Raw genomic sequence first — 57671 nt, forward strand, 5'->3', positions numbered from 1 at the left:
GCTTCCTTCATATTCCACCTCACGATGGACACCCTTGCCTTCGGCTAATGGTTGGCACTACAAACCCCCATTCAGGACTTTCACCCTATAGCTATTTACCATGCACGGCACACCAACACAAAACCTCCATAATTCACACGAATTATGGAGGTTTTTGTATCGGGAATCCCATATCCTACAATTCTGTAGTAACAAACTCCGATTCCTGCAACGACTCGTGAAAGTGGATTACCTTCCACTTATTATCGATCTTTTGCAGCACCAGAGTACTTCCACATTCAGGAAAACTTAAAGTGGAGCCCGGAAAATAAAATTTCCCTTTATAGGGCATGGTAACAATAGCAACATCGCGTGTAACAATTCGGACATCGGGTGCGGAGAAACTAAAATCTACTTTTTCGAGGTTGTCAAATACCTTATGAACTTCTTTTTCAAACGCGCCGAAATTCATTGTTTTTCCATAAATATCGACGTACTTAAAATTCTCATCCAATAAAAAATTCGATTCAAAAGCTGCTTCAACATCAATATTCTTCATCCCATCCATCATGGTATTAATGGTGGTTTCCACCTCTTGGCTAAATCTGCTTTTTCTGTTTCAGAAAGTGGCTTTTCAGCATTGTTTGTACAAGCAGCAAGCACGAACAAACCTGCGGTTAAAAGAATTGAAATGGTTTTCATTTGGTTAGCGTTTAAGATTTTATTGAGTTACGAAAATTAAGTTTCACCATTACATCACAATTAGTTTACCAATAATTTCTCCGGGTGTAGTAAGTTCTCCCGATACATTTTCCTGGTGAAAATAATTGTACCAGTTGGCTTCCATTACTACGGCTTCAAACTCTTTTTTCATATCCAGTGTTGGGAATTTCCAAACCGCGTAAAAGTCGAAATTGGCCCGGTGAGTAGTGGCCACATCATTTACACCCCAGCCAATAATTTCCACTCCTTTTTCGAGCAAGGCCTGTATGTGTGGCTCCAGTTGTTCGAGGTACAATGCCCGCTCTTTGTGCGAAAGTTGCTTCCACGCATCTCGTGCACTCCACAATTCGATAAAACATTCCATGTTTGTTTGATTTTAGTTAATACCCTAAAACAGACTTGCCCCGCCTGTCCGAATTTCAACTAAATAAGTTACGAAATAAACAACTGACAAGCAAGGTATTATTATACAGCGAACACGATGACGTTGTTGTTGAGTGTTAAAACCGACCTGATGAACTACAACTTATTTGTGCAGTATGTACTTTGCCGGGGCCTTGTAAAAGCTTATATTCCCCCGAGGCCTGTTCTTTTGAAAAATAAAACTTTGACAATGAACATTTTAACAAGGCAAGCGTTTTTAAATCAACCACTATAATCCTGTTAATCCGTCATCCTTATATACATTCTGGAAAATCCCCGGTGTTTAACCATTAATTAAAAGCTTGAGAATATGCCTTATTTTATCGACAATCACGAGCTAAATGGTGATACCCAAACCAAAACAATAGCAGAAAAGCACCTTAAGGATATAAAAGTTCAACACCTGTATCATTGCCGGAAACTAGGGTACTGGTTCGACGAAAAACGAAAGGTCGCTTTTTGTTTATTTGAGGCTCCCAATCGCTCATGCATCGAACAACTGCACAGGCAAGAACATGCCAATATTCCTAACCATATTATTGAAGTTGACTCCAGAATCATCGATTTTTTTCTCAAACAAGTTGAAACCAAATCTCAATCTGAAAAGGTTGACATCGAAAGTGTCAGCACCCATCCGCTGGCAACAATAATGGTACTAAGTATCGATTCGAATGATTTGTACAACCTGAAAACAGCGGAACGACGTGCCCTGCTTAAAGCGTTCAGAAAGTTGGTGGTCGACCATTGCAATCATTTTAAAGGAAACATTATTTTGCGCGACCAATATGCCTCGCAGCTTACTTTTGACACAGCCAGTGCCGCAGTTCTTTGTGCCTTAAAAATTCATAAAGAATTTAGCCCTTTCCTAAAAAACCTGCAGCAAAAGATATTTCTGAAGATAGGCATAAGCGGATGTTTCCTGAAAAACATCAGTACTATTGAATTCGAACAATCGGTAAAACTGGCTAAACGTTTGTGTTACATTGCCGCCTCGCAAATACTGGCTACCCTCGAAGTGCGCAATTTATTTCAAAGCGAAAGTATGAAAGTGGTAATTAAAGGCGACCGGATTAAATCGGTTTCGCCCGATGATGTGCGCTTCATCACCCAGCTGATGGATTACATGGAAAAACACTGGGAAAATCACAACCTGCATGCATCAATGCTCGAACACCATATGGGTTGCAGCAAATCGCAGATTTACCGAAAAATGAAAACGCTGACCAACCAGTCGCCAAATTCGTTTATTAAAACCTACCGTCTTAATCGTGCCAAACAAATGTTACGAAACAAGAGCGGGAACATCTCCGAAATAGCATTCGATACCGGTTTTAGCAGCCCATCCTACTTCTCAAAATGCTTTCAGAAAGAATACGGCATAACACCTTCCGACTTTCAAATGGTTCTTGCAGAAGCATAAATCAACCTATTTAATACTTAATGGTCTTTTTTTATCTTTTTTTGAATCAAAATTGATAACACCTGTCCTTTCTTGTACCGTAAATTTGCAAGTAAGAGTTCAATGGATCAGAAATTGAAGAATACCCCAAAAGCATCAAACCCTATTTATTTTTACGATTAGTTAGATCCGCAAACATCCGGTTAACAGAATTTTCGGTGAGCGATTGACAATAGTGAAAACATAATTATAGAAACAACAGAAAACAAGTAGAAAACGAGACAATTAAACATTAGAAATTGGAAACTATTAAAACTCAAAGTCATGAAAACAATTAAATTATTATTCGTATGCATGTTAGCAAGCCTGTTTGCTTATGCACAAGAAAATGTACCTACGCACATGATGACCGATGTGGAAGTTACACCTCCCAAGTTTACAGCGGTTAAGTATAATCCCGGCGATAATACAAATTCGCTAAAAACCCACATTGCCAACAATTTTAAGTACGATGCCGAATTTGGTGAGGCAACAGAAGGTACCGAGGTGGTAAGGTTTACCATTAATACCGATGGTAGTTTGTCGGATATTGAGGTTGTAAACAGTGTTTCTCCGGCAGTTGATAAACTTTTATTAAGTATTCTGGAAGAAACCAACAACATGTGGATGCCGGGCAAAAACAACGGAGTTCCGGTGGCCATGGAAAAAGAAGTAGCCATTCAGGTAAAACTGGGAATGACCGAATCGGTAGCAGAAAACCGCGACTTTACCGAAATTGCACGGGAGCATTTCACCAAAGGATCTGAGAAATTATTCTTTGACCAGAAAACCAGAAAAGCAATTAAACATTTTGAGACCGCCGTTCGCTACCGGCCATACGACCAAAGTGCTTTATATATGCTGGCACTTTGCGAAGCCGACCGCGGAAATATAGAAGCAGCTCAGGAATATGTTGACCGGTTCAGCAAACTGGGAGGCGATAAAAATATTCTGGAACAAGATCTGGCACAAGATGTTAAAAGCCTTAATGGCTACGAACTACTTTCGCAACTTTTTGCAACCAAATAATTAAACGTATTACCTAAAAGGTTTTACACAGGCCGTTTCGGAACCAGGTTACCGAAACGGCCTATTTTATTTTCTATCTACAGTTACATTCATTTTCTGGTTACCGAAAAAGAACTTAACCCGGCACTTAGCCAAATCGAAAAAACCTTATTGACTATTGCTTCCATTAAATTTTAGTAAACTCCACGAATTGAATCGTGAACACGCGACACGTAAAATTCCGACAGTCTAGCGTGAAGTTCATCGGCTAACGGAGCCAGCTCTGAAGCCGCACTATTTCCTGTAACCTGTGCCGGAGAGCTTGCTCCGGGAATAATGGTTGAAACCGCTTTGTGGTCGAGAATCCATCGCAGTGCCAACTGTACCATGTTCATATCGGCGGGTACAAAATCCTTTATCGCCCCGGCCAGTTCAACACCTTTTTCAAAAGGCAAACCGGCAAAAGTCTCTCCTACGTTAAACGCCTCGCCATCTTTATTAAAGTTTCTGTGATCGTTTTTCTCAAAGGTCGTATTTTTACTGAACTTTCCGGTGAGCAAACCACTGGCCAGCGGCAAACGCACAATAATCCCCACGCCTTTTGCTTCGGCCTGTGGTAATAAAGCGGTTACCGGTTTCTGCCTGAAAATATTAAATATCACTTGTAACGACTGTATTCCTTCCTGCTCCAGGCACAACAATCCTTCGTCAACCGATTCAACACTGGCCCCAAACGTTTTAATCAGGCCTTCGTTTTTAAAATCGCGCAGCCAGTCGAAAACATCGCCTTTTTGCAGTTCTCTGGTTGGGATACAGTGCAGTTGCAGCAAATCCAACGCATCCACTCCCAGCCTCGACAAAGATCCGTCAATCGATTTTCGCATGGCATCTTTTGTGTACGAATCGGGAAATACATCACCGCCACGACCAAACTTGGTAGCTACTTTAATTTCTTTATCCGTTTGTTTTAAAAACTCACCAATAAATTTTTCGCTTTGCCCGGCTCCATACACATCGGCGGTATCAAAAAAAGTAGTTCCGTTTTCTACTGCTGTGGTTAAAATAGCAAGCGCCTTTTCGCTCGCGAAATTCTTTCCCCAATCGGCTCCTATCTGCCAGGTTCCCAAACCAACTTCACTAACATTAAAACCATTCTTTCCTAACGTTCGTGTCTTCATCGTAATCTTTCTTTTTCTTCAGTATTCGTATGTCATTAAAAAATAAGCCTTTCCCCAATAGTAGGTTCAATCATCAAACCGGGGAGAATCGACCAATATACTATTCTTTATGTACAATTTAAAATGCGGAATAACGAACCTTCGCCCCCAATTACCTATCAATGATACAAATGTTACATTTTATGACTCATTTGTATTCGACTGGCATATTTGCCATAGCGTAAATTTGCACCAAACGTTACAACATGCACTAAAACAGGCTTATAATCGATATAATTTTAATTTGCACCAAATTAATGAACGCCACAATAAGATAAAAGTTGTAATCAATTTATCAGTCGCTCAATCCTTCAGCCCTTAACATCTACTCATAACGCAAGGTATGCGCCGGGTTAATCCTGAGTGTTTGCGGCGTTTTATAACTGATCGTCAGCAGTGCTATGGAAATGGCAGCGATAAAACCAACAATAAACTCGAGCACCCCGAGGTGGATGCGGTAGTAATAATTATGCAGCCAGTTGGTAGCCACCCAATACACCAGCGGACTTGCAATAAGCGTTGCCACACAAACCAGAATAATGATTTCTTTCGAAATGAGGTAAAAAATACTGTATCCCGAAGCTCCCAGCGCTTTGCGTACGCCCACTTCCTTGGTGCGCTGCTCAATGGTAAACGAGGTGAGTCCGAACAGACCAAGTGCGGCAATAAAAATACCCAGTATGGCAAACACCACCGATAGTTTGGCATTTTGCCGCTCGGCTTTATACATGTGCGCAAAATCTTCGTCCATAAAAAAGTAGCGCATCGGGTTGTTCGATGCAAAACGTTTCCAGCTGTCTTCAATCTGCGTAATGGCCGCGGCCGATGTATCGGTGTTGAATTTTACCGAAATATAGCCCCAGTTATTGTCGTTCTCCTTAAACGCATTACATACGGGTTGATGCGACTGTGCAGCGATTCGAAATGAAAATTGTTACACACCCCGATAATGGGCATGAATTTCTTATCGCCCTCGCCGGTAAATACAACGATAAATCGGGTTTGTGTATAATCGTCGATACCAAACTCTTCAATGGTTTTCTTATTCACCACGCAAGCTTCGCGGTCGGCACCAAATTCGCGGTCGAAAAAGCGGCCGTCGCTGAGTTTCATGTTGTAGGTTTCCAGAAAATCGTAATCAACATAAGCGGTTTGCATCAGATAGGTTTGTCCGTCGTGACCTTCAAGCATATAACCGTTGTTGTTATTGTTGCGTCCGGGAACAGCCGTTGATGCCGAAACATTCTGAACTCCGGGTATTTTCAGAATTTCCTGTTTAAATGCCTTTACCTGGTCGCCAATAGAACCGGCACTTCCGATCACCATCAAGCGGTCTTTTCCAAAACCAACATCTTTATTTACCATGTAGCTTAGCTGGCGGTACATAATGATGGTGCCCACAATAAGAATAATGGAAATAAGAAACTGCACCGACACCAGGATGCGGCGTAATTTCCCGTTTTTTGCCCCGTCGCGAAGCTTTCCGCGTAAGACCGCATTGGGATTGAACGACGAGAGATAAAAGGCCGGGTAAGCGCCTGCAACAAAACCCACAAACAGGGCAAAGGCAATAAGCAGCGGAATATAGTAGAAATGTTCGATGAGGTTAAAACTGACCTGCGTATCGAAAACGTCGTTAAAAAACGGCAGCGACACAAAAACGATAAGCACAGCCAGAATAAGCGCGATGAAAGAAATAAGCGTTGAGTCGGTTAGGAACTGCAGAATTAGCATTCCTTTTGACGAACCACTCACCTTTTTAATCCCAATTTCTTTGGCGCGTTTTGTGGCCTGCGCGGTAGAAAGGTTCATGAAATTAATGGAGGCAATAACGATTATCAGAATCGCCACACTGCTGAAAATGATCAGGTATTTCGGGTCGGTGGCAGGTTTTACTTCATGCTCGATCTCGGGCTGCAAGTGTATTTTTGTTACGGGCTGCAAGTGAAAATTGTAACGGTTGCCCTGCGCAATAAAATCCTCCAGGGCAATCCCCATCATTTCCTGCACACGCGGCCCAACATATTTTGTAATCATTCCGGCAAACTTCTCTTCCACTGTTGCGGGCGAAGTATTGGGTTTTAGTAACACATAGGTGGAGAAACTGTTGTTCAGCCACTCTGGATCGTTGGCTCGTCGGTTGGTCATAAACGACGTAAGGATGTTGGCATTAAAATGCGTTTCCTCGGGGAAGTCGGCCATAACACCTGTTATGCGATACGGATCTTGCCCGGTGTTAACGCGCAGCATTTTATTGATGGGATCTTCGTTGCCAAAAACCTTTTTTGCGGTTGATTCCGACAGCACCATGGTGTTGGGTTCGTTCAGCACGGTTTTGCTGTTGCCTTTTAACAGCGGAATGGAAAACAGCTCGAAAAAGGTAGAATCTACTTCGGCAAAATCGTCGATCACATAAGCGATATCTTCCTTTTTTATAATGGTTTCGCCCCAGGTATTCAGGCGACAGAATTTTTCCACTTCGGGGAAATCGTTTACCATCGTTGGCCCAAGTACGGCTGCCGAGTACGAGGCATTTACTTCCTGCTCGCCAATTTTTCCGTCGAGCGTTGCCCGGTACAGGCGGTCTTTGTTTTCGTTGTACTGATCGTAACTTAACTCATGGAGAATAAAAAGTGTAATGATAATACTGCAGGCAATGCCAATGGCTAACCCAAATATGTTGATAGCAACGTATCCTTTCTGCTTCTTCAGCGCCCGCAGGCTGTGTTTCAATAAGTTTTTAATCATGTTTTCGATAGCTTTAGTTTTCGGTGAATGAATGAACCAGATAGTGTAAAGACGCACGAAACTGTCGTCGGTTACAGGTTTTTGAAGGATTAGTGATTAAGAATGAAGGAGTAATCAAGGCAAAAGGTAAAAGGAGAAAGGCTAGATGGGTAGCTACGAGCTCGTGATTGCTGTGGTGTTGCATCGAAGCTCGTCTTCCTTTACAAAAGGAGGTGGTCCGTCAGCCAACGGATCGGAGTTAAAAATTGGGGATGAAGAATGAATCAAGGAAAATCTTACATCGCCCTTACAGACGATGCTAAAAGGTTTCGGGGCTTTGCCCCGAACAGGACCACAGGTTCGGCACATACAATCGATGTTTGTAAGGGCTACGATAGTTATTACATAAACGAACAGGGATAAATCGGATCATTATCTGCGGCCGGTCTTACCCCGTAAACAGTTTTGCGTGAGAGGCAATCGGAGGGCAAGGAGAGATCAAGCAAAAAGGCAATAGAAGGAACGATAATCGATTAATGATAAAAAAAGGCTACTATTCGCAAGCTAACTTTCTTCAACCTTATTGAATCTGCGGCATGTAGGCAATTGGCAAAATAGCAGTTCGTAATTTTACTATTCAACAATTTATCAATTTTTCAGTTGAAAAAGCTAACCACAAAGTAGCACAAAGGAGGCATGGAGTTTAACAAAGTCGTTGCTCATTTAAGCATTAAAGCATTCAGTCCTTCAACCCCTCAGTCCTTCCATTTTTTATCAATCGCCTTATAACCCCAAACCGATGTGTAATCCCATACTTAAATGCACATGCTCGAAATTGTAGCCGAGCTCCACCATTGGCCCCATATGGATGTTACCCACCTGAAAATCGTAAGCGGTTTCAAAATGGAGCGCAAAGTTTTTCTCTTCCCAGTTTTCACCTTCAAAAGCAATACCCGGCGTTAATGCAAAATGTAGCCGATCAACAGGCGTATAGCTGCCAACAATACCAATTGTATTATGGGTATGTTCGTCGAAAATACGCTCGTAAGCCAATCCCATTCCAAAATTCGAATGACCGATATTTCTAATTACATGAAGATGCATTCCATAGCTAAATTCCTCTTCACCAAAAAAATACACTGCCGAGTTTCCAATTCCTATTTCGGTTTTGTGTCCGTGCGTATGGTCATGGTGCTCATGGGCATCGTGGTTGGTGTGGTCCTGGGCATTACCATTCAAAACAAAAAACAGGGCAATAAAGCCGCTAAATAAACTAATATACCTTTTTTTCATTGTCATTTTTAACTTCCTATTCAAACAGTCTCAATCCAACGTATAAGTTTGAAAAATGTTGAGCGTCGCGTACTTTTTTGCAAAAATAACTAATTTTGTTCCCGTAAAAATTTTGCATGTTAAAAATTAATTTGGATTCCGTAGAGTAGATAATTTTTGGCAACCGCCTTTGATTATCAATTCGTTAAACGCTGACAATTTCCTGTCGGTGAATTTTTTGTATCTTTTTCTTAGTAACCGCCAAAAACCCAAAAGCATTACAAACGAGTGGTTTTTGGCACAATCTTTCAAAAAAAATGAGTAACGATAATTCATCTATACACGAATTCGATTTAGGTTTAATTTGCGAATATTTCTCACACCTCGAACGCCAGGGACCGGGAAGCCCGGAAGTAACAATTAAAGCGCTGAGTTTTATCGAAAAGCTTGGCGAAGAAGCAAAGATTGCTGACCTTGGCTGTGGCACCGGCGGACAAACCATGGTTTTAGCGCAACATACGCCGGGACAAATAAAGGGGCTCGACCTCTTCCCCACTTTTATCGACCTTTTTAATAAAAATGCGCAGAAGTACCTATTGCAGAAGCGCGTAAAAGGGATTGTTGGATCAATGGCTGAGCTGCCTTTTCATGCGGAAGAGTTGGACTTAATCTGGTCGGAAGGCGCCATTTACAACATTGGTTTTGAACGTGGCCTGCGTGAGTGGAAAGCGTATCTGAAACCGGGAGGATATCTTGCCGTGAGCGAAGCATCGTGGTTTACAGAAGAACGCCCGCAGGAAATTCATGATTTCTGGATGGATGCCTATCCTGGCATCGATACCATTCCAAATAAAATGGCACAAATGCAACAAGCCGGTTATGTTCCCGTGGCATCTTTTATTTTGCCCGAAAACTGCTGGCTCGAGCATTTTTATAAGCCCCAGGTCGGGGCTCAGCAGACTTTTCTAAAAAATCACGCCGGCAATACAGCCGCTGAGGATTTTGTTGCCAACCAAAGGCACGAAGAAAAGTTGTACAACAAGTACAAGCACTTTTATGGCTACGTATTTTATATTGGAAAGAAGATTTAACAGAAATACAGGCCGTCAAAATTTAATTGACGGCCCTTTTCTACTCTCTCCTCAAATTTCTGTAGTTTGTTAAATTATACCATCAGTACAAAAAACAGATGCAGAATGGCAAAATGTTGTTCTCTTATATTTATTACCTTGGGTGCCAAATTTGTTTAAATGTTAAAAAAAGTTCCGCATACCTACGTTATCATATTTTTTCTGATTGTTTTTTGTGCATTGCTCACCTGGATTATTCCCGGTGGCCAGTTTGAACGCGAAAGTGTTGTTGTTAATGGCGTTGAACGCAGTGTAATACAAAACGGGTCGTTTCATAAAACCGACAGCCATTTACAAACCTGGCAGGTTTTCTCCTCCTTTTTTGATGGTTTTCTGAGCACCTCGAATATTATTGCACTTATTCTCTTAATAGGAGGTTCGTTCTGGATTCTGAACGACAGCAAGGCAATCGACATTGGTATCCATACTTTCCTGAAACGTTTAAAACGGCTTGAACGATCAAAAGTGCTCGCTTTTGTGGGTGTACACAATATTGTACTTGTTTCTGTAATGACCATCTTCAGCTTGTTTGGAGCTATTTTTGGCATGAGCGAAGAAACCATTGCTTTTACCATCATTTTTGTTCCGCTGGCCATTTCTATGGGTTACGATTCGATTGTTGGCGTTTCGTTGTGTTTTATTGCTGCTGCTATGGGTTTTGCCGGAGCGTTTTTAAATCCGTTTACCGTTGGTGTTGCGCAGGGACTTTCTCACATTCCTTTGTTTTCAGGTCTGGAATACCGAATTCTGATGTGGGTGGTTATCAACATTTTTGGCTTTGCTTTTATTCTGCGTTATGCCGCCAAAATAAAAAAAGACCCGACCAAATCAGTCGTTTACGAAAATGATGCCTACTGGCGGTCGCGCAATGAAAGCACAGCTGTAAAAATTGAAACGATAAAACCTACCGCAGCCTGGTTTGCACTGGCCATAATTTCTGTTTCACTAATCGTTTTCGCCATCAGTATCCCGCAAAGTTCAATAACCATTGGAAACAGTGTATTTACTGTTCCGGCCATTCCGGTGGCTACAGTGCTTTTTATTGTTATGGGGGCTTTAACCCTTTGGCGGTCGGTGCAATATTTTATTTTAACGCTACTCACGTTCACCATTGTTTTCCTGGTAATTGGCGTAATGGGCCACGGCTGGTATATTAAAGAAATTGCGACCATCTTTTTTGCCATGGGAGTTTTTGCCGGCATAGCAGCCAACAAATCACCAAACACCATTACCAAACTTTTTTTAGAAGGAGCCAAAGACATTCTTCCGGCGGCAATGATTGTTGGTTTGGCCCGCGGAATAGTAGTTATTCTTGAGGACGGACAAATTATCGATACTATACTTTTTTACGTTTCCAACTCGATGCAAAACTTTGGCGAGGTTGGAACCGTGGCAATTATGTACCTGATACAAACCATGCTGAATGTATTTATCCCATCCGGATCGGGACAGGCAGCCTTAACCATTCCGATTATGTCGCAGATATCGGATTTGATTGGAATTTCGCGCCAAACTACAGTGGTAATCTTTCAATTAGGCGATGGTTTTACCAATATGATTACCCCTACAAGCGGGGTTTTAATCGGGGTTTTAGGGGTAGCACGCATTCCGTACGAAAAGTGGTTTAAATGGGCAGCCTCGTTTACGTTAATGCTTATAGTAATTGGTTTTTTATTGATTTTACCGACTGTTTTTGTAGAGTTGAATGGGTTTTAAACAAAAGAAATCCAAAGGATAAAATGATAGTTTTGATTCCCGAATTAAAAAATGACTGTTTGCTCGTTCAACACAAGTTTTCCGTTCATTACATCCACATAAAAATTCCAGATTGTTTTTGAGGTTATCTTCCAGCATAAACGCATTTCAATACAATTGCCCCGGCGATAGGGAATGATCATCATTTCGGGGTTATCATCAGTATAAAATGTATCCGCAGTAATTACCGTTTCCTTTCCGCCTCCCCAATCATAATACTTAAATTTTCGCCCAATTAATGTTTGTTTGGCTTCATCAAACGAAACATCTTCTTTCTGTGGCAAGTGAATAGCCGAATACCAGTGACCGTACGTTTGGTAAACACCTTTCCCCGAAACATACATTCCTATTTTCGTATCATAAACTTCAATACCATTGAATACCTGGTTTTCATATCGTATCATCCAACGATTTCGGTCGTTTTCATTTTCCTGAACCAGGGTTCCGCCGTAACTTGCCCATTCACTGTACACATACTCGGCGTTCAATTGTGAAAAATCTGAAATCCCGTAAAATTTTTGATTAGCATGAACAAACGATCTAATAATTTCCTCTACTGATTCTAAGTCATTGATTTCTTCAGAAAAAAGCTCATTTCCCCTGTGAGTTCCATCTTTTCTTTCCAAAAAACCAAAAGAGTCAACCTCAAAATTCATTTTTAAATCTGACTGGAAATCATTGAACAGGTCATTACGTTCTGCATCGGTCAAAATACAATACCTGCTTGGATATTCAGGGTCTGAAAATTCCATAATATCTTTATTACAGGCAGACAACAAACCAAGCAATAAGATGTTAAACAGGATTAGGTTTTTCATATTCGCAAGACGGGAAATAGGCGAGAAAGGTTGCGTTTGGGTATAAAAAAAGCCCGCATGCGCGAGCTTCAATGTCTTTATGCTGAGCGGACTATTCTTCAATAGCAATTGCCTCAACCGGACAAACTTCTGCGCATGAACCACAGTCTGTGCAAAGCTCTGCATCGATGGTATAGATATCACCTTCTGAAATTGCGTCAACCGGGCACTCATCGATACAAGTACCGCATGCGATACATTCATCTGAAATTTTGTATGCCATAACAATGAATTTTAAAGTTAAACATTATCGTTTTCAGCAAAAGTACAAAGTTTGATATAAAATCAAAGTTCAAAAAACATTTTATTGTGATGTTTTACAAAAATGGCACCGAACCTACTACATATCAACACCTTAACATCTATACACGTATTAATATTCATTTAATCTTCTTTTTGTTAATTTTATTAGTGCTAATTTTTCTGAATGGAATCATTCCATATTACCTGCTCAATGGTCTCAAATAGATTTATCATCGTTATAAAAACTCTATCACAATAAGTTGACCAACACAAAAAAACAAATTCTAATGGGGTGAAAGCAGTTGTTTACCTACATCAAAAGTGTTAATCCTGCTGTTCGTTGTTCAATAACTTTATCTGCTGCAATAAATCTGCTTTCTGGTAAAATTTCTCGTGGGCAAAATTCAGGAATTTAAGAATTTTAAAGGCATTGAACTTTTGGAAGAAACGTAGCTGAAAAGTTTCCAAACGCGAACAATTTTTGTTTAATTCTTCCAGCTCAACATTAAATTTATCCAGCTCAAGAAATTCCTGTACGGGCTTATCCAAGGTATTCACAAACTCCAAATAAGCGTTTTGTTGAATTTTAAACAACCGGTCTTTTTGAGCAAAAAACTGCTGCAGGTTTTTAAACGCTTCGAAATTGTATGTTAGTGTCAGGTCCTCCTCCCCTTTCATCCATTTTTGCAATATGGGGCCGGTACCAAAAGGCACCCGGTTCGACAGGCGTGCCGATGGATACACCTTTGTTGTAGTTATTTCGCCAACCCGGCCAATTTGCACCAGGTTTTGCAGAAAGTAAAAATCTTCGCCGGCTTGTCTTCTGTTCATACCGCCACGCTTAACATAAGCTTCGGCTTTTACGGCAAAGGCAGAGCCAATGGTAAACAGCGAATACGGATAACCGGAATAATGAAGCGCCCGTTTGTAATAATCGAGGTACAATTCGTACAGCTCGATCCCTTCCCGGTGCTTTTCATCCAATTGTTGTTTTTGATGCTCAAAAGCCACTGTAGCGCCAACCTGTTTCGGATGCTCCCTGAAATGTTTCTCTATTTCAAGCAGGTAGTTTTTGGCTACCAACGTATCCGCATCCAACGACACCAAAACGCCGTTCCTGTTATCGTTGAAATTGAATCTGCTTATGGCTTCATCCATTCCCTTTTTGCGCGCCAATCCGGCTCCTGCCCATTTCTTTTTCAGGTTTACCGGGCCAACAGCGTAAAAACGAATACCACTTTTGGGCTTCGTCGTTATCCATTTTTCGGCGGCAGTTTTTGTTTGTGTGTTTAAGCGAATAGTGTCGGCATCGGCCACTTCCGATTGATTGAAAAGCAGAATAACTTCAACCATACAACTGGGTAAATCGCAATCATTCAGCGAGTTTAAAGTATTCATTAACTCCGTTTCGCGCAAACAGGGAATTACAACAATTATTCCCGGTGCTTCTTCCGGCAACTCGCTGATGAGGATTTTGTGCTGATTCTTTTCCAGGTATTTATCGGCAAACATATAACAAAGCTAAGAGTTATTTTAAAGTCGACCTCTGTTAACAGTTAATATCAAAAAAAAATCCGGGCGCTAACCCGGATTTCCATTTATGCTTATGTTGTATTATTCTGTTTTTGTGGCTTCGTATTCTTCGTTCAAAGCGTTTAAAATATCGGCGGTAATATTATTTACCTCGGGGCCAACTAAAACGTTTGCACCATTTAAAATGTAATCGTAACCGGCTTTTTCGTTGTAACGATCCAGGTAATCCATCATATTGTCAAGAATCTGGTTATTATTATCCTGCTGGATTTTTGCCAACTTTGTGGATAATTCCTGGTCCAGTTTCTGAATTTCCTGCTCTTTACCCAATAAACGATCGCGCTCTTGTACGGCACGTTGTTCAGTTAAAAAGCCACCGCGCTGAAGTTTTTCCTGGAAAGCAGCTGCTTCCTTTTCAAACGACTGACGCTTGGTTCCGTACTCAGTTGTATAAGCTTCCTGTTGTTTTGTAAACTCATCATGCAAATCTTGCGACAAGGTGTAATTTAAAAGCACCGAATCGGCTTTAATATAAGCGATTTTTAAATCGCCGCCCGTTCCGGCTGCAGCTTTAATTGGTGTTCCTTCACTAGTGCCGCTACCGGTAAAATGTAAAACGTACAAAACAGCAACTGCAACAAAAAGCACTACACTAACTACTAACGATGTTCCTTTCATCTTTTTTACTTTTTACTTCATCAATATACTGAATTTAAGTCGCGCTTCGGGCAACTGTACTCTTCAATAATTTTTTAGGTTCAACTTTTTTAATCCCGACAAAGATACTTTTTTAGCGGAAATGCCCTACTCTAATTAACAATTTTTTCATTTCATTTATAATCAATAAGTTCTACATAAAAGCTGCCTAAAATCATGCTTCGCCAATGATAAACGTCATTGCTCAACGCTAGTTGCGCATCGTATTTTTATGCAGCAAAAATTAGTATTTACCTAAATTATAAAATGTTGAATAAGTTAATAGCAAATATGCTGCCTTACATGCCCAAAAAATTAATTTGGGTTTTCTCGAAAAGGTACATTGCAGGCGAATCGATGGAAGAAGGTTTGCTTGCCTCAAAGCTCCTTAATGAAAAAGGAATTGAAGTAACGGTTGATATTTTAGGTGAATTTATTACAACACTTGATGAAGCAGAAAAAAACCGCGACGAATACCTGGAAGTGATCGAGCGGTTTACTTCGGAGAATGTAAAGGGTAATTTCTCGATAAAACCAACCATGTTCGGAATGCTTCTTGACAGAGAGATCTGTTACAACCTGCTTCGCGAAGTAGTTCAGTTTGCCGCGCAAAAAGATTCTTTCATTCGTATTGACATGGAAGACTCGCAATGTGTTGACATGGAATTGGATATTTTTCGCCGTTTGAGAAAAGAGTTTCCCAAACATGTAGGATTGGTACTTCAGGCTTATTTACGCCGTACTGAAAGTGATTTGGTTGCATTGAACGATTTGAACAGTACTAATTATCCCATCAGTTTCAGACTATGCAAAGGTATATACGTTGAACCCGAAAATATTGCATTTAAAGAATACAACGAAGTTCGTCAGCATTTCCTGACGGATTTGAAATACATGTTCAAAAATAAAATGTACGTGGGAATTGCTACTCACGATAAATTCCTGGTTGAGGAATCGATGAAAATGATCGGGGAAATGAATATCCCGAAAGATATGTACGAGTTCCAGATGCTTTACGGAGTAACACCCGAATTGCGCCAGCTAATCGTTGACAACGGGCACAAAATGCGTGTGTATGTTCCGTTTGGCGAAAAATGGTTCAACTATTCAACCCGGAGATTAAAAGAGAATCCAAAAATGGCTCAACATATAATTAAGGCACTTTTTATAAGGGGGTAATTTTTAGGAGTTAAACACAAAAGGATGGCAGTGCCATCCTTTTTTTATGCTTTTAAAATAACAATTTCATCAATCGGTCGTTTCGGTACATGGTGTACACCATTTTCATCGCGCCAGTATTTTATGTTGCCATCTATGGCCTCATCAATTACAACCTCTTCGGCAGGTTTTCCCAAGGCAATAATGTATAGTAACTCTTGTTCTTCGTTCAGCCCCAGCAATTTTGCAACTTTAGCTTTATTTACTGAGCCAATTACACAACCACCGAAACCATCTTCGGCCGCCCCAAGTAAAATACTTTGCATGGCAATTCCGTCGTCGCAATAATGGTTTTCTGCAATACTTCGGTCTTTAATAACTGCCACATACGCCACCGGCCTCTCCCCTTCTTCCGGGCCTTTCCAGTTGTTTAAATAGCCGGCCCACCCCAAAAAAGGAAAGATTTTTGCACACATCTCAGTTTTGGTAACAATGGCATATTTTAGGGGCTGAGCGTTTCGTCCACTGCCCGAAAGCCGGGCCAAATCTATCCATTTCAAAATTTGTTGTGATGAAACTTTTACTGCCTCATCAAACCGGCGGTAACTGCGATTACGGGTTATAAGTTCTTTAATCATGATTTTTTTGTTTCTTGCCGAAGTAAAATTAAAAGAAAAAAGGATAGAACCTGAGGCTAAAAAAGAATTGCTGACCAAACTTAACCACTAGAAAAAATAACCTCACTCTACCCTTTTATTTCAAAACGAGCTTGGTATAAAACTATTGTAGCGGGCAACTTTAAGAAATGTTAAATGAAAAACAAACAAAATAAGCACTCCAAATTCAATAGCATTATTACAATTATTATTACTAAATTTGTAGAACAGAACAGAATAGAGTTCTGATAGAAACCAGACTATGAACATAAAATTTACCATCGAAAAGAACTCTAATGTTCTGAAATTCCAGCAATTAGTTGATGCCATTCTCGATTCGATCAGCCGTAACGAGTTAAAAGAGGGAGACATGCTTCCTTCGGTAAACCAGATTATGAAGGATTGCCAGCTATCGAGAGATACCGTTTTTAAAGCCTATGCCGAGCTTAAAAAACGTGATGTGGTAGAATCGGTACCCAACCGTGGTTATTTTGTTACCCGAAAAATTACCAAGATATTCTTGTTCCTGGATACATTTAAGGCTTACAAGGAAGTGCTTTATCACTCTATTCTTAATCATTTACCTAAAAACATTAGTGTTGATCTGCACTTTCATCATTACAACATCGATCTTTTCGATAAGATTATTACCGAAAGCGTGGGACGTTACACAAAATATATTGTAATGAATTTCGACCACAAAAAGGTGAAAAATATTATTGATAAAATTCCGAAAGAACAACTGCTAATTATCGACTGGAAAATTAATGGCGAAGGGAAATCGTGTGTTTATCAAAATTTTGGAGAAGCTGTTTACAATTGCCTCGACAAAAATTTAAGTGCCATCTCGAAATACAAACGTTTTACGCTTTTCTATCCCGACTTTACCTATCACCCGCGTGAAATTGTAGAACATTTTGAACACTTCGGGAAGAATAATAATTTAAATTACAGGGTGATTACAACTTTCGATGAATTTGATTTAAAGAAAGGGGATCTCTATTTTCTGGTGAGCGATCGTACGCTGGCAAAATTTCTCGATCAGTGTTCTGAAAAAGGATTCGAACCCGGACAGGAAGTTGGCGTAATCTCGTACAACGACACTCCCATGAAAAAATACGTTAAGGAAGGCATAACGGTAATATCAACCGATTTTAACCAAATGGGACAAAAAGCAGCCGAGTTTATAGTGCAAGGCAAGCCTGTAAATGTTGAAGTTCCAACAACCTTAAAACTCAGGTCGTCGCTATAAATATGTTATAAAACATTTTTTTTAACGTTTGAGATCATACAAAATAGCTCTATTTTTGCACCATATCAGAACAGAACAGATTGAAAAACTAAATAAATAAATTCACTTATAATCATGCACTTATTAGGACTCGATATCGGAAGCTCTTCAGTTAAGGTTTCGCTGGTAGAAGCTAACAGCGGAAACCTGGTAGCTTCATCGTTTTACCCAAAACAGGAAATGAAAATTACCGCACACAAAGCAGGCTGGGCAGAACAAGCGCCTGAGCTTTGGTGGGAAAATCTGAAGTTGGCATTGGCCGAAGTTCTCTCAACCGCCAATATTGATAAAGAAAGTATTGAGTCGATTGGTATTTCGTATCAAATGCATGGCTTGGTAATGGTGGACAAAAACCAGGAAGTATTGCGCCCGTCGATTATTTGGTGCGACAGCCGCGCTGCCGTTTATGGCGACAAAGCTTTTGAAGAAATTGGTGGCCAGCGTTGTTTAACCAACCTGTTAAACTCGCCGGGTAACTTTACCGCATCGAAACTAAAATGGGTAAAGGAAAACGAGCCGGAGACTTTTGCCAAGGTTGACAAAATTATGCTTCCGGGTGACTTTATTGCCATGAAACTTACCGGTGAGGCGCAAACAACCATCAGCGGTCTTTCTGAGGGAATTATGTGGAATTTCAAAGAAAACGACCTGGCTACAATGTTGTTCGACAACTATGGCTTTTCGTCCGATATTATTCCTGAAATAGTACCTACTTTTGCAACATCGGGACAGCTAAGCGCTAAAACGGCTGCCGAACTTGGTCTTTCAACAAAAACAAAAGTAAGTTACCGTGCAGGCGACCAGCCCAACAACGCATTGTCGTTGAATGTGCTTAATCCTGGAGAAATTGCAACAACAGCCGGAACTTCAGGAGTGGTTTATGGTGTAAGCAACGAAATCAAATACGATCCGCAGTCGCGGGTAAACACATTTGCACACGTTAACCATACTCAGGAAGATCCACGACTTGGCGTTCTGCTGTGTATTAACGGAACAGGTATTTTAAATGCCTGGTTGAAACGAATGGTGGCCGAAGATCTTTCGTATGAAGCGATGAACGACCTGGCTTCAAAAGTGGCTATCGGATCGGATGGTATCTCTATCCTACCCTTTGGAAACGGTGCCGAGCGTGTTCTTCAGAACAAAAATATTGGTTCGCTTTTCTCGGGTATTAACTTTAATATTCACGGGAAAGGACATTTATTACGTGCGGCACAGGAAGGAATTGTTTTCTCCTTTAAATATGGTATGGATATCATGAAAAATATTGGTATCGATGCTTCAGTAATTAAAGCCGGTAAAGCCAACATGTTCCTTAGTCCTATTTTCAGAGAAACGCTTGCCGGAATTTCGGGTGCTACCATTGAACTGTACAACACCGACGGATCGGTTGGTGCTGCGCGCGGTGCAGGTGTTGGATCGGGTTATTACAAATCGTTTAACGAGGCATTCTCAAACCTGAAAAAGCTGGATGTAATTGAGCCCAACACGCAGAACATTGCCGCTTATCAGGAAGCTTACGAAAACTGGAAAGCAGAACTTGAAAAAGCGATAAAATAATATGCAACTCATATCAAAAAGAGTAATATAAAACAGATAAAATAACAATTCATAAAATTATTAAGATGGAAGTTTTAAAAGGAAACAAAGAGTATTTTAAAGGAATCGATCAAATTAAATTCGAAGGTCCTGATTCAAAAAACCCATTAGCGTTTAAATGGTACGACGAAAACAGAGTTGTTGGCGGAAAAACAATGAAAGAACACCTGCGTTTTGCCGTGGCTTACTGGCATACTTTCTGCGGAACCGGTGAGGATCCGTTTGGACCAGGAACACAAATTTTCCCTTGGAACGGTGCTGCAGATCCAATGGATGCGGCTAAAGAAAAAATGGATGCGGCTTTTGAATTCATCACAAAATTAGGTGCTCCTTTTTATTGTTTCCACGATACTGATGTTGCCGGCGACGGAACAGTTTTCGAGATCGAAAAACGTATGGAAAAACTGGTGGAGATTGCCAAGCAAAAACAAGCCGATTCAGGTGTTAAGTTATTGTGGGGTACTGCCAACGTATTCAGTAATCCACGCTACATGAACGGTGCATCAACCAACCCTGACTTTAACGTGGTTGCCAATGCAGCTGTTCAGGTTAAAAATGCTATCGATGCTACTATTGCACTGGGCGGTACCGGATACACTTTCTGGGGAGGACGCGAAGGTTACATGAGCCTGCACAATACCGATACAAAACGCGAATTGGCACACCTTGGAGAATTCCTTCGTATGGCCCGCGATTACGGTCGGAAACAAGGTTTTACAGGTTCTTTCTTTATCGAGCCAAAACCAATGGAGCCAACAAAACACCAGTACGATTACGATGCACAAACTGTAATCGGCTTCCTGAAAGCCAATGGTTTAGAAAAAGATTTCACACTGAATATTGAAGTAAACCACGCTACACTTGCAGGCCATACTTTTGCTCACGACCTGAGAATGTCGGCCGATGCTGGTTTGCTCGGATCGATTGATGCCAACAAAGGCGACTACCAAAACGGATGGGATACCGACGAATTCCCAACCAACATTTACGAAGTAACTGAAGCAATGCTTGAGATTCTTCCTGCAGGTGGTTTTACTTATGGCGGTATTAACTTCGATGCAAAAACACGTCGTAACTCAACCGACCTGGAAGATATTTTCATCTCACACATTGGTGGAATGGACGTATTTGCTCGTGCCCTTGTAATTGCTGATAAAATTCTGAACGACTCGCAATATTGCGCTATGCGTGCTGCACGTTATGCTTCGTTCGACGAAGGTAAAGGTGCCGAATTCGAAAGTGGTAAATTAACCATTGAAGATATGTACGCTGTTGCGAAAAAAGTTGGTGAGCCAGCTCAAATCAGCGGTAAACAAGAATTGCTCGAACAGTTAATTAACTGGTATTTATAATAGCAATACAAGCAGCATATTTACTCAAAGTCTGCGGGCTTTGAGTAAATTGCTTTTTACACATAAACCTTAAAACTAAATTTAATCTATTCAAATGAAAGGGCGTAATTCGTTTTATATTGTAGTTATCACAGTGGTTGCTACTTTGGGTGGCTTACTGTTCGGTTACGACACGGCTGTTATCTCGGGTGCCGATAAATCAATCCAGGCTTTTCTTATTGAAGGACTGGGACTGAACTCGCTGGCACACGGTGCAACCATATCAAGTGCACTTATCGGATGTATTTTTGGTGGAGGAATTTCCGGACTACTGGCATCGAAACTCGGAAGGAAAAAAACGTTGTTACTTGCAGCATTACTCTTTTTTGTTTCGGCCTTAGGATCAGGAAATCCTGAATTCCTCTTCTTTACAAAAGGCGAGCCTACAATGGGCCTTTTATACATGTTCAACTTCTACCGGGTTATTGGCGGTATTGGTGTTGGACTGGCTTCGGCAGTTAGCCCAATGTATATTGGAGAAATTGCTCCGGCCGATATTCGCGGAAGGCTTGTGGCTCTCAACCAGTTTGCCATTATTTTTGGTATGCTGGTAGTATATTTTGTAAACTGGGGAATTGCCAGCGGACAATCGTTGGAGTGGATCAACTCCATCGGATGGCGCCGGATGTTTATTTCGGAAGCTATTCCTGCCGGATTGTTTGGTGTGCTGCTATTTTTTGTTCCGGAAACACCACGATATCTGGCGCTTAAAAATCAGGACGACAAGGCACTTAGTATTCTTACAAAAATAAACGGAGCAGAACACGCCAAATTAATTTTTAATGATATTAAGCAAAGTGTTGAACACCATTCGGGGAAATTGTTCTCGTACGGAAAACTCGTTATAATCATTGGTATTCTGTTATCGGTTTTTCAGCAATTTGTAGGTATTAATGTGGCACTTTATTATGCGCCCCGCATTTTTGAAAGTATGGGAGCGGCAAAAGATGCATCGTTAATGCAAACCGTTGTAATGGGACTTGTAAACGTTGTATTTACAGTGGTGGCTATTTTAACTGTTGACAAATGGGGACGTAAACCTCTGTTAATGGTTGGATCGATTGGTATGGCAGTTGGTATGTTTGCCATCGGTGCACTTTCGTTTATGGAAGTAATCGGTATTGGCACTCTTATATTTATTATTGTATATACCGCATCATTTATGATGTCGTGGGGCCCTATTTGCTGGGTGCTGATTTCTGAATTGTTCCCGAACAAAATCAGGGGAAAAGCAGTGGCTGTGGCGGTTGCAGCACAATGGGCTGCTAACTACTTTATTTCGTCAACCTACCCGGCAATGATGGAGTTTAGCGGCGGATTAACCTATAGTTTTTATGGATTAATGAGCGTGCTGTCTTTCATTTTTGTATGGAAACTGGTACCTGAAACAAAAGGAAAAACTTTGGAGGAGATGGAATATCTCTGGAAAAAATAGTTTTTAGTTGAAACGATTTAGATGATAATGAGGGTCTCACTTCGAGTGAGGCCCTCATTTGTTTTTGCTATTTTGGTTCCCAAAAGCAACGCTTTGGTGACACAATTTTTTCTTCGGCCTTCAGCACTTTCATTGCTTTATCCACTTCTTTTTTATCCAATCCTGAAGCTTCAGCAATTTCGCCGGCCTTCAACGGTTTTCCGGCAGCCTGCATGGCCGCCAAAACTTTTTCGGTACTCATCTTCTTCTTTTTTAAGCAAAACGTTCTGAAACCACTTTCCAGTCAACAATTTTCCAGAAATCGGCAACATAAGCCGGACGTGCATTTTGCTTATCCAGGTAGTAGGCATGCTCCCAAACATCGCAGGTAAGCAAAGGTTTTTTACCGTCGCGTAATGGATTACCGGCGTTACTTGTCTGAACGATTTCCAGCTCGCCGTTTTCATCAACTACCAACCATGCCCAGCCCGAACCAAACAAAGTAGCAGCTACTTTCGAGAATGCCTCTTTAAAAGCATCGAACGATCCGAATTTAGCATCGATAGCTGCTTTTAATTCATCCTTTGGTTCTTTACAGCCATCAGGACTAAATTGCATAAAATAGAACGTGTGGTTCCAAACCTGGGCTCCGTTATTAAAAATGCCACCGTCGGCTTTTTTAATAATATCTTCCAAACTTGCATTTTCAAACTCAGTTCCTTCAATCAGGTTATTTACGTTATTCACATAAGCCTGGTGGTGTTTTCCGTAGTGGAACTCGATTGTTTTTTCACTTATTACTGGTTCCAATGCATTATTTGCATACGGAAGTTTTGGTAAACTAAATGCCATAATTTTCCTTGTTTAAAGATTATTAATTTGATTTTTGTTTGCTAAAGGTACAACGTTTTTGGGGCAAAAAGGATTAGCCGGAGGTTTAATTTGGAAGGAGTTTAAATAAAATTAAATCGAAATCGAATCAACGTAAAGGTGGCAAAATAGCCTATAATTCTCACAATGAGAACTTTGGTTAACATAAAACACCACAAAAGCGCAATAAAAACCCCGGAGCCTCTGCTCCGGGGAAAAAACCAAAAATCAACTAACCTTTAAACCGCCTGGCGACTTCATCCCAGTTGATGAGATTCCAGAATGCATTCACATAATCCGGACGTCTGTTTTGGTAGTTCAGGTAATATGCATGTTCCCATACATCGATCCCCAAAATTGGAGTTCCCTGAACTTCGGCCACATCCATCAGCGGATTATCCTGATTGGGCGTAGACGAAACCACCAGCTTATTGTTTTGAAGAACCAACCATGCCCAACCCGACCCAAAGCGAGTCAAAGCTGCCTTGGTGAAGGCTTCCTGAAAATTTTCTATGCTTCCAAATGAATCATTTACTGCATCTAATAAAACTCCTTCCGGAGCTGGTGCACCACCCGGTGCAATTACTTCCCAGTACAAATTGTGGTTAAAAAAGCCACCACCGTTATTTCGTACTGCGGTTGATTGTGCAGACACGCCACTTAAAATTTCTTCAATTGATTTTCCTGCAAGATCAGTTCCTTCAACTGCTCCATTCAGGTTGTTTGTATAACCTGCGTGGTGCTTGCTGTGATGGATTTCCATCGTTCTTGCATCAATATGTGGCTCCAGTGCCGTGTAATCGTATCCTAATTTTGGTAATTCAAATGCCATATCTTATATTATTTAAAGATTTAAATATTCAAATATTCTTATTTCTCGTAAGCAAAAATATACGCTATTTAGAATTAATCCAAATCTTCGAATAATAAAACACATTGAAATCCTTTATTGTTCATAGAAGGAATTAATAAATACAGAACTTCAATAAATTAAACCATAGAACTGAGCTAAAATCCCGGTGTGCAGGCAGAATAAAAAGCGATATTTTTTATTTGCTTTTATCTTTTCAATGCCCAAATCAATAATATTACCTTTGCCCCTCAATAAAAAAGCATGAATAAAAGCATATTAAAACTTGCCCTTCCCAATATCATCAGTAACATAACTGTTCCGTTGCTGGGGTTGATCGATCTGGCCTTAATGGGACATCTGGGATCGGAAGTTTACATTGGCGCCATTTCGCTGGGAAGTGTAATTTTTAATATCATTTACTGGGGATTTGGTTTTCTGCGAATGAGCACCTCCGGTTTTACCGCGCAGGCTTTTGGCGAAAAAAAACCGACCGAAGCTATTACTATCCTGGTTCGCGCCCTGATACTAACTTTTATTATCAGCGTATTTATCCTGCTGCTGCAGTCGCCCATTGCCTGGGCAAGTTTTAAAGTGATAGGCGGAAGCCCGGAAGTTGAAAAGCTTGCCGAAGCCTATTTCCGAATCCGTGTTTGGGCCGCACCCGCTGCTTTAAGTTTGTTTGTTTTCAGCGGTTGGTTTTTGGGCATGCAAAATGCACGCTACCCAATGATTATTGCAATTCTGGTAAATATTGTAAATATCCTGCTGAGTGCCTTTTTTGTTTTTGGATTGAACATGAAATCAGATGGAGTTGCTTTGGGGACGGCTATTTCGCAGTATGTTGGATTGTTAACGGCTGTTATTTTGTTTCTCAGAAAATACCGGGAAATGCTACCGAAAGTCACAAAATCGGGCCTCATCGACCTTAAATTTTTATCGAATTTCGTTAAGGTAAATTCCGATATTTTCATCCGCACCTTTTGTATTATCGTTCTATTTACTTTTTTCACTTCGAAATCGGCCAGCATTAACGACACTATTCTTGCCGTTAACTCCATATTGCTTCAATTTTTAATGTTCTTTTCCTTTTTTATCGATGGATTTGCCTTTGCCGGCGAAGCATTGGTTGGGAAATTTATAGGCGCCAAACAAATTGAGAACTTAAAAAAGGTGGTAAAACTGCTGCTTTTCTGGGGACTGGGATTGGCATTAACATTTACCCTACTCTATTTAACCGGCACTAATTTCATTTTAAAACTACTCACCTCGCAAAAAGACGTGATAGAAACCGCCCAGCAATTTCTTATTTGGGTGGTACTTATTCCATTTGCCAGCGTGAGTTCCTTTATCTGGGACGGCATTTACATCGGCGCAACAGCATCGCGCCCCATGCGAAACAGCTTGTTGGTTTCCACCTTTCTGATTTTTGCACCGGTTTATTTTTTCTTAAACCCGGTATGGAATAATCACGCACTTTGGATGGGAATGCTGCTTTTTATGTTTTCGAGGGGAGTAATTTTATGGCTTCTTTACAAAAAAACGATATTGAAACCGTTGACTTAGAAAGTACAATATTGATTCGGAAAAATATCCAATACTCAATTTAGAATGCTCAATGATCAAGTATTCGAAATTGGATAAGGGATCCGATCCGTTTAATTTTGAACAAATACGGATCGGATCCTTTACAACAATCAATCCTATCCTGTTATTCACCAACCGCTTTCAGCCAGGCTGCAGCCATTAGCTGCGCACCAGCCATCGAAGGATGCACTCCATCAGGAGTCCAGTAGGTTCCCGGAGCGTGTTTTATTGCCTCATCAAATACTTGCTGAAAAGGTACCCAAATGGTTTCAAATTCGTCCGAAATCTTTTTCGCCGCTACCTGGTATTGTTTCATGGGTTCAATCCATGTTTCGTCAACGGCACTGGTTTCCAACACATAAAATGGCTCGCACAAAACCAGTTTCACACCGGGAAAAGCTTCCTGTGTGCGTTTTAGTAATGCACGATAATCATTCTCGTAAACCTCAATGGTACCGTCGTAATTTCCATTGCGGGTGTGCCAGTAATCATTCACTCCAATTAAAATACTCAGCACATCAGGGTTTAACTCCAGGCAATCTTTCTCCCAACGATCGGCCAGCTGGAAAACTTTATTTCCGCTGATACCACGATTATAAATGGTAAGCTGCTCTTCAGGATAGGCATTTAACAATTGTGAAGCCGCCAAAAGCGCATAACCGTTTCCGAACGACCAGGCCCGGTTGGCCGATTCATCTTGCCTGTCGCGACCGGCATCGGTTATCGAATCGCCCTGAAACAGCACTGTATCGCCTTTTGCAAAAATTGATTCCTTCTTTTGTTCCGGTTCCGAAACACATGCCGAAACAATACTTGTAATACTTGCAGCAGCCACGGCTCCTGCGGTCGATTTGTATAAGAAGTTTCTTCTTGAGATACTCATTTGGTTACTTTTAAGTTGATTTATAAAAAACAAAAGTAAAAATTTATGCCATCTGTTTAACATTTTCCAAAGGTTAAATACCTCTATTATCGACCTGATTTCAACAGGCAGATTAAAATTACAAAAGCCATTTGGGCAATTTTAAAAAACTATCCGTTATTTTAGTCTCGTTTTAGGATAGCACTATGGATTTTTCACAATTATCATTCGATACGCCGGTTGAATTGATCAATCAGGCCATAAAAGAAACCCTTGTTGGGAGCCTCGGAATTGAGATCACAAAAATTGAAGAGGGGAAGGTTGAGGGGATGCTGAATCTCTCGGCAAAAAACTCGCGACCGGGAGGCATTTTACACGGTGGTGCCAACCTTGCCATGGGCGAAACACTGGCCGGGTTAGGCAGCATGTTACTGGTTGACATGAATGCTTTCGATGTGTTGGGAATTATGGTAAGTGGCAATCACACAGGCGTGTTAAAAAAAGGCAAGGCGCTGGCGGTTGCAAAAATCGTTCACCGGGGCAAACAAACGCATGTGTGGAATGTTGATATCTGCAATGAAGAAGGGAGATTGATTTCATCTGTACGTGTTACCAATATGATTACTAAAAAGAATGACCGATAACGAAAGATTAATACATCTGATCGACGAACTCGTTAACAAAAACTGCTCTTTTGCCCTTTGGTCGGTGCCCGGAGACAAAACGCTTGAACTGCTGATTTCATGTCAGGAAGCGTTGTTTTATCCCAACGAGGTGAGCCGCTTAAACGGGCAGGAAGGATTTGTTTTTGCACCTTACCAGATCAGCGAGGAAACGCCGCTGATTCTGTTGAAACCGGATATTTACAAAACGGGAATTGAGGAAATCTTCAAATTAGATATGAATGATGTAAAAGTTTGCCAGAAAGAACAAACGAATTACACATCGCATTATGTAATTGAAAAGGAAGAATACCTTTCCGACATAGAGCAGACTGTTAATACCATAAAAAATACGAAACTGGCAAAAGCCATTGTTTCGCGAATTATTCCGGCAGAACGAAAAAATGAATCGCTGGGAAAATTATACACCCAGTTATTCGAACAAACGCCAAACGCTTTTGTGTATATGGTGAATCTGCCAAAAGCCGGTTTGTGGATGGGCGCTACTCCCGAGATTCTTTTAAAATCGGAAGGCAAAACAATGGAAACCGTTTCGCTGGCCGGAACGCAGCCCCGACTTTCGGGAACAGAATACGCCTGGAGCACCAAAGATATTGAAGAGCAAGCCTTTGTTTCGCGCTACCTGGTGGATCTGCTGTATCGTTTTAATATTCACCGCTATACCACACGCGGCCCCGAAACGCTGGAAAGCGGAAAGGTGGCACACCTGTTTACCAGTTTTCTGTTTGCCAAAAAGAAACTCGACCACTGTTTGGGTGATTTTATTGCCGAGCTGCATCCAACACCTGCCGTTTGTGGTTTCCCAAAATCGAAAGCAGATAAATTCATCCGCACCATCGAAAAACACGACAGGCGTTACTACAGCGGATTTCTTGGTCCGTGGCAACTTAAAGATTCAGTAAGATTATTTGTAAATTTGCGCTGCATGGAAATAATTCCGGAAAAATACATGCTTTATGCAGGTGGCGGAATTACTTCGCGGTCGGTTCCCGAAGAAGAATGGGAAGAGACCAACAACAAAGCAAAAACCTTGTTATCGGCAATAGAAGCTATACGACAGAATGATCTCAACTAAAAAACACGTTCAACAACTGGCAGCACTTCTTCATCAGAAGGGAATTAATGACGTGATTATTTCGCCCGGATCGAGAAACGGCCCAATGATAAGCACTTTTGTGGGAAGTGGTTTATTTAGTTGCCGAAATGTGGTTGACGAACGCAGTGCAGCTTATTTAGCAATGGGTTTGGCGCAAGCGTTGAAAAAACCTGTGGCAATTGTTTGCAGCTCGGGAACGGCAACACTGAATTATGCTCCGGCAATTGCAGAAGCTTACTATTTAAATATTCCGCTGATCGTAATAACTGCCGATCGTCCTGAGTACTGGATCGATCAACTCGAAAACCAGTGCATCAACCAGAGAGGGATTTATTCGAATTTTGTAAAAAAAGAATACAACCTTCCATTGGAAGAATCGGAAACCGAACTGTGGCAGGCTGCCCGCGAAATTAATGAGTGCCTGAATACTGCCGTTTCAGAAAAGCCTGCGCCCGTACATATTAATGTTCCGCTGGAAGAACCCTTGCATAATTTACTGGACGCAGAATTACCGGCGATAAAAGCAATCAATACTAAAAAATCAGCTTTAGAAATCAGTGAAGCAAGCCTGAAAAAGTTAGCTTCAGATTTTAACGATTCGAATAAAATACTGATACTGGCGGGGCAACAAAATGCCGATCCGGAACTGGAAAAGCTTCTTGCAGCGTTCATTGAAAAAACCGGTGCAGTTGTTTTGAAAGAACATTTGGCGAACCTGAACGATAAAAGTTTCTGCGGAAGTATCGATACGCTGATGGCAGCTATTTTAGAAGATATTCCGGCAGATTTTCAACCGGACATTCTGATCACTTTTGGCGGCCATTTTGTTTCAAAGTCGCTGAAACAGTTTTTGAGAAAAAACAAAGCCACTCAGCACTGGCACCTTTCGCCGGCCAACGATCATTACGATACTTACCAGTCGCTGACCGAAGTTGTGCAAACTGATGCAAAGACTTTTTTCGCACAGTTACTTCCTGAAGTCAACGAGAAAGGTACTGAATATTTGCAGCGCTGGGCAACCAAGGAAAACGAAGTCAATCAACTTCGCGATCAATATATTTCGGAAATCCCGTTTTCAGATTTGAAAGTGATTGCGGAATTTGGCCGTTTAATTCCCGAAAATTCGGTTGTGCACCTGGGCAACAGTTCTCCTGTTCGATACGCGTTAATTGCAGAATGGGCAAAAAACACCACTTTTTTTAGTAACCGCGGCACCAGCGGAATCGACGGTCCACTATCTACTGCAGTTGGTTATGCTTCTGTTTCTGAAAAAATAAATACTGTGTTGATCGGCGATTTATCGTTTTTCTACGATTCGAATGCACTTTGGAACAATTACCTTGGCGAAAACTTACGAATTATCGTAATCAATAACGGTGGTGGAAACATTTTTAGCCTCATAAAAGGACCGGGTGAATCACCCGCTTTCCAGCAGCATTTTTATGCCGAAAACAAATGCAAAGCACAAGGCATTGCCCAAACATTTGGGCTGGATTATTTGAGTGCTGAGAATGAAGTAGAATTAAAAGAATCGCTCACAGAATTATATTCCCCAACAAGAAAAACACCGACAATCCTGGAAGTTTTCACCGATGCAGAAGTGAACACAAAAACATTTCGGGGCCTTTTTAAGTTTGTAAAACAATTGCAGTAAATACAAAAACAATATACACAATGAGTACAAAAAGACAATGGGAAACCATTAAAGAATACGAGGATATCTTTTTCGATTATTACGATGGAATTGGCAAAATCACCATCAACCGTGAGCAGGTGCGTAATGCGTTCCGCCCAACAACGGTAAACAACATTAGCGATGCTTTGCACATTTGCCGCGAAGACAACCGTATAAATGTAATTGTGTTTACAGGTGCCGGCGACAAAGCGTTTTGCTCGGGTGGCGACCAGAATGTAAAGGGCACAGGTGGTTACATCGACGAAAATGGTATTCCAAGATTGAACATCCTTGAAGTGCAGAAACAAATTCGCAGCATGCCAAAGCCGGTAATTGCCATGGTGAATGGTTATGCCATTGGAGGCGGCCACGTACTGCATGTGGTTTGCGATATAAGTATTGCCAGCGAAAATGCCATATTTGGGCAAACCGGACCTAAAGTGGGTAGCTTCGATGCAGGTTTGGGATCGTCGTATCTGGCCAGTGTTGTGGGACAAAAGAAAGCCCGCGAAATTTGGTTTATGTGCCGTCAATACTCAGCTGCCGAAGCACTTGAAATGGGACTGGTAAACAAAGTTGTTCCGTTCGATCAGCTGGAAGACGAAGTGGTTGCCTGGGCTCAAAAAATGCAGGAACACAGTCCGCTGGCACTGCGTATGCTAAAACTTGGGTTGAACGCCGAACTCGATGGACAAATCGGAATTCAGGAGTTTGCCGGAAACGCCACCTTACTGTACTACCTCACCGAGGAAGCGCAGGAGGGAAAACATGCCTTCCTGGAAAAACGCAAACCTGACTTTAAAAAGTATCCGAAATTTCCGTAAAAAGTTTCAAGTTACAAGTTACAAGTTGAGCGAAGCGAAGAGACTGCGTATAAAGTCAATAATATGAAAATTGAACTTTCATCTTATAAGTTTCAGCCCCTCCCGACCTCCCAAAAGGGGAGGTGAAGTCCCCTTCGGGGGATTTTGGGGGTTAGTCACACCTGCAACGTCGGAAAATCCAGTAGTTAATATCAAGAATCCAGTATCAAGCATCTAGTATCAAGTATGGCAACCACGAAAAGTTGGGTAAAAGCAGCACGGTTACGCACCCTGCCTCTAGCATTGTCGGGCATTCTTATGGGCTCGGCACTGGCCGCATTTTGGCATGGGTTTAACTGGATTGTTTTTATCCTGGCCATTTTAACGGCTACACTCATTCAGGTGTTTTCGAACTTTGCCAACGACTATGGCGATTTTCAAAAAGGCACCGACAATCATCAGCGTTTAGGCCCAACACGAACCATGCAAGGCGGAGAAATCACCATTAAAGAAATGAAATCCGGAATGTTTGTTGTTGCCGGATTAAGTTTTCTGTTGGGAATTATTTTAGTGTTTGCCGGAACATGGCACCACAGTCCAACGGCATTTTTTGTGTTTATCGGGCTCGGAATTCTGGCACTTTTAGCCGCCTATTTTTATACAGCTGGCAAACGTTCGTACGGTTACATTGGTCTGGGCGATTTGTTTGTATTTCTGTTTTTCGGTTTGCTGCCCGTAATCGGCGTTTTTTACCTGCACAACAATGCTATAGAAACCGCAGTTTGGCTGCCGGCCATCAGTATGGGATTATTCAGTACCGGCGTTTTGAACCTGAACAATACCCGCGACATTGATAACGACAAACAGTCGGGTAAAATTACAATCGCCGTAAAACTAGGGCCATTTAAAAGCCGGATTTACCACGCCACAATTATTTTGCTGGGCTGGCTGGCACTGATTATTTTTACGGTTCAGCAACAAAATACACTTTGGCAATGGTTGTTTCTTTTGGTATTGCCGGTTTCAATTAGCGACCTGGTAAAAATTTTCCGCATAAAAGACAGTCGCCAGCTTGACCCGTTTTTAAAACGCCTGGCACTGCAAACTTTGGCTTTAACACTACTTTTCTCGCTTGGATTGATATTATCATGATAAAAGCCCGTTACAAAAAATATGAACTGCATTTTAAGCAACCTGCCGGCACATCGCGGGGCGTGTTAAAAACGCGCACGGTTTGGTATCTGTTTTTGGAAGAAAACGGAGCGACGGGGCTTGGTGAATGTGCGCCGCTTCCCGGATTAAGCATTGAAACGCCGGAACAAGTTGAAGAGCAGTTGGAAAAAATAGGCAACGATCCAGCACATTTCATCCATAATATCGATTTACTACAAGATGTTCCATCCCTGAAATTTGCATTGGAATGTGCACTTCTTGATTTGAAAAACGGCGGAAAACACGAACCATTTCCATCGGCTTTTACACGTGGCGAGGAAGGTATCCCAATTAACGGACTAATTTGGATGAATGATATTGAAAACATGCAACACCAGATAGAAGATAAACTGGCAGCCGGTTTTCGATGTATAAAACTAAAAATCGGAGCTAAAGATTTTGAGCAGGAACTGGCGCTTTTGAAAGCTGTTCGCGAGCAATTCTCCAACGATGAAATTATTCTTCGGGTAGATGCCAACGGTGCATTCAATGCGGAATCTGCTCCCGACAAATTGAAACGACTTGCCGAGTTGCAATTGCATTCCATTGAACAACCGATACGTGCAGGGCAGTGGAAGGAAATGGCTAAATTGTGCAAAACCACTCCCCTGCCGATTGCTCTTGATGAAGAACTGATTGGCATAAACAAACGCGAGAAAAAAATACAATTACTTGATACAATCCATCCGCAATTTTTGGTGTTAAAGCCAAGTTTGCACGGTGGCATTTCTGGTTGTAACGAATGGATTGAACTGGCGAACGAACGTTCCATTGGTTGGTGGATTACCTCGTACCTGGAGTCGAATATCGGGCTAAATGCGATTGCGCAGTGGGCTTTTACAAAAAATACCAAAATACACCAGGGACTGGGAACCGGCCGGCTTTTTACCAATAACATTGAATCGCCACTTGAAATTCGTGGCGAAAAACTGTGGTTCAACACAAGCAAAACCTTCGAAATGTAATGGAACTTTTCCCATCACATATTACCATAAACGGGCAAGCGGAAAGCATAAAAGAATTGCTTCAACAAAAATCCGATGCCGAATGGAAACAAAGCTGGTTGGATTTTGTAGCGGAGTGGTACAATGCAAACGATTACATCGAAGTGCAAACTTCGGGAAGTACCGGAACTCCAAAAACAATAACGCTAAAAAAAGATTTTGTAGCTGCCAGTGCCCTGCGCACCATTCGCTTTTTTGATTTGCACGAAGGCGACCGCATATTGCATTGTCTGCCCAGCCGTTACATTGCCGGGAAACTAATGACAGTGCGCGCCCTTTTTGGCAAACTCGATTTGCTTCTTGTTGATCCGACTTCGGACTTTGCTGCTTTGCCAAACGACAAGCCGGTAAAATTTGCGGCTATGGTAATTAACCAGGTAATAAAATACCTGGCGCTGCCGGAGCAAAACATTAAAAACCTGCTGATCGGTGGTTCAGCCATTCCGAAACCGTTGGAAGAGCAACTGCAGCAAATTTCAACACAATGTTATTCGAGTTATGCCATGACCGAAACGGCAACCCACATTGCCCTGCGCAAATTAAATGGCAGCAACAAAACCAACAGCTACCAGTGCCTCGATGCTATTTCGGTGGAGTTGGATGAACGCGATTGTATTCGTATTTTAATGCCAGGGCTTGAAAACGGAGCCATTCAAACCAATGATTTGGGTGAATTAATAGATCGCTATCATTTTAAAGTGCTGGGCCGCATTGACAATGTCATCATTTCAGGAGGCATAAAATTTCTGCCCGAACAAATTGAGGGGAAGCTGGCAAAAGCAATGCCCCTTCCCTATATCATTGGGTCAACCCCCGACGAGAAACTTGGCGAGCAACTAATTCTGTTAATTGAAGGTAACGCTGATGATGAAATTAAAACCATCATTCAAAACCATTGCAATAAACTGCTTTCAAAATACGAGCAACCAAAAGATATCCGATTTATCGAAAAACTTCCACGCACCGAAAACGGGAAGATAAACCGGAAAAATTTGAAAATGTTTCTAAAAAATTAAACCACCGGAAAAGCTTGCTTATGGCTAGCTGAACAATAATTTTGTTAATTTTGTTTTAACCTATTCGACAAAATTGAAACAGGAATCAAATGGAAAAATTATTAGAATATAATCCGATACTTCTGGCTCTTGGCGCAACTCTTTTCACCTGGTTTTTAACCGCTGCCGGTGCCTCTATGGTATTTTTCTTTAAATCGATAAACAAAAAAGTATTGAATTCGATGCTTGGGTTTGCTGCCGGGGTGATGATTGCGGCCAGCTTTTGGTCGCTGTTGAAACCGGCAATCGAAATGGCAGAAGCGCAAGGCGAATTGCCCTGGAAGCCTGCCGTAATAGGATTTCTGGCGGGAGGTGCTTTTCTGTTGTTGATCGATAAAATTCTGCCTCACCTTCACCTTGGTTTGTCAATCGATAAAGCCGAAGGGATTCCAACAACCTGGCAACGAAGCATACTTTTGGTGCTGGCCATTACTTTACACAATGTGCCTGAAGGACTGGCTGTGGGTGTTGCATTTGGTGCGCTGGCCAATAATCCCGATGTAGGCCTACTAACCGGAGCCGTTGCATTAGCCTTGGGTATCGGGCTTCAAAATTTCCCCGAGGGAGCTGCAGTCTCTATTCCGCTGCGCCGCGAAGGACTTTCGCGCAGGAAAGCTTTTAATTACGGTCAGCTGTCAGGAATTGTTGAACCAATGGCCGGAGTATTGGGGGCTTACCTGGTTTTAACCATCGAACCGCTGTTGCCGTATGCACTGTCGTTTGCTGCCGGAGCAATGATTTTTGTGGTGGTTGAAGAATTGATTCCTGAATCGCAACGAGGCAACGAAACCGATTTATCGACCATTGGTGCCATGTTGGGGTTTGCCACCATGATGCTGCTGGATGTGGCTTTGGGCTAGAACACTTTTTATTTGTGTTTAAATGTTCGGGGAAGCTTTTTCGCCTCTACCAGTGGATGAACATTAGAAACCAAAGAATATTACACAGATGAAAACGACACCGGAACATAACAAGAAAATAGCAGAAATGACCTTTGCTGCTGTATATCCGCACTATGTTACAAAAGTGGAGAAAAAAGGAAGAACGAAAGAAGAGCTACACCAGGTAATAGAATGGTTGACCGGTTTCGATGAAGCAGGTCTGCAGGAAATGATCGACGAGAAGGTGACATTTGAGACTTTTTTTGAAAGAGCAAACCTGAACCCAAATGCAGAATTAATTAAGGGAGTAATTTGCGGATACCGGATTGAGGAAATTGATAACGTTCTGACCAAACAGGTACGGTATTTAGATAAGCTTGTTGACGAACTGGCAAAAGGCAAAAAGATGGAGAAGATATTTCGGGAGAAGTAAATTGTTGATCTTCACCTCATCTCACAATAAAATATCTTCAATTTTTATCATACTTTCACTCGCTGCGTACCATGTTTAACCGGTATAAAGCTTAATGTACTTTAATCATACAATTTTGGGAAGTCACCTTAACAATCCTAACATAAAGTTTCAATGAAAAGAATTTTATCCATTATACTTCTATCATTTGGAAGTTTGATACTTTGCTCAGGTCAAAGTTTTAATAACGATTTAGAATGTAAAGAGTCGAAAAATAATTTCATTCACCAAACTGACTCCCTGGTGGTTGAAAAAATGGACAACTATAACATTCCCGGACTTGCAATAGGATTAGTAGCAAAAGACACCATCTTGTATGCAGCTGGCTACGGTATAAAAAGCATCAAAAATCCGCAGCCAGTTAATGAAAACACAATATTCCACACTGCTTCAGTAAGTAAATTATTTACGGCCCAGGCAATGATGATGCTAGTTGAAAATGGGGAAATTTCGTTGAACGAAAAACTTTTAAGTATAATTCCTGAATTAAATCATACAGACCAAAGAGTTGAAGATATTACAATTCTAAATCTTTTAAATCACACATCGGGTTTGCCGGATGTTCACAACTATCATTGGGGCAATAATAATCAATCTGAAAAAAGTCTTGAAGATTACATTTTAAGTCTTAATCTGAAACTAAAATCAGAACCATCAACACAATATATCTACAGTAATTTGGGATATAATATCCTGGGATATATCATTGAGAAATTAACAAATACGTCTTTTGATAATTACCTGAAAGAAAATATTTTAAATGCATATGGCATGAATAGCAGTGATTTCAGGTATTTTAAAATCCCCGATTCGCTGAAAACCTCACCACATTCAAAACATTGGATTACCGGCAAAATATACGAACTCAAAACTTACCCCTACACCAGGGAGCACGCACCGAGCAGTACGCTAAATTCTTCAGCAACTGATTTATGTAAATGGATGATTTCATTTATGAAAATGCTTGATAGCGGTAATTCCGAGAATGTTTTCGATGAAATGACCGAACCAGGTTTCAGTGCATATCCACATATTGGACTGGGCTTTCAACTAAGCAAGGTTGAATCAAGAAAAGCAATTGGTCATTATGGTGGAGACAAGGGATTTAGAAGTTATTTACTAATGATACCTGAAGAAAAAATAGGTTTGGTTCTTTTAGCAAATTGCGACTACGAAGAAGATTTTAGACAGGAAATCATACATCAAATAGCAAAACGAATGCTAACTTGTGGTAATTTTTAACAGTGAAGTATTAAGAAGTAAGAGTGTAGTCATCTGATTGCCTATAATTTTAAAGAAACTTACCAATACTTTTGTTAGTATAAATTAATTTTCAGACAGAGCTTAAATCGAAAATTAAACCAACAACATGACTAACAAAAACCAAATAGAAAAACTGCTGCGCGAACAGGAATTGACCGATTACAAATGGATCGATCCGAAAGAAATTGTAGTGGCACAGTGGGTACGTGTAAAATGTTATTTTGGCTGTAGCGATTACGGTCTTGGTTCGTGTCCGCCAAATACGCCGTCGGTAAGCGAGTGCGAGCGTTTCTTTAAGGAATACAAAAGCGCGCTGATTATTAAACTGCATAAATTTGCTGATAAAGATGCTTATCCATCCGACTGGTCGCGGGAAATGACCCACAAACTTTTGGGCCTTGAACGGGCTATATTTCTAATGAACCATCCAAAAGTTTTTCTGCTTAACCAAACCTGTTGCACCTTGTGCAGCGACTGTTCGGGTAACCGCATCGATTGCCACGACAAAAGAAACGCCCGACCCAGCCCCGAAAGTTTTGCGGTAGATGTGTACCAAACCGTACAAAAAGTGGGCATGGAAATTAATGTGGTGGCCAACAACCCCGGCGATATGAACCGAATTGCCATACTTCTAATTGAATAAACCGCACATCTGAAAACCATCTGCAAGCTGAATGGTTATTTTATAAAGGCCCTTTAAAAGACCGCAAAAAATAACTTTTTATGAACGTAATTTTAAGTATTGGTCTCTTAATTTTCACCGGATATCTGTTGGGCGAACTCGCCGAAAAAATAAAACTCCCCAAAATATCAGGGTACATCCTTGCAGGAATTCTGCTAAATCCCGATCTCTCGGGAATCATGTCGAACGAATTTGTCGGGCACACCGATCCGCTGCTATCAGTTTCTTTGTCGTTCATCACCTTTTCAATTGGCGGTTCGTTATCGGCTAAAAAACTACGCGCCACCGGAAAAACCATATTCTTTCTCACGCTGTTCGAATCGTTGTTCGCCTTTTTAATGGTGTTTCTATTCATGTTTCTGAGTTTACGTTTTTTTATGCCTGCCTTTCAATCAACAAGCGTAGCGCTAGCCGTTAGCCTGGTGTTGGCATCGCTGGCTGCACCAACCGATCCATCGGCCACACTGGCCGTAATTCACGAATACAAAGCCAAAGGCGAAGTCAGTTCAACCATGCTCGAAATTGCTGCTTTCGACGATATTGTGGGAATTGTTATTTACACATTGGTTACCGCTTTTGCCGCATTCTTTTTGGGCAGCACTGATATTGAAATCGGTAATACTATTCTGGATTTAGGCATTGATGTTGGCGGAGCGATTCTCATCGGCGTTGTAATTGGTTTTGTATTTCAGCTCATCACTAAAATTTTTAGCAAGCAGGAAGAAGGAACCCTCATCGTTCTAACGTTCGGAGCCATATTGATGAGTTACGGAATTTCAGAATATTTTGGTTTTGAGTCGCTGCTTTCCACTATAGCGTTGGGAGCCGTTGTTGCCAATTTTAATCCGCTCTCGGAAAAAATATTTAAACTCATTGAACGCTACACCGACGAACTGATTTTTGTGATTTTCTTTACGCTATCAGGATTACATTTGCAATTGTCATCAATTACCGGCAGTTATGTGCTCATCGGTATTTATATAATCGCACGGATGATCGGTAAGTTTACCGGTATTTACAGTGGTTCGCTCCTATTCAGCACCAGCCCGAAAGTGAAAAAATACACGGCCGGCGGACTAATTCCACAAGGCGGAATTGTTATTGGCCTGGCGCTGTTGCTCACCAAAGATCCTGTTTTTAAAGATACCGGTTCGATGATCATGGGAGTTGTTATTGGGGCTGCACTGATTCATGAAATTATTGGCCCGATTTCCTCGCGCTTATCGTTGAAGAAAGCTGGTGAGGTAGAGTAATAGACAAGTGTAATTGTGTACGCTCCATTAATGTCCTTTCAGACGGAAAATACTTTTTCCTACAGCTGAAAAAGTATTCAAAAAAGCCACCGCTGACGATAAAAAGCTAAAAATAAATTCCTTTCACTAAAATCAAGAAACTTCCCGATGCTAACGATCGGGACAAGCTCTCCTTAGTTCTAAAGTTCACTCAAAACATTTAACGAAACCAGGTGTTCGATTACGCCCCATTCTTTTAAAAACCAATTGCCTTCGTTGATGTAAAACGAACTGATTGACGAATTATTTATGGAGAAAGCGCGTGGCTCATCCAACTTTATATTGAAGGTTCTGTACATCATCATTTCCAGCACCAAACCATGCGAAACAATCAGTACTTTCTGATCTTTAAATTTACGGGCAATGGCTTCAATTTCCGATGTTACACGCTCATACATTTGTTGAATGCTTTCGCCACCAGGAACTACAAATTCAGGGTTCCGTTCCTTATAACGCCGATATTCTACGGGATATGTTTCTTCAATCTCTGCAAAGTTTTTTCCTTCAAAAATACCAAAAGAGCGTTCGCGTAAATTCAGGTTATATTTATGAGGTAACAACAATTGTTTATTGATGATTTTTGCAGTTTCAACCGCCCGTTCAAGATCGCTGCTTACAAGAACATCAAACTCACGTTTAGCCAATGCCTTTGCCACCAGTTCGGCCTGCAAAATGCCATTTTCCGAAAGCTTGCTGTTACGCTGCCCTTGTATGCGTTTCTGCAAGTTCCACATCGTTTCTCCGTGCCGTATAACTGTAATTTCTGTAGCCATATTTTTCAATTTTGTGCGAAGGTGATTGTTTTATTTAAAGAAATAATGTGTTTGAAATTGAATGCCTTTTCAACGCTGAAAAACAAAAAGCCACTCCGAAGAGCAGCTTTTGATTTATCTGATAGATTATTTTAAATCTTTTCAGGAGCAGGCATTTCAAGTAGTTTATCAGCCATTGCATTGGCCAACTTAATTAACTCTTCCTGGGTTTGAACCTTCATATTTCCCTGTTCTTCGATTGGTTCGTAAACCATATCCCACTTAATTTTTTCGGCAAAAGTTTTCAGGTTTTTCACGCCGCCGCCGTTCCATGAATAGTTACCAAAAATTCCAAGCAGGTGGTCTTTTGGTGCCATATGCTCGATGGTTGTAAGCAATGTTTCCACGTTCGGGAACATCGCGTTGTTATACGCCGCGCTTCCCACAATAAATCCTTTGTATTTAAAAATGTCGTTGATAATGTACGACGAGTGTGTTTTTGAAGCATCGTAAACACGGATGTTTTTAATGCCGCGCACCGCAATCTGACGGGCAATGGTTTCGGCCATTTTTTTGGTGTTTCCGTACATCGATCCGTAAACGATAACCACACCGCGATCCAAATCGTACGAACTCCATTTATTGTAGCGTTTCAAAATCCAGTCGAGATCGCTGCGCCAGATTGGACCGTGTGTTGCCGCAATCATTTTAATATCGAGGCCAGCCAGTTTTTTAATGGCACGTTGTGTGTGCGGACAGTATTTCCCAACGATATTGGTGAAGTAACGCATCACTTCCACTTCGTAAAAATCGAGGTTGATCTCGTCGTCGAAAATACCACCGTCCATTGTTCCGTAGCTACCAAAAGCATCACCCGAGAACAGGATTTTGTTGGTTTCCTCGTAAGTAACCATCGTTTCGGGCCAGTGTACCATCGGAATCATCTGGAACTGTAACTTGTGTTTTCCCAAATCAAGCACATGATCATCGTGTACCATGTGTATATTTTCCGGTTTCATGTAGTACGACTTCACAAAACCGAAGGTCTTTTTATTTCCCACAAGCGTAATATTCGGGTAACGGTGAACGATTGCTTTTAAGGCTCCCGAATGGTCGGGTTCCATGTGGTTAATAACCAGATAATCCACCTCGCGGTCGCCAATAATCTCTTCAATAGCATCGAGGTAATCGTCGATAAAAGCACGTTCAACGGTATCAACCAGTGCAATTTTTTCATCAACAATCAAATAACTGTTGTACGAAACCCCGTGCGGGATTGGCCATATATTCTCGAATAAGTGCGTGCGGCGGTCGTTAAATCCCAAATAATAAATATCTTCTGCAAGATTTACTTGTAGCATAATTTTCAGTTTTTAAGTCAATTTTTGAAACTGTAACAAAATTAGTGAATTTAGGTTGACAGCCTATAAAATAATTTTCTATCGCCCTTATTTAGAATCTGGGTTAAGGGAATGTTAGGAGAAGAGGAAGGACTGAGGGGCTGAGGGATTGAATGACTGAGGGATTGAAGGATTGAATGTTGAAATGCGTAAATGCTTTAATGCGTGAATGCTTTAATAAGCAGTAGCTTTGTGAAACTCCGTGCCTACTTTGTGCTACTTTGTGGTTAGCTTTTTCAACTGAAAGATCGTAAAATTGCCTGCTGCTATTTTGCCAACAGCCTTTTTGTAGTTGATTAATTAAAAGATTGAACGAGATTGATTTTAAGATTGATGGAGATTGACAGTTCTATCGGGAAAGTCGTTTTCGCATTGAAGCCAGAATTTTTAGAAGCTCGATACTTTCTTTATGCAAGTCATTAATAAACGAAGTTGTTAATATTCCTGAGCTAATAATCAGGTCAAGCCACATTTCAGTTTCATCAGCTTCTTCAACCACAATCGAGAGTTTTGAAAAGAATTCGGCTTTCGATCTTCCTCTTAATGCTGCTCTATAATTGGCATAAACAGAAGTTCCCGAGCGAATTAACTGTTTATTTAGTACCCTGCCTCTTTCTGATGATGGAAGCATTTCAGATAATTTCAAAATTTTTAGTGTAAATTCTTTTAATCTGTCGCGAATTTGAATTTTGTAATCAAGCCAGCTTTGATTTGTCATAGTATATCTGAGTTATATTCAGCATCTAATTTACTATAAATTAACACAATATCAATTTCACGCACTCTTTAATTCAATCAGTCTCCTTCAATCTTTTTTCAATCTCCTTCAATCTTTCATCAATCTTCTTCAATCTATACCTCAATCTCAACATCAATCTTTTTTCAATCTCCTTCAATCTTTCATCAATCTTCTTCAATCTTCTTCAATCTATACCTCAATCTCAACATCAATCTTTTTTCAATCTCCATCAACCTTTCTCTGCAACCGAAAGAATTTTATCTTTGAAGCTGAATTCAAATTAGAACTATGTCGATTGATCAGAAAAGCCGTGCCATGACTTTCCCCCGGATTGGAAAATTCATTATTATATTTTTTGCCATTGCCTTTATCCTTGTCGGAGCGCGGGCATACCAGCTATACCGTTATGTTTTTGATGAAAATGTAAAAAACGATTACATAATTCTGGTTACCGAAGAAGATGACATAAAAAGTATTAGCGAAAAGCTGGAAACCAACGAGGTTTTAATCAACATGAAAGCCTTTAAGTGGGTGGCTAAAAAGAAGAAATATGCTGACTTCATGCGCCCCGGACGTTACGAGTTAAAGAAAGGCATGACCACCAACGAACTGGTGAATATGCTCCGTAGTGGCGCACAGTCGCCGGTAAACATCACTTTCAACAATGTTCGTTTTAAGGAAGAACTGGCCGGAAAGGTGAGCAAATACATTAAAGCCGATTCCACCTCCATATTACAACTGTTTTCGGATGAACAGCAGATTGCCGACTGGGGATTTACCGAAGAAAATTTCCGCACCATGTTTATTCCGAACACCTACGAAATGTACTGGACCACATCAGCCGAAGAATTTGCACAACGTATGAAAACGGAGTACGATCGTTTTTGGAACGACACCCGCACCAAACAGGCTGCAAAAATGGGTTTAACGCCACAACAGGTGGTTACTTTGGCCTCCATCGTTCAGTCGGAAACCATAAAACCCGACGAGCTAAAAACAGTGGCCGGCCTTTACATTAACCGCCTGAATAAAGGTATTGCACTGCAAGCCGACCCTACCGTAAAATATGCTGTTGGCGATTACTCGATTAAACGGGTTTTGAACAAACATCTCGAAATCGATTCGCCTTACAACACCTATAAATATGCGGGTTTGCCACCGGGGCCAATTTGTTTTCCGGAAATCACATCAATTGATGCCGTGCTGAATTACGAAGATCACAACTACCTGTATATGTGTGCCCGCGAAGATTTTTCGGGCTACCATAATTTTGCAAAAACATTGAGTCAGCACAACCGGAATGCAAAAAAATACCGCGATGCGCTGAACAGCCGCCGCATCTTCAAATAGTAGACATATCAGACGAAAACTCCCAAATCAGTCAAAAAATATAGGTGTAAAACTGTTTTACACCGTCTTTTATAATGATAACGAATTAAATTACGTTGAAATGAAGAAACTTTTCATTCTGGTGCTCAGCCTGTGTGCCACCACCCTGTTTGCCCAAAACAATAGTTGGGAAGATCCCGCCTACATTGCAAAAAACAAACTTCCCGGAAGGGCCACTTCCTATTCGTACAAATCTGCTGACGATGCCTTAAATTGCGATCGCGAAACATCAAGAATGATCTCATTGAACGGAATATGGAAGTTCAATTTTGTAGAAAAAGAAGAAGATCGTCCGTTGGATTTCTACAAGCAGGATGTTTCCGACTGGGATGATATCGAAGTTCCGTCGAACTGGGAAATGAAAGGTTACGGTACGCCCATTTACGTAAATGCCGGTTATCCCTTCCGTCCGGAACTGCCTGCCGAAGCACAGAAAGATCCGATAACCTGGTACAAAAAAAACTACGATGTGCCGGAAGGACTTTCAACGGAAGAACTGTATCGTCGGTTTTATGCCGATGTAGCTTCAAAAATAGTTCCCGAGCCACCTTTTATTACACGCGACAATCCGGTTGGATCGTACGTTCGCTCATTTACCATTCCTGAAGATTGGAACAACAAAAAAATTGTATTGCATTTTGGCGGTGTAAGTTCGGCGATGTTTGTTTATGTAAACGAGCAAAAAGTAGGCTACAGCCAGGGCAGCCGTTTACCTGCCGAATTTGACATTACAGAATTTGTGAAAGCCGGCGAAAACAAAGTAGCGGTGCAGGTTTTCCGTTGGTGCGATGGCAGTTACCTGGAAGACCAGGATCACTGGCGCATGAGTGGAATTCACCGCGAAGTGCTGGTAATGGCTCAGCCCAAAGTGGCCATCGAAGACTTTTTTGTTCGTACCCGTCTGGATGCTAATTACCAGGATGCACTACTGCAAATACGTCCAACAATCACACGTGGAACCGGTGTTGACACCAAAGGCTGGACACTGGAAGCTGAATTATACAGCCCGCAAAACAACAGGGTTCTACAAGCACCAATCACAAAAAATGTTGATGCCATTATTTACGAAGGATATCCGCAACGCGACAATGTATATTTCGGGTTACTTGAAGAAAAAATAACCGGTCCTGAATTATGGTCGGCAGAAAATCCAACGCTTTATACAGTAGTTCTTTCCTTAAAAGATGCCGATGAAAATGTGGTTGAAGCACGTTCAGCAAAAATCGGTTTCCGCGAAGTAGAGACCAAAAACGGCCAGCTTTACGTAAACGGAAAATCGATAAAATTATATGGTGTTAACCGCCACGACCACGACCACCTGGGCGGAAAATCGCTTACCCGCGAAGATATGGAGAACGACGTGTTGCTGATGAAACGTTTTAATTTTAACGCGGTGCGTACCAGCCACTACCCCAATGATCCGTATTTCTACGATATGTGCGACAAATACGGCCTGTATGTGCTGGATGAAGCGAATATTGAAACCCACGGATTAATGGGCTACCTCACCAACCAATCGGAATGGCACATGGCTTTTCAGGATCGTGTGGTTCGAATGGTGGAGCGCGATAAAAACCACCCCTCAATTATTGGCTGGTCGCTTGGAAATGAGTCGGGAACCGGTCCAAACCACGCCGCAGCTGCCGGCTGGGTGAAAGATTTCGACCCTACACGTTTTATTCATTACGAAGGAGCACAAGGGCAACCGGAACACCCCGATTACACTGCTTACGGCTCAGACGCATTCAGAAAAAAAGGAAGAACTGCCAACCCAACCGATCCGCTTTGGGTGGATGTAATCAGCCGTATGTATGCCAACCTGGAAGATCTGGAAGCGCTGGCAAAAAGTCCGTACATCAGCCGTCCTATTATGGAGTGCGAGTACGCACATGCCATGGGTAACTCGCTGGGTAATTTTCAGGAATACTGGGATTTAATGCACAGCTATCCGAACCTTATCGGTGGATTTATCTGGGATTGGATCGATCAGGGAGTGCTGACATCCGATGAAAACGGAAAAGAATTTTTTGCTTACGGTGGCGATTTTGGCGATCAGCCCAACGACAATAATTTCTGTATGAACGGAGTAATTGCATCCGACCGCACGCCAAAACCACAAACCTGGGAAGCAAAATATGTAATGCAGCCTGTTCAAATTACTGCTGCTGATTTGGAAAACGGTTTAGTACGAATGCTCAATCGTTTTAATTTCGACAATCTGAACGAATACAAAGTAAGCTGGACTTTAAACGAAGATGCAACAGAAATTCAATCAGGAGTTTTAGAAGGTCTGAGTCTGAATCCGGGAGCCAACAAAGTGGTTGAGATTCCTTTTGCAGCTATTAAACCAAAAGCAAACGCTGAGTACTGGCTGCGTATAAGTGTTCAACTAAAGGAAGATAAAAACTGGGCAAAAGCCGGGCATGAACTGGCCAAACAACAATTCAAACTTCCTATACAAACAGAAGTAACCGCAAAAGAAATAAACGCCGACAACATCACTTTCGACGAAAGCGATGAGCAAATTGTGGTGAGCGGCAAAAATTTCCAAGCCGTTATTGGCAAAAAAAGTGGTTTAATCGAAAGTTACCAGCAAGGCGGAAAACAAGTTATCACTTCGGCGTTGAAGCCCTATTTCTGGAGGCCGTTAACCGATAACGACGAACGTGGCTGGAAGGTGCAACAAAGCATTGCAATCTGGAAAGATCTACCCGGAATGCTGACCGTTAAAAACCTGAATGCCGATGCTTCGTCGGCTAATATTGCTGTGAAATTAGCATACAAAGAGTTGAGCTTAGCGCTAAACTATTCTTTCACAAATGAAGGAACTGTAAATGTAAAATTTGATTTAGCGATTCCTGAAGAAATGCCCGAACCAATTCGTGTAGGAATGAACATGGGCGTATCAACCGATTTGCAACAAATGAGTTTTTATGGCAAAGGTCCATTTGAAAATTACTCGGACAGAAATGGTGCTGCCGAAATCGACATTTACCAGGGAAGTGTGGATGATTTCTACTACAACTACACCAAACCGCAGGAAAGCAGCAACCACACTTGTGTGCGCTGGCTGGCTCTTACCAATAATAATTCGGGATTGATGGTGCTTGGCGAAACACCGCTACAAACATCGGTTTGGCCATACACCGCCGAGAATATTTACGAAGCACAACACCCTACAGAATTGGAGAAAGCAGATGCCTTAACAGTGAATATCAGCCACAAAATGGCCGGTGTTGGTGGTAACGATTCGTGGTCGATCAATGCGCGCCCGATCAACAAATACCGCTTACTGGAAAAAGCTTACAGTTATGAATTTAAGCTGGTTCCGCTAGCGAAAGCGAAAGATTTGCAACAAATTTATCGTGATACAAAATAGAAAAGGCAGACTTTAATCTAAACCATTAAAAAAACCGGCTTTGTTCCTCAAGGCCGGTTTTTATTTTATTTATAAGTGGTCGTTTTACAACTGAACAACAACTGAGCTACTTGCTTTATTCGCTTTATCGCGGGCTTCTTCCACCGAGTTGGCCCGTGCCAGGCAAACTCCCATCCGGCGTTCGCCTTTTACTTCGGGCTTACCAAATAAACGCAACTGCGTATCCGGCTCACTCAAAACTTCTGTGAGGTTAGAAAAAGCCACTTGCTTCGATTCTCCTTTTACCATAATCACGCTACTTGCCGATGGCCCGTGAAATTTGATGTTCGGAATGGGCAAACCAAGAATCGCCCTTACGTGCAGGGCAAATTCGCTCAAATCCTGCGAAATCATTGTTACCATTCCGGTATCGTGCGGACGTGGCGAAAGCTCGCTGAAATAAACGGTATCGTTTTTCACAAAAAATTCTACGCCAAATAAACCGCGGCCACCCAGTGCTTCCACAACAGTTTTAGCAATGTGTTGGGCTTCTGTCAGTGCCTTTTCTGTCATGGCTTGTGGTTGCCACGACTCCTGGTAATCGCCGCCTTCCTGGCGATGGCCAATGGGTTCACAAAACGAAACGCCGCCAACATGACTGATAGTTAGCAAGGTAATTTCGTAATCAAAATCAACAAAACCTTCCACAATTACACGGTCACTATTTCCACGGGCACCTTCCATGGCATAGTTCCACGCGTAATCAATATCAGCAGCACTTTTCACTACACTTTGTCCTTTTCCCGACGAACTCATGATTGGTTTCACCACACAGGGGAATCCAATTTCTTCGATGGCTGCTACAAACTCTTCTTTTGTTCCGGCAAATTTGTAAGGCGAAGTTGAAAGCCCCAATTCTTCAGCCACCAAAGTTCTGATACCTTCGCGATTCATGGTCAGTCGCGTTGCATTGGCTGTTGGAATTACATGGAAACCTTCCTTTTCCAACTCCAGCAATTTGTCGGTGGCAATGGCTTCCACTTCCGGGATGATATAATCCGGTTTTTCGGTTCTGATAATTTCAGCCAAACGTTCGCCATCCAGCATAGAGGCCACATAATAACGATCGGCAACCTGCATGGCAGGCGCATTTTCGTAGCTGTCAACCGCAATAACTTCCACGCCGTAACGCTGAAATTCGATTACCACTTCTTTTCCTAATTCACCCGATCCCAACAAAATAACTTTTATTGCCGACGGCGAAAACTTTGTTCCTAAAACTACCTTTGTGCTCATCCCTGTTTTTCGTTTTTTTTTGATGCCGCAAAAATAAATTTATTTACGATTACACATTTTAAAACCACTTCCCGACTTTGTTTTGCTAACGTTTTGTTGAAACTGATTGACCACTTGCCCTTAGGAAATTCAATACAGTTATTGAACAAAGCGAAATCATTAGTAGTTATTTCAATATAAATAACTAACAATGAAAGCAATAAAGAAAGAACAAATTAGACAGGAGGTTTTCGACCTGTACGATGACTATGCGCACAACCGAATCGATCGCAGAAAATTTGTTGAACGACTTTCGGCCTATGCCGTTGGAGGTTTAACGGTTTCGTCGCTCATGAGTTTTATTATGCCCAACTATCAGGATAAAATTCAGATTAAAGCTGAGGATGCGCGGTTAAAAACAGAAACCATCGAATACAATTCGCCCAAGGGTGGAGGAAAAATAAGAGGCCAATTATCGCGGCCGGCAGGAAATTCAACAAAACTACCCGGAATTGTTGTTGTACACGAGAACCGAGGTTTAAATCCACACATTGCCGATGTTGGAAGGCGTGCAGCACTGGCCGGATTTATTTCCGTTTCGCCCGATGCACTAAGCCCGCTGGGTGGTTATCCCGGAAACGACGATGACGGACGCACCCTGCAAAGCAAGCGCGACAGAAATGAAATGCTGCAAGACTTTATTGCGGCTTTCGACTATCTGAAATCGCACCCGGAATGCGACGGAAATATCGGAGTGGTTGGCTTTTGTTTTGGAGGCTGGATATCGAATATGATGGCTGTAGAAGTATCAGATTTAAAAGCAGCTGTGCCATTTTATGGTGGTCAGCCTTCAGAAGAACAAACCAAACAAATTAAAGCCCCGCTACTGTTGCATTATGCTGAACTGGACACACGCGTTAATGAAGGTTGGCCGGACTACGAAGCTGCACTAAAAAAATACAATAAAGAATACACGGCACACATGTATCCGGGAGTAAACCACGGATTTCATAACGATACTACGCCACGATATGATGAAGCTGCAGCAAAATTAGCCTGGTCGCGAACCATCGATTTCTTTAAAGAGAAGCTGGCATGATTTGAATATTTAACAGCTTATTCAACAAACTTGTTCGTAAATTTGAATGCTGTTTACCTCTAATCCTTAATCCTGTCCGTGCAAATACAACTATTCTTTTAATTTTGCTTCTGAAACAAAATTATCAGAAATGAAGAAACTTTTACTTGCTGCTTTCACGGCTTTTCTTGCACTTGGAAGCACCGCACAGGAGCTGGACCAAACAGCCATTACGGAGATTAAAACATCGCTAAAAATGGATGCTTACACCAAGGGAATGCAAAACGCCCTTTCGGCAAACGACATCAACAAACTGGCCAAAAACCTTACGAATATTAACGAAGACGACCACCGTTTCACTTATCGTGTGGATGTTAAAGGCATTACCGACCAGAAAAGCTCGGGACGCTGTTGGTTGTTTACCTCCTTAAATATGTTTCGCCCAAAAGCGATGGAAGTTTTTAACCTTAACTCATTCGAGTTTTCGCAAAACTACCTGTACTTCTGGGATATTTTCGAAAAAGCCAACCTGTTTTTAAATAACATGATTGAAACGGCCGACCAGCCCATCGATGACCGCCTGGTGCAGTGGTACCTTAGCTCGCCTGTGAGCGACGGAGGAATGTGGAGCAGTTTTGCCAACCTGGTAGATAAATACGGAATGATTCCGAAATCGGCAATGACAGAAACACACTCCAGCGAAAATACCCGCTCCATGGTAAAATTCATCAACTTAAAATTAAAAGAAGATGGATTGCGTTTACGCGAAGCAGCTGATTCGGGGGCGAAAACAAAAGAACTTCAGGCCATGCGCCAGGAAATGATGAAGGACATTTACCGCATGCTGGCACTGAACCTGGGCATTCCGCCCAGCGAATTTACCTGGCGTTACGAGGACAAAGACAATGTTGTATCGGCGTACCAAACCTATACCCCACTCGAATTTAAACAAAAAGTATTGGGCGATATCCAGGTTAGCGACTATGTAATGTTAATGAACGATCCTACGCGGCCGTTTAACGTACATTACGAAATTGACAACTATCGAAATGTGGAAGAAGGCGTAAACTGGCACTATGTAAACCTGGCCAACGATAAAATTAAAGCCATGGCCATTGAATCGATCAAAAACAACGAAGCACTTTATGCATCCTGCGATGTTGGACAACAACTCGATCGCGATTACGGCATTCTGGATATTGATAATTTTGATTACGAATCGGTTTACGGCGTGTCGTTTACCATGGACAAAGCCGAACGCATACAAACCAAATCAAGCGGTTCGTCGCACGGCATGGCACTTGTTGCTGTTGATATTGACGACAAGGGAAACCCTGTTAAATGGCAGTTCGAAAACAGTTGGGGCGAAAGCGCCGGTCATAAAGGCTACCTTACGTTTACCGACGAGTGGTTCGACGAGTACATGTTCCGCATTGTGGTACACAAAAAGTTTGTTACACCCGAGGTACTGGAAATTTACGAAACAGAGGCCACCATGCTCCCGGCCTGGGACTGGATGTTCTAAGATAAGCAGCCCGGAGCTTTTGGTTCCGGGCTTTTTATTTGCCACAACCGTAATCTTGCCTATTTTTATAATCCAGAATAAAAAAAACAGGTAATGATTATTGAAGGCACCAACTACCTCACTTTCGAAACAGAACGGCTTTTTCTGCGCCCCTGCACCGAAAACGACAGCCTTTTTATTTTCCGCTTGCTGAATTCCGAAAAATGGCTTCAGTACATTGGCGATCGTGGTGTTTACTCGGAAGAAGAAGCACGTGCGTACATACGAGAAAAAATGTATCCTCAACTAAAGAAGGAAGGTTATGGAAACTATGTAGTCGTCAGAAAACTTGATAACGCCAAACTGGGCACCTGCGGACTTTTCGACCGTGACGGACTGGAAGGTATAGATATTGGTTTTGCCTTTTTGCCTGAATTTGAAGGACAGGGCTATGCTTTTGAAGCTGCCGAACGATTAAAAAAGGCAGGAATTGAAGATTTTAAAATCAAGAATTTAACTGCAATTACTGCAAAATACAATTTGCGCTCGCAACGACTGTTGGAAAAGCTGGGAATGCGTTTTTCAAAACACGTTACTTTGCCCAACGACACAGAAGAGATAATGTTTTATCGCCTGAAAGACTGACAGCAGGATTGATGCAGATTGACTTTAAGATTGATGCACAAAGCTCGCAACTTTTGCCTTTGAACTTTCTACTTGTTCCTTGTTCCTTATTCTTCATCCAACTCCACATAAAGCTGAGTGGCTTCAACTTTTGTAACAATTATTTTTTCGTCTTTATCAATAAAACCAGTAACGGCAATTGCATCGTAAACTTCGCCTTCAATGTTTATTTTTCCTCCGGGGCGTAAAACGGTCTGGGCAATTCCTTTCTTTCCTTTCAACTCAAAAAGTGTGGTATTAACACTCACAAAACCATCATTAACATGCTGAACCGTGTTTAACGCAAAGTTTTTAAACCATCCATGTTCGGCTGTAAACATGCGTTTCCCGAGGTAAAGTGCCAATACAAAACCACTAAATATTCCGATAACCACCGTGGCAATTGCTTTTCCAACACCTTCCATCTGCACGCCTTCAAAATCGAAGTTAACATTGTCGATCAGGCTTAAAACCAGACCAACAAAAACAAACACGATTCCGAGGGCTCCGGCAACTCCAAAGCCCGGGATAACAAATATTTCCACCGCAATAAGTATGAGCCCCACAATAAACAGCGCAATTTCCCAGTGTTCGGCCAGACCTTCGAGATATAGCGGCATAAAATAAAGCAAAGCCGCCAAAATTGCTATTCCCAGCGGAAAACCTATTCCCGGCGATTGCATTTCAAAGTAAATCCCTCCCACAATGGCCATAATCAACAATCCTGAAACCATTGGATGCACCAGGAAGCCGATGATCTTTTCAATAAAAGTTGGCTCGTATTCAAACAACTCATAGTCGGCGATACCAACTTGTTGCAGCACTTCGTCAATGGTTTCGGCTGTTCCTTCACAAAAACCATTTTCCATCGCTTCCGAAGGTGTAAAAGTTAACACCTGCCCCGTATCGGAAACGCCTTCAATAAAAATACGTTCATCAACCATGGCCTCAGCAATTTTCGGATCGCGAAACCAATCAATAATCGTATCACCGGCGGCTGTAATCGTTGTATCTTTCCCGTGTGCCTCAGCTGTTGCCCGCATAGTCGATCGCATGTAGCTCTGGTATTTATCGGGCATTGCCGCTCCGGTTTGGTTGACTACCGTGGCTGCTCCAATACTTCCTCCGGGGCGCATATAAATACCATCGCAGGCAATGGAAATCAACGCACCTGCCGATGCTGCATTATTATCGATAAACACATAAACCGGGATGTTACTTTGAAGAATTCGTGTGCGTATAGAGTCGGCATCAACCACAGTTCCGCCGTAGGTATTCATGTGAATGAGAAACACGTCGGCTTTTACCGAATCGGCTTCCGCAAAAGCCTGGCTCACCTGTCGTCGAGTGGCCGGGGTAATTTCTGATTTGATATTGAGAAGAAATACATTTTTCTTGTTGGCCTCCTGCGCAAAAGCGCCCAAAGCGGCAAGTACAAATAACAAAATCCAGAAATTTTTGAGCTTCATGACATTGATTTTTTTTCAAGTTCCAAAATACAAAAAACTAATTACAATTAATGCTTCATTCAGAAAAGCTAAAAACTCATTTTCGGGAATTAAAGACAATCGCTAATCGTTGCCGCGGTTAAAGAATATTAAATTCACCCGGCTGCCAAATAGCTAGTCCGCTTAATTTTATAAATTTGCAGCTTAATTCTAAGTAATAACAATGGAACTTAATACATTAACAGCAATTTCGCCGGTTGACGGCAGGTACAGTAACAAAGTAGAAGGGTTGGGAAAATACTTCAGCGAATTCGCGCTGATTAAATACCGATTATTTACCGAAATAGAATATTTTATTGCCCTTTGCGAAATTCCTTTACCACAACTTGCTGATATTCATACAGATAAACTAAAGAAACTTCGTGAGCTTCACGAAAACTTTTCGCTTGAAGATGCACAACGTATTAAAGACATTGAAAGCGTAACCAACCACGATGTAAAAGCTGTTGAGTATTTTATTAAAGATGAATTTGATAAGCTGGAGTTGGGTAAATACAAAGAGTTTATTCACTTTGCACTTACCTCGCAGGACGCCAATAATACCGCCATTCCGAAATCGATACAAGATGCTTTGGAAGAGGAATATTACCCGCTGTTGCAAGAACTGATAGAAAAGTTGCTGATGATGGCCAGCGAATGGAAAGATATTCCGATGCTGGCAAAAACACACGGACAGCCTGCTTCGCCAACAAAAGTTGGAAAAGAGATTAAAGTATTTTTAGAGCGAATTATGGTGCAGTTGGTTCAGCTAAAATCAATTGCCATTGATGCAAAATTTGGCGGAGCTACCGGAAACTTTAATGCACACTTAGTAGCTTACCCCGATATTAACTGGGAAGAGTTTGCCAACAAATTCCTGAAAGATAAACTGGGATTGAACCGTTCGCAATTCACCACACAAATTTCGCACTACGATAACCACAGTGCCATTTTTGATGGATTGAAACGTATCAATAATATCATTCTTGATTTGGATCGCGACATCTGGACATATATTTCGATGAACTACTTCAAGCAGAAAATCAAAAAGGGCGAAGTAGGTTCGTCAACCATGCCGCATAAAGTTAACCCGATCGATTTCGAAAACTCGGAAGGAAATATTGGTATAGCCAATGCAGGTTTTGAGCAACTATCGCAGAAACTTCCGGTTTCGCGTTTGCAGCGCGACCTGACCGATTCAACCGTTACCCGTTTTATCGGTGTTCCGTTTGGCCATACTTTGATTGCCATTAAATCTACCTTGAAAGGTTTAAACAAATTGCTGATCAATAAAGAAGCCATTGAAAAAGATCTTGAAAATAACTGGGCAGTGGTTGCCGAGGCCATTCAAACGATTTTACGCCGCGAGTTTTTCCCAAATCCTTACGAGGCCTTAAAAGATTTGACCCGCAAAAACGAGGTGATCAACAAAGAGGCAATCCACAATTTTGTTGACAGCCTAGCCGTTAGCGATGCTGTAAAAGAAGAGTTAAAAGCAATTACACCACAGAACTATACCGGTATATTTTAAGATTTTAGCAGACAACAGAGCAGCCGAATTTTTCCGCTGCTCTCCTCATACAAAAAACAATAATTAGAAGATATGCGCTTTGTATTTGCATCTTCTGCCTTCAGCTTATGAAAGAATTTTTAAAACTCATGAAACGATTTGTTCCGCCCTACCGGTGGAAGGTCGTAATGAACATTATTTACAATATTTTAGGTGCACTTTTCGGAACCTTTTCGTTTGCTATGCTTATTCCGGCACTCGATATTTTGTTTCAAACAAAAGAACTGGTATCCGAAAAAGTGGAATGGGCGCTTACTGCCGATTCCATCACCAATAACGTAAACTATTATATCAGTTCGTTTATTATTGAACACGGGCAACAGGATTCGTTACTGCTTATCGGTTTTATTTTAGTTATAGCCACTCTTTTTAAAGTTGGCTTTACGTACCTGGCCGATTTTGTACTTATAGCTTTGCGCAACGGTGTTGTTTACGATATCCGCTCGCTCATTTACAAGAAGATAATTGGCTTACCGCTCGGTTATTTTTCGGAAGAACGGAAGGGCGATATAATGGCCCGTATTACCAGCGATGTACAGGAAGTGGAAAACTCCATTGCCAACTCGCTGGGAATGATGATAAAAAACCCGATTCTGATAATGGTTTATTTGGGCGTGATGATTTACATGAGTTGGTCGCTTACTTTATTTGTGTTTGTTATGTTGCCGATTACCGGTTTAATTATCGGGCGAATTGGCCGCAGCCTGAAACGCGTTTCAACCAAAGGGCAAAATAAACTGGGTGAAATTCTGTCGATTATTGAAGAAGATCTTTCGGGATTGCGGATTATAAAATCGTTTAATGCCGAAGAAAAAGCCATCGGTCGTTTTCAAAATGAGAACCAAAACTACCGGCTGATCATGAACCGCCTGATGTGGCGTCGCAATCTGGCACACCCTGCCAGTGAGTTTTTGGGAACCATTGTTATTGTAATTGTTTTGTGGTATGGCGGTCGAATTATTCTTGGAGGAAACGACTCGTCGCTTACTGCTGCCGAATTTATCGGCTATATGGTGTTTTTCTACGGAATAATAAATCCGGCTAAAGCCTTCTCAACAGCACTTTACAGTGTTGAAAAAGGACTGGCTTCAATGCAGCGCATCGATCATGTTCTTGCTGCAAAAGTAACTATCGTTGATAAGAAAGATGCCAAAGATATCAAGTCGTTCGAAAAAGATATTGTTTACAAAAATGTAAGTTTTGCCTACGACAAAGCAGAGGTACTTTCGAATGTAAGCCTTAATATTCCAAAAGGAACAACCGTTGCGTTTGTTGGATCTTCGGGCAGTGGAAAAACCACAATGGTTGATTTGTTGCCGCGCTTTTGGGACATTACTTCGGGAAATATTGAAGTGGATGGAACCGATATTCGCGACCTGAAACTTAAAGCGCTACGCAACCTGATTGGAAACGTGAACCAGGAGCCCATTTTATTTAACGACACCATACGAAACAACATTGCTTTTGGCATTGATAATGTGAGCGAGGAAGCAGTAATACAGGCTGCAAAAATTGCCAATGCGCATGATTTTATCCTCGGAACAGAAAACGGCTACAACACCACAATTGGCGACCGTGGCGATAAACTTTCGGGCGGACAAAAGCAACGCCTTTCTATTGCGCGTGCCATTTTACGGAATCCTCCAATTCTGATATTGGATGAAGCTACTTCGGCCTTGGATACCGAATCGGAAAAACTGGTACAGGAAGCCTTGGAGAACCTGATGAAAAACCGCACTTCGTTGGTTATTGCACACCGCTTATCTACCATTAAACATGCGAATTTAATTTGTGTACTACACGAAGGTGAAATTGTGGAGCAAGGTACACACGAAGAGCTAATGCAGCTTGACGGCCGCTACAAGAAATTACACGGCATGCAGATGTTTTAAATAAGCTTCAAGCCGCTGGCTTCTAGCTACGAGCGGCGAGTACATCTACCAAATGAATGGCTTTAATGGGTAGCTTCTGCTTTTTAATGTAGGCCTCCATATTCATTAAGCACGAAGCTTCGGTAGATACGATGTATTCGGCGCCGGTTTTTAGGGCATGTTCAACTTTCTGTTCGGTCATTGCCGTTGAAATATTGTGGAATTTAGCGGCGAATGTACCTCCAAAACCACAACAGGTTTCCAGAGCTTCCATTTCGATGAGCTCCAAGCCCTTTACCTCACTTAACAGTTTACGCGGTTCTTCTTTAATACCATATTCGCGTAAACCGGCACACGAGTCGTGAAACGTAACTTTATGATTGAAAGTCGCCCCAAGTTCAGTCACTTTTAAGTGGTTCACCAAAAAGTCGGTAAACTCGAACACCTTTTTCCGGGTCTTATTCGTCTTTCTCAGCAACTCCTCGTCACCTTCAAACAATTTATGGTAATAATTACGAATAAAACCGGTACACGAGGCTGATGGAGCTACTACAACGTTCGCCAATTCAAAATCATCCAAAAATTTTGTGGCTACAGTTTTTGCTTCGTCCCAATACCCGCTGTTAAAAGCCGGTTGCCCGCAACAAGTTTGTTTCGGATTGTATTTTACATCGCACCCTACCTTTTCCAGCAGGCTGACAAAATTTCCTGCTGTTTCAGGATAAAACTGATCGATAAAACATGGAATAAAAACGTCGATTTGCATTGCCTCGAATTTGTGGTGAAAATAACATTTATAAGCTGAAGATTTAAATATTTCACCCGGAATTTAATTCAATAAAAAAGGCCTTACTAAAGTAAGACCTTTGTGCTTTTGCACGGGAGGAGAGACTCGAACTCCCGACACCTGGTTTTGGAGACCAGTGCTCTACCAACTGAGCTACACCCGTGTTTCATTTTGCGTGTGCAAATATAGTAATTCAATTCAAATTACCTAAGCCCGTGAAAGAAATTATTCGAAATAGATGAAATCGTTTTGTAAGGCATATTCATTCTCATTTTACGCCAGTGATTAAAAGCACCTGTGAAAACATTAGCATAAAACGGTACTAAAATTTTATTGATTTGAGCTGTTTAAAAGGATAAAAAAACGGCGATTGCAACATAATTTTGTAATATGTCATCAGAAACAGACTAGCAAACGTCTTATTCTCTTAAAAAACATGTGCCTCGTACCTCGTGCAAATAATTATCTACCGTATTTTCCAACCGATTCTGGATCACCCGTAAAAGTAGTGTATGAAAAAAAACGTGTTTTAAATGGGACTAAAAAAAGAAAGGGCAGTTCAACAACTGCCCTTATTAATGTTAACCCCCAAACACACAATAGGTCGGAACGACCTATCACGAGCAAAGAAAATAATTCTTTTTAAATTAGACAAATAATTATGCTGAAATTCGCACATTTTAAGCAAATCACCTAGCCACCTCTAAGCCTTTTTAACCCCGGAGTATGTTTCTTGTTTATTTTATTTAATACGATTATAAACCCGGACAGAATTTCCGGGTTTAAAATTTTCATGTCCCTGTGATTTTTGATTAATCGCCTACTTTCCTTCCAAAATGGCGGTTAAAGCTTCGTATGCTTCCCAACCTTCTATCTGAACAAAGAAATCACTATTCATATCAACTGTTGATCCCAATTCAACTAAACGGGTCCAGTCTTCTCGCGCACCTTCGTGGTTTCCTCTTTCATAACGGCAGAGTCCACGCATTAACAGAAGGCTC

52 protein-coding genes and 1 tRNA gene (1 of these 53 running past the window's edge) are annotated in these 57671 nt (G+C 41.5%); 29 read left to right on the top strand and 24 right to left on the bottom strand.

What is annotated here, in order from left to right; all coding sequences use genetic code 11:
* Positions 1 to 175: 175 nt before the first annotated feature.
* Genes BMW53_RS16140 through BMW53_RS16145 form a run of 3 tightly spaced genes read right to left on the bottom strand, consistent with a single transcriptional unit; the run spans position 176 to position 1066 of the window.
* The gene (locus BMW53_RS16140) at positions 176 to 571 is read right to left on the bottom strand and encodes a nuclear transport factor 2 family protein (protein WP_139178212.1); all 396 of its coding nucleotides are present in this window, start codon (positions 569 to 571) and stop codon (positions 176 to 178) included.
* Positions 547 to 681, bottom strand: a complete 135-nt coding sequence (locus BMW53_RS21420; protein WP_256998985.1) for a hypothetical protein — start codon at positions 679 to 681, stop codon at positions 547 to 549. Before BMW53_RS21420 ends, BMW53_RS16140 begins: the two co-directional genes overlap by 25 nt.
* Positions 682 to 730: 49 nt before the next feature.
* Entirely contained in the window at positions 731 to 1066 is a 336-nt protein-coding gene (locus BMW53_RS16145; protein ID WP_038559953.1) for a DUF6616 family protein, read from the bottom strand.
* A gap of 369 nt (positions 1067 to 1435) precedes the next feature.
* On the opposite strand from BMW53_RS16145, the gene BMW53_RS16150 reads away from it, so the two are divergent.
* Both BMW53_RS16150 and BMW53_RS16155 read left to right on the top strand, forming a co-directional pair.
* Entirely contained in the window at positions 1436 to 2545 is a 1110-nt protein-coding gene (locus tag BMW53_RS16150; protein ID WP_038559950.1) for a nickel-binding protein, read from the top strand.
* 303 nt (positions 2546 to 2848) lie between these two features.
* Positions 2849 to 3592 (top strand): energy transducer TonB, encoded by a 744-nt coding sequence (locus BMW53_RS16155; RefSeq protein WP_139178214.1) that lies wholly within the window; start codon positions 2849 to 2851, stop codon positions 3590 to 3592.
* A gap of 173 nt (positions 3593 to 3765) precedes the next feature.
* Here the strand turns inward: BMW53_RS16155 and BMW53_RS16160 are convergent, their stop codons facing one another.
* From BMW53_RS16160 to BMW53_RS16170, 4 genes are all read right to left on the bottom strand, one after another.
* Positions 3766 to 4749, bottom strand: coding sequence for an aldo/keto reductase (locus BMW53_RS16160; RefSeq protein ID WP_038559944.1), 984 nt, complete (start codon positions 4747 to 4749; stop codon positions 3766 to 3768).
* Positions 4750 to 5113: 364 nt separating this feature from the next.
* Entirely contained in the window at positions 5114 to 5554 is a 441-nt protein-coding gene (locus BMW53_RS20675; RefSeq protein WP_081804854.1) for an ABC transporter permease, read from the bottom strand.
* A gap of 77 nt (positions 5555 to 5631) precedes the next feature.
* Positions 5632 to 7536: an ABC transporter permease gene (locus tag BMW53_RS16165; protein ID WP_051567899.1), complete on the bottom strand. Its 1905-nt coding sequence runs from the start codon at positions 7534 to 7536 to the stop codon at positions 5632 to 5634.
* 762 nt (positions 7537 to 8298) lie between these two features.
* Positions 8299 to 8808, bottom strand: a complete 510-nt coding sequence (locus BMW53_RS16170; RefSeq protein WP_038559942.1) for a hypothetical protein — start codon at positions 8806 to 8808, stop codon at positions 8299 to 8301.
* 296 nt (positions 8809 to 9104) lie between these two features.
* Here BMW53_RS16170 and BMW53_RS16175 point away from each other — a divergent pair, with 296 nt between their 5' ends.
* Together BMW53_RS16175 and BMW53_RS16180 are read left to right on the top strand one after the other, a co-directional pair.
* The gene (locus BMW53_RS16175) at positions 9105 to 9878 is read left to right on the top strand and encodes a class I SAM-dependent methyltransferase (protein ID WP_038559939.1); all 774 of its coding nucleotides are present in this window, start codon (positions 9105 to 9107) and stop codon (positions 9876 to 9878) included.
* A 159-nt stretch (positions 9879 to 10037) separates the two neighbouring features.
* A complete protein-coding gene (locus BMW53_RS16180) occupies positions 10038 to 11633 on the top strand; it encodes a YfcC family protein (protein ID WP_074780976.1) in 1596 nt (531 codons plus the stop codon).
* 44 nt (positions 11634 to 11677) lie between these two features.
* Here the strand turns inward: BMW53_RS16180 and BMW53_RS16185 are convergent, their stop codons facing one another.
* The 4 genes from BMW53_RS16185 to BMW53_RS16200 all read right to left on the bottom strand — a co-directional run bounded on the left by BMW53_RS16185 (position 11678) and on the right by BMW53_RS16200 (position 14983).
* Positions 11678 to 12424: a hypothetical protein gene (locus tag BMW53_RS16185; protein ID WP_139178216.1), complete on the bottom strand. Its 747-nt coding sequence runs from the start codon at positions 12422 to 12424 to the stop codon at positions 11678 to 11680.
* 157 nt (positions 12425 to 12581) lie between these two features.
* Complete coding sequence (gene fdxA / locus BMW53_RS16190; protein WP_074780979.1) at positions 12582 to 12752, bottom strand: 4Fe-4S ferredoxin; 171 nt, start codon at positions 12750 to 12752, stop codon at positions 12582 to 12584.
* Positions 12753 to 13096: 344 nt separating this feature from the next.
* Positions 13097 to 14284: a glycosyltransferase family 2 protein gene (locus BMW53_RS16195; protein WP_051567898.1), complete on the bottom strand. Its 1188-nt coding sequence runs from the start codon at positions 14282 to 14284 to the stop codon at positions 13097 to 13099.
* A 102-nt stretch (positions 14285 to 14386) separates the two neighbouring features.
* The gene (locus BMW53_RS16200; protein ID WP_038559933.1) at positions 14387 to 14983 is read right to left on the bottom strand and encodes an OmpH/Skp family outer membrane protein; all 597 of its coding nucleotides are present in this window, start codon (positions 14981 to 14983) and stop codon (positions 14387 to 14389) included.
* A 321-nt stretch (positions 14984 to 15304) separates the two neighbouring features.
* Between BMW53_RS16200 and BMW53_RS16205 the strand changes: the two genes are divergently transcribed.
* Positions 15305 to 16180: a proline dehydrogenase family protein gene (locus BMW53_RS16205; protein WP_245749061.1), complete on the top strand. Its 876-nt coding sequence runs from the start codon at positions 15305 to 15307 to the stop codon at positions 16178 to 16180.
* Between the two features lie 44 nt (positions 16181 to 16224).
* Here BMW53_RS16205 and BMW53_RS16210 read toward each other — a convergent pair whose 3' ends face one another.
* Complete coding sequence (locus tag BMW53_RS16210) at positions 16225 to 16797, bottom strand: nitroreductase family protein (protein ID WP_038559927.1); 573 nt, start codon at positions 16795 to 16797, stop codon at positions 16225 to 16227.
* Between the two features lie 280 nt (positions 16798 to 17077).
* Here BMW53_RS16210 and BMW53_RS16215 point away from each other — a divergent pair, with 280 nt between their 5' ends.
* From BMW53_RS16215 to xylE, 4 genes are all read left to right on the top strand, one after another.
* On the top strand, positions 17078 to 18067 hold the full coding sequence (locus BMW53_RS16215) for a GntR family transcriptional regulator (protein WP_038559924.1): 990 nt from the start codon (positions 17078 to 17080) through the stop codon (positions 18065 to 18067).
* A 114-nt stretch (positions 18068 to 18181) separates the two neighbouring features.
* A complete protein-coding gene (locus BMW53_RS16220) occupies positions 18182 to 19666 on the top strand; it encodes a xylulokinase (RefSeq protein ID WP_038559922.1) in 1485 nt (494 codons plus the stop codon).
* A 65-nt stretch (positions 19667 to 19731) separates the two neighbouring features.
* Entirely contained in the window at positions 19732 to 21057 is a 1326-nt protein-coding gene (gene xylA / locus BMW53_RS16225) for a xylose isomerase (protein ID WP_038559919.1), read from the top strand.
* 94 nt (positions 21058 to 21151) lie between these two features.
* Entirely contained in the window at positions 21152 to 22531 is a 1380-nt protein-coding gene (xylE, locus tag BMW53_RS16230) for a D-xylose transporter XylE (RefSeq protein ID WP_038559915.1), read from the top strand.
* Positions 22532 to 22598: 67 nt separating this feature from the next.
* Here the strand turns inward: xylE and BMW53_RS16235 are convergent, their stop codons facing one another.
* From BMW53_RS16235 to BMW53_RS16245, 3 genes are all read right to left on the bottom strand, one after another.
* Positions 22599 to 22772, bottom strand: coding sequence for a MarR family transcriptional regulator (locus tag BMW53_RS16235; RefSeq protein ID WP_074780982.1), 174 nt, complete (start codon positions 22770 to 22772; stop codon positions 22599 to 22601).
* 11 nt (positions 22773 to 22783) lie between these two features.
* Positions 22784 to 23362, bottom strand: a complete 579-nt coding sequence (locus BMW53_RS16240; protein WP_038559899.1) for a superoxide dismutase — start codon at positions 23360 to 23362, stop codon at positions 22784 to 22786.
* 250 nt (positions 23363 to 23612) lie between these two features.
* Positions 23613 to 24212 carry a superoxide dismutase gene (locus BMW53_RS16245; RefSeq protein ID WP_038559897.1) on the bottom strand — a complete coding sequence of 200 codons (600 nt, stop codon included), beginning with the start codon at positions 24210 to 24212 and terminating at the stop codon, positions 23613 to 23615.
* Between the two features lie 282 nt (positions 24213 to 24494).
* On the opposite strand from BMW53_RS16245, the gene BMW53_RS16250 reads away from it, so the two are divergent.
* Positions 24495 to 25796 (top strand): MATE family efflux transporter, encoded by a 1302-nt coding sequence (locus BMW53_RS16250; protein WP_074780984.1) that lies wholly within the window; start codon positions 24495 to 24497, stop codon positions 25794 to 25796.
* A gap of 145 nt (positions 25797 to 25941) precedes the next feature.
* Here BMW53_RS16250 and BMW53_RS16255 read toward each other — a convergent pair whose 3' ends face one another.
* Complete coding sequence (locus tag BMW53_RS16255) at positions 25942 to 26700, bottom strand: SGNH/GDSL hydrolase family protein (RefSeq protein ID WP_038564905.1); 759 nt, start codon at positions 26698 to 26700, stop codon at positions 25942 to 25944.
* A gap of 185 nt (positions 26701 to 26885) precedes the next feature.
* Between BMW53_RS16255 and BMW53_RS16260 the strand changes: the two genes are divergently transcribed.
* The 12 genes from BMW53_RS16260 (at position 26886) to BMW53_RS16315 (ending at position 38758) form a co-directional block, all read left to right on the top strand.
* Positions 26886 to 27323, top strand: a complete 438-nt coding sequence (locus BMW53_RS16260) for a PaaI family thioesterase (RefSeq protein WP_038559894.1) — start codon at positions 26886 to 26888, stop codon at positions 27321 to 27323.
* Positions 27313 to 28437: a chorismate-binding protein gene (locus BMW53_RS16265; protein WP_038559891.1), complete on the top strand. Its 1125-nt coding sequence runs from the start codon at positions 27313 to 27315 to the stop codon at positions 28435 to 28437. The genes BMW53_RS16260 and BMW53_RS16265 overlap by 11 nt, the downstream gene beginning before the upstream one ends.
* The gene (menD, locus tag BMW53_RS16270; protein WP_038559888.1) at positions 28424 to 30112 is read left to right on the top strand and encodes a 2-succinyl-5-enolpyruvyl-6-hydroxy-3-cyclohexene-1-carboxylic-acid synthase; all 1689 of its coding nucleotides are present in this window, start codon (positions 28424 to 28426) and stop codon (positions 30110 to 30112) included. Before BMW53_RS16265 ends, menD begins: the two co-directional genes overlap by 14 nt.
* Positions 30113 to 30132: 20 nt before the next feature.
* Positions 30133 to 30957, top strand: a complete 825-nt coding sequence (gene menB / locus BMW53_RS16275) for a 1,4-dihydroxy-2-naphthoyl-CoA synthase (RefSeq protein WP_038559885.1) — start codon at positions 30133 to 30135, stop codon at positions 30955 to 30957.
* A gap of 225 nt (positions 30958 to 31182) precedes the next feature.
* On the top strand, positions 31183 to 32088 hold the full coding sequence (locus BMW53_RS16280) for a 1,4-dihydroxy-2-naphthoate polyprenyltransferase (RefSeq protein ID WP_038559882.1): 906 nt from the start codon (positions 31183 to 31185) through the stop codon (positions 32086 to 32088).
* The gene (gene menC, locus BMW53_RS16285; RefSeq protein WP_038559879.1) at positions 32085 to 33113 is read left to right on the top strand and encodes an o-succinylbenzoate synthase; all 1029 of its coding nucleotides are present in this window, start codon (positions 32085 to 32087) and stop codon (positions 33111 to 33113) included. The genes BMW53_RS16280 and menC overlap by 4 nt, the downstream gene beginning before the upstream one ends.
* Positions 33113 to 34168, top strand: coding sequence for an AMP-binding protein (locus tag BMW53_RS16290; RefSeq protein WP_038559876.1), 1056 nt, complete (start codon positions 33113 to 33115; stop codon positions 34166 to 34168). The genes menC and BMW53_RS16290 overlap by 1 nt, the downstream gene beginning before the upstream one ends.
* 89 nt (positions 34169 to 34257) lie before the next feature.
* Entirely contained in the window at positions 34258 to 35067 is an 810-nt protein-coding gene (locus BMW53_RS16295; protein WP_038559872.1) for a ZIP family metal transporter, read from the top strand.
* A gap of 88 nt (positions 35068 to 35155) precedes the next feature.
* Positions 35156 to 35521: a DUF2200 domain-containing protein gene (locus tag BMW53_RS16300; protein ID WP_038559866.1), complete on the top strand. Its 366-nt coding sequence runs from the start codon at positions 35156 to 35158 to the stop codon at positions 35519 to 35521.
* A 153-nt stretch (positions 35522 to 35674) separates the two neighbouring features.
* On the top strand, positions 35675 to 36802 hold the full coding sequence (locus tag BMW53_RS16305) for a serine hydrolase domain-containing protein (protein ID WP_038559856.1): 1128 nt from the start codon (positions 35675 to 35677) through the stop codon (positions 36800 to 36802).
* Positions 36803 to 36929: 127 nt separating this feature from the next.
* Positions 36930 to 37466, top strand: coding sequence for a DUF2284 domain-containing protein (locus tag BMW53_RS16310; protein ID WP_038559850.1), 537 nt, complete (start codon positions 36930 to 36932; stop codon positions 37464 to 37466).
* An 80-nt stretch (positions 37467 to 37546) separates the two neighbouring features.
* The gene (locus BMW53_RS16315; protein ID WP_038559849.1) at positions 37547 to 38758 is read left to right on the top strand and encodes a cation:proton antiporter; all 1212 of its coding nucleotides are present in this window, start codon (positions 37547 to 37549) and stop codon (positions 38756 to 38758) included.
* A 179-nt stretch (positions 38759 to 38937) separates the two neighbouring features.
* Here BMW53_RS16315 and BMW53_RS16320 read toward each other — a convergent pair whose 3' ends face one another.
* The 3 genes from BMW53_RS16320 to BMW53_RS16330 form a co-directional block, all read right to left on the bottom strand.
* Positions 38938 to 39570, bottom strand: a complete 633-nt coding sequence (locus tag BMW53_RS16320; protein WP_038559846.1) for a histidine phosphatase family protein — start codon at positions 39568 to 39570, stop codon at positions 38938 to 38940.
* A 131-nt stretch (positions 39571 to 39701) separates the two neighbouring features.
* Complete coding sequence (locus tag BMW53_RS16325) at positions 39702 to 40910, bottom strand: FprA family A-type flavoprotein (protein ID WP_074780994.1); 1209 nt, start codon at positions 40908 to 40910, stop codon at positions 39702 to 39704.
* Positions 40911 to 41298: 388 nt separating this feature from the next.
* Positions 41299 to 41667, bottom strand: a complete 369-nt coding sequence (locus tag BMW53_RS16330; protein WP_051567896.1) for a four helix bundle protein — start codon at positions 41665 to 41667, stop codon at positions 41299 to 41301.
* 309 nt (positions 41668 to 41976) lie between these two features.
* On the opposite strand from BMW53_RS16330, the gene mltG reads away from it, so the two are divergent.
* Entirely contained in the window at positions 41977 to 43038 is a 1062-nt protein-coding gene (gene mltG, locus BMW53_RS16335; protein WP_051567895.1) for an endolytic transglycosylase MltG, read from the top strand.
* A gap of 100 nt (positions 43039 to 43138) precedes the next feature.
* Positions 43139 to 46456, top strand: a complete 3318-nt coding sequence (locus tag BMW53_RS16340; protein ID WP_051567894.1) for a glycoside hydrolase family 2 TIM barrel-domain containing protein — start codon at positions 43139 to 43141, stop codon at positions 46454 to 46456.
* 84 nt (positions 46457 to 46540) lie between these two features.
* On the opposite strand, the gene purT is transcribed toward BMW53_RS16340, so the two are convergent.
* Positions 46541 to 47731: a formate-dependent phosphoribosylglycinamide formyltransferase gene (gene purT / locus BMW53_RS16345; RefSeq protein ID WP_038559843.1), complete on the bottom strand. Its 1191-nt coding sequence runs from the start codon at positions 47729 to 47731 to the stop codon at positions 46541 to 46543.
* A 190-nt stretch (positions 47732 to 47921) separates the two neighbouring features.
* Between purT and BMW53_RS16355 the strand changes: the two genes are divergently transcribed.
* From BMW53_RS16355 to BMW53_RS16365, 3 genes are all read left to right on the top strand, one after another.
* Entirely contained in the window at positions 47922 to 48809 is an 888-nt protein-coding gene (locus BMW53_RS16355; RefSeq protein ID WP_038559840.1) for a dienelactone hydrolase family protein, read from the top strand.
* A 130-nt stretch (positions 48810 to 48939) separates the two neighbouring features.
* Entirely contained in the window at positions 48940 to 50313 is a 1374-nt protein-coding gene (locus tag BMW53_RS16360) for a C1 family peptidase (protein ID WP_038559837.1), read from the top strand.
* A gap of 93 nt (positions 50314 to 50406) precedes the next feature.
* On the top strand, positions 50407 to 50937 hold the full coding sequence (locus BMW53_RS16365) for a GNAT family N-acetyltransferase (RefSeq protein WP_038559835.1): 531 nt from the start codon (positions 50407 to 50409) through the stop codon (positions 50935 to 50937).
* A gap of 86 nt (positions 50938 to 51023) precedes the next feature.
* Here BMW53_RS16365 and BMW53_RS16370 read toward each other — a convergent pair whose 3' ends face one another.
* Positions 51024 to 52424 (bottom strand): NfeD family protein, encoded by a 1401-nt coding sequence (locus BMW53_RS16370; protein ID WP_038559832.1) that lies wholly within the window; start codon positions 52422 to 52424, stop codon positions 51024 to 51026.
* Between the two features lie 202 nt (positions 52425 to 52626).
* Here BMW53_RS16370 and purB point away from each other — a divergent pair, with 202 nt between their 5' ends.
* Positions 52627 to 53973 (top strand): adenylosuccinate lyase, encoded by a 1347-nt coding sequence (purB, locus tag BMW53_RS16375; protein ID WP_038559829.1) that lies wholly within the window; start codon positions 52627 to 52629, stop codon positions 53971 to 53973.
* A gap of 128 nt (positions 53974 to 54101) precedes the next feature.
* Entirely contained in the window at positions 54102 to 55904 is a 1803-nt protein-coding gene (locus tag BMW53_RS16380) for an ABC transporter ATP-binding protein (RefSeq protein WP_245749062.1), read from the top strand.
* 22 nt (positions 55905 to 55926) lie between these two features.
* On the opposite strand, the gene BMW53_RS16385 is transcribed toward BMW53_RS16380, so the two are convergent.
* From BMW53_RS16385 to BMW53_RS16395, 3 genes are all read right to left on the bottom strand, one after another.
* Positions 55927 to 56649, bottom strand: a complete 723-nt coding sequence (locus BMW53_RS16385) for a (Fe-S)-binding protein (RefSeq protein WP_038559823.1) — start codon at positions 56647 to 56649, stop codon at positions 55927 to 55929.
* Between the two features lie 111 nt (positions 56650 to 56760).
* Positions 56761 to 56833, bottom strand: a tRNA-Trp gene (locus BMW53_RS16390).
* 657 nt (positions 56834 to 57490) lie between these two features.
* Positions 57491 to 57671, bottom strand: partial view of a TonB family protein gene (locus BMW53_RS16395; protein ID WP_168136420.1) — the end only. Its footprint extends 569 nt past the window's final position; the window shows 181 of its 750 coding nt (coding positions 570–750); the start codon falls outside the window, past its right edge; the stop codon is at positions 57491 to 57493.

The sequence above is a fragment of the Draconibacterium orientale genome, from assembly GCF_900111425.1.
GTDB lineage: Bacteria > Bacteroidota > Bacteroidia > Bacteroidales > Prolixibacteraceae > Draconibacterium > Draconibacterium orientale.

Coding starts and splice junctions, on each gene's coding strand:
- BMW53_RS16205 (WP_245749061.1), top strand. CDS start 15,305: ATGCCCAAAAAATTAATTTGGGTTTTCTCGAAAAGGTACATTGCAGGC.
- BMW53_RS16310 (WP_038559850.1), top strand. CDS start 36,930: ATGACTAACAAAAACCAAATAGAAAAACTGCTGCGCGAACAGGAATTG.
- BMW53_RS16235 (WP_074780982.1), bottom strand. CDS start 22,772: ATGAGTACCGAAAAAGTTTTGGCGGCCATGCAGGCTGCCGGAAAACCG.
- BMW53_RS16295 (WP_038559872.1), top strand. CDS start 34,258: ATGGAAAAATTATTAGAATATAATCCGATACTTCTGGCTCTTGGCGCA.
- BMW53_RS16210 (WP_038559927.1), bottom strand. CDS start 16,797: ATGATTAAAGAACTTATAACCCGTAATCGCAGTTACCGCCGGTTTGAT.
- fdxA (WP_074780979.1), bottom strand. CDS start 12,752: ATGGCATACAAAATTTCAGATGAATGTATCGCATGCGGTACTTGTATC.
- BMW53_RS16250 (WP_074780984.1), top strand. CDS start 24,495: ATGAATAAAAGCATATTAAAACTTGCCCTTCCCAATATCATCAGTAAC.
- xylA (WP_038559919.1), top strand. CDS start 19,732: ATGGAAGTTTTAAAAGGAAACAAAGAGTATTTTAAAGGAATCGATCAA.
- purB (WP_038559829.1), top strand. CDS start 52,627: ATGGAACTTAATACATTAACAGCAATTTCGCCGGTTGACGGCAGGTAC.
- mltG (WP_051567895.1), top strand. CDS start 41,977: ATGTCGATTGATCAGAAAAGCCGTGCCATGACTTTCCCCCGGATTGGA.
- BMW53_RS16355 (WP_038559840.1), top strand. CDS start 47,922: ATGAAAGCAATAAAGAAAGAACAAATTAGACAGGAGGTTTTCGACCTG.
- BMW53_RS16220 (WP_038559922.1), top strand. CDS start 18,182: ATGCACTTATTAGGACTCGATATCGGAAGCTCTTCAGTTAAGGTTTCG.
- BMW53_RS16340 (WP_051567894.1), top strand. CDS start 43,139: ATGAAGAAACTTTTCATTCTGGTGCTCAGCCTGTGTGCCACCACCCTG.
- BMW53_RS16165 (WP_051567899.1), bottom strand. CDS start 7,536: ATGATTAAAAACTTATTGAAACACAGCCTGCGGGCGCTGAAGAAGCAG.
- BMW53_RS16380 (WP_245749062.1), top strand. CDS start 54,102: ATGAAACGATTTGTTCCGCCCTACCGGTGGAAGGTCGTAATGAACATT.
- BMW53_RS16290 (WP_038559876.1), top strand. CDS start 33,113: ATGGAACTTTTCCCATCACATATTACCATAAACGGGCAAGCGGAAAGC.
- BMW53_RS16265 (WP_038559891.1), top strand. CDS start 27,313: ATGACCGATAACGAAAGATTAATACATCTGATCGACGAACTCGTTAAC.
- BMW53_RS16155 (WP_139178214.1), top strand. CDS start 2,849: ATGAAAACAATTAAATTATTATTCGTATGCATGTTAGCAAGCCTGTTT.
- BMW53_RS16305 (WP_038559856.1), top strand. CDS start 35,675: ATGAAAAGAATTTTATCCATTATACTTCTATCATTTGGAAGTTTGATA.
- BMW53_RS16385 (WP_038559823.1), bottom strand. CDS start 56,649: ATGCAAATCGACGTTTTTATTCCATGTTTTATCGATCAGTTTTATCCT.
- purT (WP_038559843.1), bottom strand. CDS start 47,731: ATGAGCACAAAGGTAGTTTTAGGAACAAAGTTTTCGCCGTCGGCAATA.
- BMW53_RS16145 (WP_038559953.1), bottom strand. CDS start 1,066: ATGGAATGTTTTATCGAATTGTGGAGTGCACGAGATGCGTGGAAGCAA.
- xylE (WP_038559915.1), top strand. CDS start 21,152: ATGAAAGGGCGTAATTCGTTTTATATTGTAGTTATCACAGTGGTTGCT.
- BMW53_RS16215 (WP_038559924.1), top strand. CDS start 17,078: ATGAACATAAAATTTACCATCGAAAAGAACTCTAATGTTCTGAAATTC.
- BMW53_RS16330 (WP_051567896.1), bottom strand. CDS start 41,667: ATGACAAATCAAAGCTGGCTTGATTACAAAATTCAAATTCGCGACAGA.
- BMW53_RS16370 (WP_038559832.1), bottom strand. CDS start 52,424: ATGAAGCTCAAAAATTTCTGGATTTTGTTATTTGTACTTGCCGCTTTG.
- BMW53_RS16170 (WP_038559942.1), bottom strand. CDS start 8,808: ATGAAAAAAAGGTATATTAGTTTATTTAGCGGCTTTATTGCCCTGTTT.
- BMW53_RS16175 (WP_038559939.1), top strand. CDS start 9,105: ATGAGTAACGATAATTCATCTATACACGAATTCGATTTAGGTTTAATT.
- BMW53_RS20675 (WP_081804854.1), bottom strand. CDS start 5,554: ATGCGCTACTTTTTTATGGACGAAGATTTTGCGCACATGTATAAAGCC.
- BMW53_RS16280 (WP_038559882.1), top strand. CDS start 31,183: ATGGCAACCACGAAAAGTTGGGTAAAAGCAGCACGGTTACGCACCCTG.
- menD (WP_038559888.1), top strand. CDS start 28,424: ATGATCTCAACTAAAAAACACGTTCAACAACTGGCAGCACTTCTTCAT.
- BMW53_RS16360 (WP_038559837.1), top strand. CDS start 48,940: ATGAAGAAACTTTTACTTGCTGCTTTCACGGCTTTTCTTGCACTTGGA.
- BMW53_RS16200 (WP_038559933.1), bottom strand. CDS start 14,983: ATGAAAGGAACATCGTTAGTAGTTAGTGTAGTGCTTTTTGTTGCAGTT.
- BMW53_RS16185 (WP_139178216.1), bottom strand. CDS start 12,424: ATGGAATTTTCAGACCCTGAATATCCAAGCAGGTATTGTATTTTGACC.
- BMW53_RS21420 (WP_256998985.1), bottom strand. CDS start 681: ATGAAAACCATTTCAATTCTTTTAACCGCAGGTTTGTTCGTGCTTGCT.
- BMW53_RS16180 (WP_074780976.1), top strand. CDS start 10,038: ATGTTAAAAAAAGTTCCGCATACCTACGTTATCATATTTTTTCTGATT.
- BMW53_RS16260 (WP_038559894.1), top strand. CDS start 26,886: ATGGATTTTTCACAATTATCATTCGATACGCCGGTTGAATTGATCAAT.
- BMW53_RS16195 (WP_051567898.1), bottom strand. CDS start 14,284: ATGTTTGCCGATAAATACCTGGAAAAGAATCAGCACAAAATCCTCATC.
- BMW53_RS16365 (WP_038559835.1), top strand. CDS start 50,407: ATGATTATTGAAGGCACCAACTACCTCACTTTCGAAACAGAACGGCTT.
- BMW53_RS16150 (WP_038559950.1), top strand. CDS start 1,436: ATGCCTTATTTTATCGACAATCACGAGCTAAATGGTGATACCCAAACC.
- BMW53_RS16245 (WP_038559897.1), bottom strand. CDS start 24,212: ATGGCATTTGAATTACCAAAATTAGGATACGATTACACGGCACTGGAG.
- menB (WP_038559885.1), top strand. CDS start 30,133: ATGAGTACAAAAAGACAATGGGAAACCATTAAAGAATACGAGGATATC.
- menC (WP_038559879.1), top strand. CDS start 32,085: ATGATAAAAGCCCGTTACAAAAAATATGAACTGCATTTTAAGCAACCT.
- BMW53_RS16240 (WP_038559899.1), bottom strand. CDS start 23,362: ATGGCATTTAGTTTACCAAAACTTCCGTATGCAAATAATGCATTGGAA.
- BMW53_RS16315 (WP_038559849.1), top strand. CDS start 37,547: ATGAACGTAATTTTAAGTATTGGTCTCTTAATTTTCACCGGATATCTG.
- BMW53_RS16300 (WP_038559866.1), top strand. CDS start 35,156: ATGAAAACGACACCGGAACATAACAAGAAAATAGCAGAAATGACCTTT.
- BMW53_RS16325 (WP_074780994.1), bottom strand. CDS start 40,910: ATGCTACAAGTAAATCTTGCAGAAGATATTTATTATTTGGGATTTAAC.
- BMW53_RS16160 (WP_038559944.1), bottom strand. CDS start 4,749: ATGAAGACACGAACGTTAGGAAAGAATGGTTTTAATGTTAGTGAAGTT.
- BMW53_RS16320 (WP_038559846.1), bottom strand. CDS start 39,570: ATGGCTACAGAAATTACAGTTATACGGCACGGAGAAACGATGTGGAAC.
- BMW53_RS16255 (WP_038564905.1), bottom strand. CDS start 26,700: ATGAGTATCTCAAGAAGAAACTTCTTATACAAATCGACCGCAGGAGCC.